The 55904-nt window shown below is 71.7% G+C and carries 53 protein-coding genes (1 of these 53 only partly in view); 25 read left to right on the top strand and 28 right to left on the bottom strand.

Annotated features, from left to right (window positions below):
* Nucleotides 1–2186 carry the 5' portion of an AAA family ATPase gene (locus tag QSK31_RS39455; RefSeq protein ID WP_285689859.1) on the bottom strand. 898 nt of this gene lie to the left of the window's left edge, so 2186 of the gene's 3084 nt are visible here — the first part of the coding sequence; its start codon is at nt 2184–2186; the stop codon falls past the left edge of the window.
* A gap of 110 nt (nt 2187–2296) precedes the next feature.
* Between QSK31_RS39455 and QSK31_RS39460 the strand changes: the two genes are divergently transcribed.
* The 10 genes from QSK31_RS39460 (at nt 2297) to QSK31_RS39505 (ending at nt 13655) form a co-directional block, all read left to right on the top strand.
* Entirely contained in the window at nt 2297–3283 is a 987-nt protein-coding gene (locus QSK31_RS39460; protein WP_285689860.1) for an ATP-binding cassette domain-containing protein, read from the top strand.
* Nucleotides 3280–4122: an ABC transporter permease gene (locus QSK31_RS39465; protein WP_285689862.1), complete on the top strand. Its 843-nt coding sequence runs from the start codon at nt 3280–3282 to the stop codon at nt 4120–4122. The genes QSK31_RS39460 and QSK31_RS39465 overlap by 4 nt, the downstream gene beginning before the upstream one ends.
* A gap of 97 nt (nt 4123–4219) precedes the next feature.
* Complete coding sequence (locus QSK31_RS39470) at nt 4220–5473, top strand: class I SAM-dependent methyltransferase (RefSeq protein WP_285689863.1); 1254 nt, start codon at nt 4220–4222, stop codon at nt 5471–5473.
* Nucleotides 5470–6942 carry an FAD-dependent monooxygenase gene (locus tag QSK31_RS39475; protein ID WP_285689864.1) on the top strand — a complete coding sequence of 491 codons (1473 nt, stop codon included), beginning with the start codon at nt 5470–5472 and terminating at the stop codon, nt 6940–6942. Before QSK31_RS39470 ends, QSK31_RS39475 begins: the two co-directional genes overlap by 4 nt.
* Entirely contained in the window at nt 6939–9344 is a 2406-nt protein-coding gene (locus QSK31_RS39480) for an NDP-hexose 2,3-dehydratase family protein (RefSeq protein WP_285689865.1), read from the top strand. The genes QSK31_RS39475 and QSK31_RS39480 overlap by 4 nt, the downstream gene beginning before the upstream one ends.
* Before the next feature lie 3 nt (nt 9345–9347).
* On the top strand, nt 9348–10457 hold the full coding sequence (locus QSK31_RS39485) for a DegT/DnrJ/EryC1/StrS family aminotransferase (RefSeq protein WP_285689866.1): 1110 nt from the start codon (nt 9348–9350) through the stop codon (nt 10455–10457).
* On the top strand, nt 10454–11032 hold the full coding sequence (locus QSK31_RS39490) for a dTDP-4-dehydrorhamnose 3,5-epimerase family protein (RefSeq protein ID WP_285689867.1): 579 nt from the start codon (nt 10454–10456) through the stop codon (nt 11030–11032). The genes QSK31_RS39485 and QSK31_RS39490 overlap by 4 nt, the downstream gene beginning before the upstream one ends.
* Nucleotides 11033–11043: 11 nt before the next feature.
* Entirely contained in the window at nt 11044–12282 is a 1239-nt protein-coding gene (locus QSK31_RS39495) for a nucleotide disphospho-sugar-binding domain-containing protein (protein ID WP_285689868.1), read from the top strand.
* Between the two features lie 8 nt (nt 12283–12290).
* A complete protein-coding gene (locus tag QSK31_RS39500) occupies nt 12291–12869 on the top strand; it encodes an NADPH-dependent FMN reductase (RefSeq protein WP_285689869.1) in 579 nt (192 codons plus the stop codon).
* Between the two features lie 66 nt (nt 12870–12935).
* Nucleotides 12936–13655 (top strand): class I SAM-dependent methyltransferase, encoded by a 720-nt coding sequence (locus QSK31_RS39505; RefSeq protein ID WP_285689870.1) that lies wholly within the window; start codon nt 12936–12938, stop codon nt 13653–13655.
* A gap of 54 nt (nt 13656–13709) precedes the next feature.
* Here the strand turns inward: QSK31_RS39505 and QSK31_RS39510 are convergent, their stop codons facing one another.
* Genes QSK31_RS39510 through rfbA form a run of 3 tightly spaced genes read right to left on the bottom strand, consistent with a single transcriptional unit; the run spans nt 13710 to nt 16443 of the window.
* A complete protein-coding gene (locus tag QSK31_RS39510) occupies nt 13710–14846 on the bottom strand; it encodes a glycosyltransferase (protein WP_285689871.1) in 1137 nt (378 codons plus the stop codon).
* Nucleotides 14843–15526, bottom strand: a complete 684-nt coding sequence (locus QSK31_RS39515) for an antibiotic biosynthesis monooxygenase family protein (RefSeq protein ID WP_285689873.1) — start codon at nt 15524–15526, stop codon at nt 14843–14845. The genes QSK31_RS39510 and QSK31_RS39515 overlap by 4 nt, the downstream gene beginning before the upstream one ends.
* 26 nt (nt 15527–15552) lie before the next feature.
* Nucleotides 15553–16443, bottom strand: a complete 891-nt coding sequence (gene rfbA / locus QSK31_RS39520; protein WP_285689874.1) for a glucose-1-phosphate thymidylyltransferase RfbA — start codon at nt 16441–16443, stop codon at nt 15553–15555.
* A 157-nt stretch (nt 16444–16600) separates the two neighbouring features.
* On the opposite strand from rfbA, the gene QSK31_RS39525 reads away from it, so the two are divergent.
* From QSK31_RS39525 to QSK31_RS39535, 3 genes are read left to right on the top strand one after another with little or no spacing between them, the layout of a single operon-like run.
* The gene (locus QSK31_RS39525; RefSeq protein ID WP_285689875.1) at nt 16601–17734 is read left to right on the top strand and encodes an acyl-CoA dehydrogenase family protein; all 1134 of its coding nucleotides are present in this window, start codon (nt 16601–16603) and stop codon (nt 17732–17734) included.
* The gene (rfbB, locus tag QSK31_RS39530) at nt 17731–18732 is read left to right on the top strand and encodes a dTDP-glucose 4,6-dehydratase (protein WP_285689876.1); all 1002 of its coding nucleotides are present in this window, start codon (nt 17731–17733) and stop codon (nt 18730–18732) included. The genes QSK31_RS39525 and rfbB overlap by 4 nt, the downstream gene beginning before the upstream one ends.
* Nucleotides 18729–19562: an aldo/keto reductase gene (locus QSK31_RS39535; protein ID WP_285689877.1), complete on the top strand. Its 834-nt coding sequence runs from the start codon at nt 18729–18731 to the stop codon at nt 19560–19562. Before rfbB ends, QSK31_RS39535 begins: the two co-directional genes overlap by 4 nt.
* On the opposite strand, the gene QSK31_RS39540 is transcribed toward QSK31_RS39535, so the two are convergent.
* From QSK31_RS39540 to QSK31_RS39605, 14 genes are all read right to left on the bottom strand, one after another.
* The gene (locus tag QSK31_RS39540; protein ID WP_285689878.1) at nt 19545–20252 is read right to left on the bottom strand and encodes a response regulator transcription factor; all 708 of its coding nucleotides are present in this window, start codon (nt 20250–20252) and stop codon (nt 19545–19547) included. The two genes, QSK31_RS39535 and QSK31_RS39540, sit on opposite strands and share 18 nt — an antisense overlap.
* Nucleotides 20253–20331: 79 nt before the next feature.
* Nucleotides 20332–21297: an RCC1 domain-containing protein gene (locus QSK31_RS39545; protein WP_285689879.1), complete on the bottom strand. Its 966-nt coding sequence runs from the start codon at nt 21295–21297 to the stop codon at nt 20332–20334.
* A gap of 24 nt (nt 21298–21321) precedes the next feature.
* On the bottom strand, nt 21322–22092 hold the full coding sequence (locus tag QSK31_RS39550; protein WP_285689880.1) for an SDR family oxidoreductase: 771 nt from the start codon (nt 22090–22092) through the stop codon (nt 21322–21324).
* Nucleotides 22085–23227 carry an FAD-dependent monooxygenase gene (locus QSK31_RS39555; protein WP_285689881.1) on the bottom strand — a complete coding sequence of 381 codons (1143 nt, stop codon included), beginning with the start codon at nt 23225–23227 and terminating at the stop codon, nt 22085–22087. Before QSK31_RS39555 ends, QSK31_RS39550 begins: the two co-directional genes overlap by 8 nt.
* The gene (locus QSK31_RS39560) at nt 23224–24177 is read right to left on the bottom strand and encodes an aromatase/cyclase (RefSeq protein WP_285689882.1); all 954 of its coding nucleotides are present in this window, start codon (nt 24175–24177) and stop codon (nt 23224–23226) included. The genes QSK31_RS39555 and QSK31_RS39560 overlap by 4 nt, the downstream gene beginning before the upstream one ends.
* A 9-nt stretch (nt 24178–24186) precedes the next feature.
* Complete coding sequence (fabG, locus tag QSK31_RS39565; protein WP_285689883.1) at nt 24187–24972, bottom strand: 3-oxoacyl-ACP reductase FabG; 786 nt, start codon at nt 24970–24972, stop codon at nt 24187–24189.
* A gap of 12 nt (nt 24973–24984) precedes the next feature.
* Nucleotides 24985–25248: an acyl carrier protein gene (locus QSK31_RS39570; RefSeq protein WP_285689884.1), complete on the bottom strand. Its 264-nt coding sequence runs from the start codon at nt 25246–25248 to the stop codon at nt 24985–24987.
* A gap of 40 nt (nt 25249–25288) precedes the next feature.
* A complete protein-coding gene (locus QSK31_RS39575) occupies nt 25289–26494 on the bottom strand; it encodes a ketosynthase chain-length factor (RefSeq protein WP_285689885.1) in 1206 nt (401 codons plus the stop codon).
* Nucleotides 26491–27747 carry a beta-ketoacyl-[acyl-carrier-protein] synthase family protein gene (locus tag QSK31_RS39580; RefSeq protein ID WP_285689886.1) on the bottom strand — a complete coding sequence of 419 codons (1257 nt, stop codon included), beginning with the start codon at nt 27745–27747 and terminating at the stop codon, nt 26491–26493. The genes QSK31_RS39575 and QSK31_RS39580 overlap by 4 nt, the downstream gene beginning before the upstream one ends.
* Nucleotides 27747–28079 (bottom strand): TcmI family type II polyketide cyclase, encoded by a 333-nt coding sequence (locus tag QSK31_RS39585; RefSeq protein WP_285689887.1) that lies wholly within the window; start codon nt 28077–28079, stop codon nt 27747–27749. Before QSK31_RS39585 ends, QSK31_RS39580 begins: the two co-directional genes overlap by 1 nt.
* Nucleotides 28064–29089, bottom strand: a complete 1026-nt coding sequence (locus QSK31_RS39590; RefSeq protein WP_285689889.1) for an acyltransferase domain-containing protein — start codon at nt 29087–29089, stop codon at nt 28064–28066. The genes QSK31_RS39585 and QSK31_RS39590 overlap by 16 nt, the downstream gene beginning before the upstream one ends.
* Nucleotides 29089–30138 carry a ketoacyl-ACP synthase III family protein gene (locus QSK31_RS39595; protein ID WP_285689892.1) on the bottom strand — a complete coding sequence of 350 codons (1050 nt, stop codon included), beginning with the start codon at nt 30136–30138 and terminating at the stop codon, nt 29089–29091. The genes QSK31_RS39590 and QSK31_RS39595 overlap by 1 nt, the downstream gene beginning before the upstream one ends.
* Entirely contained in the window at nt 30135–30329 is a 195-nt protein-coding gene (locus QSK31_RS39600) for a ferredoxin (protein WP_285689893.1), read from the bottom strand. Before QSK31_RS39600 ends, QSK31_RS39595 begins: the two co-directional genes overlap by 4 nt.
* Before the next feature lie 19 nt (nt 30330–30348).
* Nucleotides 30349–31530: a cytochrome P450 gene (locus QSK31_RS39605; protein ID WP_285689894.1), complete on the bottom strand. Its 1182-nt coding sequence runs from the start codon at nt 31528–31530 to the stop codon at nt 30349–30351.
* Nucleotides 31531–32214: 684 nt separating this feature from the next.
* Between QSK31_RS39605 and QSK31_RS39610 the strand changes: the two genes are divergently transcribed.
* Nucleotides 32215–32853, top strand: coding sequence for a hypothetical protein (locus QSK31_RS39610; RefSeq protein ID WP_285689895.1), 639 nt, complete (start codon nt 32215–32217; stop codon nt 32851–32853).
* Nucleotides 32854–33082: 229 nt separating this feature from the next.
* On the top strand, nt 33083–34237 hold the full coding sequence (gene metK, locus QSK31_RS39615; protein ID WP_502873080.1) for a methionine adenosyltransferase: 1155 nt from the start codon (nt 33083–33085) through the stop codon (nt 34235–34237).
* A 90-nt stretch (nt 34238–34327) separates the two neighbouring features.
* Here the strand turns inward: metK and QSK31_RS39620 are convergent, their stop codons facing one another.
* Nucleotides 34328–35062 carry a FadR/GntR family transcriptional regulator gene (locus QSK31_RS39620; RefSeq protein ID WP_285689897.1) on the bottom strand — a complete coding sequence of 245 codons (735 nt, stop codon included), beginning with the start codon at nt 35060–35062 and terminating at the stop codon, nt 34328–34330.
* Nucleotides 35063–35134: 72 nt separating this feature from the next.
* Here QSK31_RS39620 and QSK31_RS39625 point away from each other — a divergent pair, with 72 nt between their 5' ends.
* The 10 genes from QSK31_RS39625 (at nt 35135) to QSK31_RS39670 (ending at nt 46922) form a co-directional block, all read left to right on the top strand.
* Complete coding sequence (locus QSK31_RS39625) at nt 35135–35968, top strand: fumarylacetoacetate hydrolase family protein (RefSeq protein ID WP_285689898.1); 834 nt, start codon at nt 35135–35137, stop codon at nt 35966–35968.
* 2 nt (nt 35969–35970) lie between these two features.
* Complete coding sequence (locus QSK31_RS39630) at nt 35971–36732, top strand: SDR family NAD(P)-dependent oxidoreductase (RefSeq protein ID WP_285689899.1); 762 nt, start codon at nt 35971–35973, stop codon at nt 36730–36732.
* A 97-nt stretch (nt 36733–36829) separates the two neighbouring features.
* The gene (locus QSK31_RS39635; protein WP_285689900.1) at nt 36830–37780 is read left to right on the top strand and encodes an aldo/keto reductase; all 951 of its coding nucleotides are present in this window, start codon (nt 36830–36832) and stop codon (nt 37778–37780) included.
* Complete coding sequence (gene larA, locus QSK31_RS39640; RefSeq protein ID WP_285689901.1) at nt 37773–39032, top strand: nickel-dependent lactate racemase; 1260 nt, start codon at nt 37773–37775, stop codon at nt 39030–39032. Before QSK31_RS39635 ends, larA begins: the two co-directional genes overlap by 8 nt.
* A gap of 13 nt (nt 39033–39045) precedes the next feature.
* Nucleotides 39046–40026 (top strand): type 2 periplasmic-binding domain-containing protein, encoded by a 981-nt coding sequence (locus QSK31_RS39645; RefSeq protein ID WP_285689902.1) that lies wholly within the window; start codon nt 39046–39048, stop codon nt 40024–40026.
* 24 nt (nt 40027–40050) lie between these two features.
* The gene (locus QSK31_RS39650) at nt 40051–40923 is read left to right on the top strand and encodes a fumarylacetoacetate hydrolase family protein (protein ID WP_285689904.1); all 873 of its coding nucleotides are present in this window, start codon (nt 40051–40053) and stop codon (nt 40921–40923) included.
* Nucleotides 40920–42389 (top strand): aldehyde dehydrogenase (NADP(+)), encoded by a 1470-nt coding sequence (locus QSK31_RS39655; protein ID WP_285689905.1) that lies wholly within the window; start codon nt 40920–40922, stop codon nt 42387–42389. The genes QSK31_RS39650 and QSK31_RS39655 overlap by 4 nt, the downstream gene beginning before the upstream one ends.
* Nucleotides 42390–42503: 114 nt before the next feature.
* Nucleotides 42504–43487, top strand: a complete 984-nt coding sequence (locus tag QSK31_RS39660) for a hypothetical protein (RefSeq protein WP_285689906.1) — start codon at nt 42504–42506, stop codon at nt 43485–43487.
* On the top strand, nt 43441–46260 hold the full coding sequence (locus tag QSK31_RS39665) for a phage tail protein (RefSeq protein ID WP_285689907.1): 2820 nt from the start codon (nt 43441–43443) through the stop codon (nt 46258–46260). Before QSK31_RS39660 ends, QSK31_RS39665 begins: the two co-directional genes overlap by 47 nt.
* The gene (locus tag QSK31_RS39670) at nt 46257–46922 is read left to right on the top strand and encodes a hypothetical protein (RefSeq protein ID WP_285689908.1); all 666 of its coding nucleotides are present in this window, start codon (nt 46257–46259) and stop codon (nt 46920–46922) included. Before QSK31_RS39665 ends, QSK31_RS39670 begins: the two co-directional genes overlap by 4 nt.
* A gap of 82 nt (nt 46923–47004) precedes the next feature.
* Here the strand turns inward: QSK31_RS39670 and QSK31_RS39675 are convergent, their stop codons facing one another.
* The 9 genes from QSK31_RS39675 to QSK31_RS39715 all read right to left on the bottom strand — a co-directional run bounded on the left by QSK31_RS39675 (nt 47005) and on the right by QSK31_RS39715 (nt 55760).
* Entirely contained in the window at nt 47005–47763 is a 759-nt protein-coding gene (locus tag QSK31_RS39675) for a pseudouridine synthase (RefSeq protein ID WP_502873081.1), read from the bottom strand.
* Nucleotides 47732–48688: an SMC-Scp complex subunit ScpB gene (gene scpB, locus QSK31_RS39680; protein WP_502873083.1), complete on the bottom strand. Its 957-nt coding sequence runs from the start codon at nt 48686–48688 to the stop codon at nt 47732–47734. The genes QSK31_RS39675 and scpB overlap by 32 nt, the downstream gene beginning before the upstream one ends.
* Nucleotides 48689–48927: 239 nt before the next feature.
* Nucleotides 48928–50043 (bottom strand): segregation and condensation protein A, encoded by a 1116-nt coding sequence (locus QSK31_RS39685; protein ID WP_502873084.1) that lies wholly within the window; start codon nt 50041–50043, stop codon nt 48928–48930.
* A 30-nt stretch (nt 50044–50073) separates the two neighbouring features.
* Entirely contained in the window at nt 50074–50748 is a 675-nt protein-coding gene (locus QSK31_RS39690; RefSeq protein ID WP_285689911.1) for a hypothetical protein, read from the bottom strand.
* A 7-nt stretch (nt 50749–50755) separates the two neighbouring features.
* Nucleotides 50756–51685: a ParA family protein gene (locus QSK31_RS39695; protein WP_285689912.1), complete on the bottom strand. Its 930-nt coding sequence runs from the start codon at nt 51683–51685 to the stop codon at nt 50756–50758.
* A 106-nt stretch (nt 51686–51791) separates the two neighbouring features.
* On the bottom strand, nt 51792–52721 hold the full coding sequence (locus QSK31_RS39700) for a site-specific tyrosine recombinase XerD (protein WP_285689913.1): 930 nt from the start codon (nt 52719–52721) through the stop codon (nt 51792–51794).
* Nucleotides 52705–53820: an alanine dehydrogenase gene (gene ald / locus QSK31_RS39705; RefSeq protein ID WP_285689914.1), complete on the bottom strand. Its 1116-nt coding sequence runs from the start codon at nt 53818–53820 to the stop codon at nt 52705–52707. The genes QSK31_RS39700 and ald overlap by 17 nt, the downstream gene beginning before the upstream one ends.
* Nucleotides 53821–53958: 138 nt before the next feature.
* Entirely contained in the window at nt 53959–54780 is an 822-nt protein-coding gene (locus QSK31_RS39710) for an SAM-dependent methyltransferase (protein WP_502873082.1), read from the bottom strand.
* 83 nt (nt 54781–54863) lie between these two features.
* Nucleotides 54864–55760, bottom strand: coding sequence for a phosphotransferase (locus QSK31_RS39715; RefSeq protein ID WP_285689916.1), 897 nt, complete (start codon nt 55758–55760; stop codon nt 54864–54866).
* Nucleotides 55761–55904 lie beyond the last annotated feature (144 nt).

Below are 55904 nucleotides of genomic sequence, written 5' to 3' on the forward strand. Positions count from 1 at the left end.
CGGTCCTCGTGGTCGTCGCCGGCGGCGGCGAGCTGGGCTCGGAGGCGCAACCACATCGGCTCGTACCAGCGCGACGGGGGCGCCATCCGGCCGATGTGGTGCGCGGCCGCGGCGATCTCGCCCCGCTCGGCCGCCGAGACGGCGAGGAGCAGGTCGGGGTGCGGATGCGCGTGTCCCTCCGGGGAGCGCACCAGAGCGTCCGCGGCGTCGCAGTGGCCCTGTGCCAGCTCCAGCGTCCAGAGGTGCTGGAAGCGCAGCGCCGCCAGGTCGCCGTTGGGCTCGTCGAGGTCCTCCGCGAGCAGTGCCCGGGCCTCCGCGAACCGGCCGGTCAGGGTGGCCGTCGCGACCCTCATCCACAGGCCGATCGACGAGCCGCCGGGGTCGCCGGGCGACAGCGCCGCCGGGTCGCCCCGCTCCAGGGCGGCCATCGCGTACAGCATCGAGGCCAGCTCGACCACCGACTCGTCGCCGGTGCGCCGGCCGGCCGCGTTGAGTTCCGCGGCGACCGCCTGGCGTTCGGCGGCCGTGCCCAGCGTCCAGATCGCGTCGTGCCGGGCCATCAGCGCGTCGGCCAGTGCCGCGTCGTCCCCGGAGGCGCGGGCGAGGTCGACCGCGCGGGCGGTCAGTTCCCGCTCCCGCGCCTGCTCGGTCGTGGCCGTCGCGTCCGCGCCGAACAACGCGGCGTACGCCTCGTCCACCAGATCCGTGGTCAGCCGGACCACCTCGGTGGGGTGCTCGCCCCAGACCGCCCGGCGCACCCGCAGCGCCACGCGGGTGAGCAGCTCCGGGTCGCCGGCCGCCCGGGCGACGTCGGCGACCTCCTGGAAGATCAGCAGCGCCGCGGCCTCCTCCCCGACGTAGTGCCGGGTCGAGCCGAGGTCGAGGGCGATGGAGGTCCATTCGTGGCCGGCGTCCTGGGGCACGAGGCTCAGCGCGCGGGCGAGGTGGACGGTCGCCTCGGCCGGCGCCATCCGCCCCCAGGCGTCCTGCGCGGCCGCCCGCAGCAGGGCGACGGCCCGTTCCGGGGCGACCTCGGGCGTGCCCAGGAACGCGTGGTGCGCGACCTCGCCGGGTGCCGCCCGGGCCGCGCAGGCGGGCAGGGCCTGGAAGGCCGCGACGGCGGCCGCGTGCCACCGGCGGCGCTCCGCCGGCGGGAGGCCGGCGGCGAGCGTCTCGCGGACGAGGTCGTGCACGAAGGCCCACCCGCCGGGCTCGGACCGGCGCACCACCAGGCGGGCCGACACCGCCGCGGCGAGCAGGTCGCCGACCTCGGCGGCCGGCCGGCCGGTCATCGCGGCGAGCAGGTCGGCGTCGCCCTCCGGCCCCACCACGGCGGCGGCGGTCAGCAGCCTGGTCAGGGCCGGGTCGAGCAGCGCCAACCGGCGTTCCACGGCATCCCGGACGCCGGGCGCCACCGCGTCGGCGGAACCGGTGGTCTGCCACAGCCGGGCGGTCTGCTCGACGAAGAAGGGGTTGCCGCCGGTCCGCCGATGAACCGCGGCGGCCGTCTCCGCCGCCGGTTCGCGCCCGGCGGTGCGCGTCAGCAGCTGGCTCGTCTCGCCGGGCGTCAGTCCGGTGAGGGTGATCACGGCGGCCTTGGGCAGCAACGGCAGCAGGATCGGGCCGAGCGGGTGGCCGGCCGCCTCCACCTCCGCGTCGCGGTACGTGCCGATCACCAGCAGCTGCTCGAACCAGGCGTGCCGGGCGACGAACTCGAGCAGCCGCGCCGAGGCCGGGTCGGCCCACTGGAGGTCGTCCAGCACCACCACGAGCGGACGATGCCGCGCGGCCGTGACGAGCAGCGTGGTGACCGCGTCGTGCAGGCCGAACGTGTCGGCGCCGGCGTACCGGCGCTGGATGCCGCCGGCCTCGTCGAGCAGCGGCGCGAGCTCGTCACCGCAGGCGGCGCGGACCTCCGCCCAGGTCGGCGGGTCGAGCGCGCGGCGCAGACCGCGCAGCACCTGCACCCACGGCCAGTAGCTGGGCGCGCCCTCCCTGTCCCAGCACAGGCCGGTGGCCACGAGCGGACCGGGGCCGGCCGCCGCGACCGTCTCGGCCACCAGCGCCGACTTGCCGATGCCGGCCTCGCCGGTCACCAGGACCAGGCCGCCGTGGCTGGCGAGGGTGCGTGCGATCGCCGACTCGAGCAGCGCCGACGAGCGTTCCCGGCCGATGAGCGCGGACACCGATCTCCCCCCGGGTCGGACGGCGGTGCCATTCCCGCTGTGGCGCCGCCACGACCGGAATGGCGCCTCCGTGTCGAGGCAAGGCTACCGAACGTACAGGGAGGACCGCAGTGAGCGGGGACGCAGCACGATCACCGTCCGGCCGGGACGGACCGGCCATCGAGGCGAAGGGTCTCGTCAAGACGTTCGGCGAGACCCGCGCCCTGGACGGCCTGGACCTGACCGTCCCGGCGGGCGGGGTGTACGGCGTTCTCGGGCCGAACGGAGCCGGCAAGACCACCGCCCTGCGCATCCTCTCCACGCTCCTGCGACCGGACGGCGGGACGGCACGCGTGCTGGGCCACGACGTGCTCGCCGACGCGGACGGCGTGCGCCGCCGGATCAGCCTGACCGGCCAGTTCGCCTCGGTCGACGAGGAGCTGACCGGCCGGGAGAATCTGATCCTGCTGGGCCGGCTGCTCGGGTTCCGGCACGCCGACGCCGCCGCCCGGGCCCGCCGGCTGCTGACCGCCATCGACCTGGCCGACGCGGCCGACCGGCAGGCCAAGACCTACTCCGGTGGCATGCGGCGGCGGCTCGACATCGCGGCCGGCATCGTCGTCACGCCGGACCTGATGTTCCTGGACGAGCCGACCACCGGGCTCGACCCGCGCAGCCGCAACCAGGTGTGGACGATCGTGCGCGCGCTGGTCGCCCGCGGCACCACGGTGGTGCTGACCACGCAGTACCTCGACGAGGCGGATCAGCTGGCCGACCGGATCGCGGTGATCGACCACGGCCGGGTGATCGCCGAGGGCACCCCGGGTGAGCTCAAGGCCTCGGTCGGGTCCGGGATTCTCCGCGTACGCGTGCAGGACCCGGCCCAGCGCTTCGAGGCGGTGCGGGTGCTGACCCGGGCGCTCGACGCCGACGTGCAGGTCGAGTCGGATCCGTCCGCGCTGACCGTACGGGTGGACGACAGCGAGCGCAGCGTGCAGGCCCTCGCCGAGCTCAACCGCAGCGGGATCGCCACGGCGCAGTTCGCCCTGGGCCAGCCGACCCTCGACGAAGTCTTCCTGGCCCTGACCGGCCACAGTGTGAAGGAGGTGGCCGCGTGACGACCGATCTCGCCGCCGGTGAGGCGATCGACTTCGAGCTGCTGTCGGTGCTGGACGAGGGCACCCGGCCCCGGCCGGCGGGCCGGTTCTCCGCCTCGGTCAGCCACCTGTACCGGGCCGCGCTGCGGGTCAAGCACAGCCCCGCGCAGATCATCGACGTGACCCTCTTCCCGGCCATCATGCTGCTGATGTTCACGTTCCTCTTCGGCGGCGCGCTGGCCGAGGGCGGCACCGGGGAGTACCTGCAGTTCTTCCTGCCGGGCGTGCTCGTGACGACGGTCCTGATGATCACCATGTACGTCGGCATGGGCCTGAGCAGCGACGCGGAGAAGGGTGTCTTCGACCGCTTCCGGTCGCTGCCGCTGTGGCGCCCGGCGGCGATCGTCGGACCGCTGCTGGCCGACGCCGCCCGGTACACGGCCGCCTCGATCATGATGCTGTCGTTCGGGTTCGTGCTCGGTTACCGGCCCGGCCCGGGCGGCGCCGCGGGCATCGCGCTGGCGGTGCTGCTGCTGATCGTGTGCGCGTTCTGCATGTCCTGGCTGTGGACGCTGCTCGGCCTGGTGGCCCGCAGCGAGCGGACGGTGACCACGGCCAGCATGACCATCCTCATGCCACTGACCTTCACCAGCAACGTCTATGTGGATCCGTCGACGATGCCGGGCTGGCTCCAGGCGTTCGTCGGGGTGAACCCGATCAGTCATCTGGTGACGGCCGTGCGGGGCCTGATGGGCGGCACGGTGACCACCGGCCAGATCGGGCTGGTGCTCGCCGAGGCGGCCCTCGTGCTGGCGGTGTTCGGACCGCTCACGATGCGCGTCTACCGCCGCCGAAACTGATTGTCAGGCCTTTGTGAAGCTATCTTCCGGGATCGGTAAAGCAATTGATTCCGGTGTTAGTTTCCCGTCGCATAGATGGCGAAATTGGGGAGACAGAATGCTCGAGTACGCCTCCGTACAATCATGTCGCGCGTGTGGGAACAAAGAACTGCTGACCGTTCTGGATCTGGGCCACCAGGCGCTCACCGGTGTTTTTCCGCGCAGTCGCGACGAGGCCGATCTGGTGGCGCCGCTGGAACTGGTGAAATGCTCGCCGGCCGGGTGCGGGCTGGTCCAGCTGCGGCACGACGCCGACATGAAGCTGATGTACGGCGAGCGGTACGGCTACCGCTCGAGCATTCGCCCGTTCATGATCAATCACCTCGGCACCAAGGTCGCGGACGCCACCGCGCTGCGCCCGCTGGACCCGGGCGACCTGGTGCTCGACATCGGCAGCAACGACGCCACCCTGCTGCGCCACTACGCGGACCAGGACGTCCAGCTGGTCGGCTGCGACCCGTCCGCGGAGAAGTTCCGGGACCGCTACCCGGACCGCGCGGAGCTGATCGTCGACTTCTTCTCGGCCGAGGCGGTCCGCACCCGGGTCGGCGACCGCAAGGCGCGGATCATCACGTCGATCGCCTGCTTCTACGACCTTCCCGACCCGATCGCCTTCATGCGCGACATCCGGGAGGTCCTCGCCGACGACGGCATCTGGATGCTCGAGCACAGCTACCTGCCGTCCATGCTGGAGACCAACTGCTACGACAACATCTGCCACGAGCACCTGGAGTTCTACGCGCTCGCGCAGATCGAGTACATGGCCGAGCGCGCCGGCCTGCGGGTGCTGACCGCCAAGGTCACCGACGTGTACGGCGGCAGCCTCTGCACGGTCATGGTGAAGGACACCGACCCCCGTGAGGTGGACGCGACCGCCCTCGACCGGCTCCGCGGCCTGGAGACCGACGCCAAGCTCGACACGATGGTCCCGTTCGAGGCCTTCGCGGGGCGCATCGAACTGCACCGCCAGGAGCTGCGCGAGTTCCTGGACACCTCGCGGACGGCGGGCAAGCTGACCCTCGGGTACGGCGCCTCGACCAAGGGCAACGTCGTGCTGCAGTACTGCGGCATCTCCGAGGCGGACATCGGGTGCATCGGCGAGGTCAACGAGGAGAAGCACGGCTGCTTCACCCCGGGCACGAAGATCCCGATCGTCTCCGAGGAGGCGGCCAAGGCGCAGAAGCCCGACCAGCTCCTGGTCTTCCCGTGGATCTTCCGGGAGGGCTACCTGGAACGGGAACAGGACTTCCTGGCCGGTGGCGGCGAACTGATCTTCCCGCTCCCCCGCCTGGACCGGGTGGGCCGGCGATGAGCGTCCAGACACGGACCGACGTCATCATCGTCGGCGCCGGCCCGACCGGGCTGATGCTCGCCGGTGAGCTGCGCGCCGGCGGGGTGGACGTGCTGGTCGTCGAGCGTCTGGCCGAGCCGTCCGGGCAGTCCCGCGGTCTGGGTTTCACCGCGCGGGCGATGGAGGTCTTCGACCAGCGCGGGCTGCTGCCCCGCTTCGGCACGGTGGAGACCAGCCCGATGGGGCACTTCGGCGGGCTGCCGCTGAACTTCGGCGCGTTCCCGGGCGGCCACTTCGGCGCCCGGGGCATCCAGCAGTCCCAGGTGGAGCGGGTGCTCGGCGAGTGGGCCGGTGAGCTCGGCGCGACGGTGCTGCGCGGGCACGAGGTGGTCGCCCTGACCACCGGCGCGGGCGGCGGCGACGACCACGTCGAGGTCGTCGCCCAAGGTCCCGGCGGGCCGGTCGTGCTGCGCGCCGCATGGCTGGTCGGTTGCGACGGCGGGCAGAGCCCGGTGCGCCGGCTCGCCGGCTTCGCCTTCGAGGGGTCCGGGTCGACCCGGGAGATGTTCCTGGCCGACGTACGCGGATGCGAGCTGCCGCCCCGGTTCACCGGCATGCGGGTGCCCAACGGCATGGCCATGAACGCCCCGCTGGGCGGTGGCGTCGACCGCATCATCGCCTGCGAGCTGGGCGCGGCGCCGGCCGAGCGCACCGAGCCGGTGTCCTTCGCCGAGGTCGCCGGCGCCTGGCAGCGGCTCACCGGCGAGGACATCTCCGCGGGCGAGCCGGTCTGGGTCAGCGCGTTCGGCGACGCGGCCCGGCAGGCGACCGAGTACCGGCGCGGCCGAGTCCTGCTGGCCGGCGACGCCGCGCACATCCACCTGCCGGCCGGCGGCCAGGGGCTCAGCGTCGGCGTGCAGGACGCCGTCAACCTGGGCTGGAAGCTCGCCGCCACGGTCCGCGGCGACGCGCCCCAAGCTCTGCTCGACACCTACCACGAGGAGCGGCACCCGGTCGGCGCCCGGGTGCTGATGAACAGCTCGGCGCAGGGACTGCTGTACCTGGGCGGGCCGGAGGTGGAGCCGCTGCGCGGGGTGTTCGCCGAGCTGATGGCGTTCCCGGACGCCGCGGCGCACCTGGCCGGCATGGTGAGCGGCCTGGACATCCGGTACGACGTGGGCGACGGCGACCACCCGCTGCTCGGCCGCCGGATCCCGCCGGTGCCGCTGACCACCGCGTCGGGCGTGACGAGCACGGCCGAGCTGCTGCACGGCGGCCGGGCGGTGCTGCTCGACCTGACCGCCGACGGCGGGTACTCGGCCGACGCGGCCGCATGGCCGGGCCGGGTCGACGTGATCAGGGTGACCGCGCCCGCCGGCCTCGGCGGGGCCGACGCCCTGCTGGTACGCCCGGACGGCTACGTGGCCTGGGCCGCCCCGGGCGACGTCAAGCTGCCGGACGCGCTGACCCGCTGGTTCGGTTCCGCGTGACGACGACCCTTCTGGCCGGGTTCCACGACGCGCTCGTGGAGGCGCGGCGGACCATCTGGACGCGGGCCGAGCGGATCCCGCTCGGCCGGCTGTCCCAGTGGGACGCCGATCCCGGCTCGGGCGCGCTGCGGCACGTCAGCGGCCGGTTCTACTCGATCCAGGGCATCGACGTCACGATCGCCGCGGACGCCGGCACGCGCCGGTGGCAGCAGCCCATCATCGTGCAGCCGGAGATCGGCGTCCTGGGCATCCTGACCCGCCGGATCGGCGGCACGCCGCACTTCCTGATGCAGCTCAAGGCGGAACCGGGCAACATCAACGGGATCCAGGTGTCGCCGACCGTGCAGGCCACCCGGAGCAACTACACCCGGGTGCACGGCGGCGCCGAGGTGCCCTACCTGGAGTACTTCCGGGCACATCGGCGCCGGGTGATCGCCGACGTCCGCCAGTCGGAGCAGGGCAGCTGGTTCCTGCGCAAGCGGAACCGCAACATGATCGTCGAGGTCACCGAGGACGTTCCGGTGCGCCCGGGCTTCCACTGGCTGACGCTGCCGCAGCTGCACGCGCTGCTCCGGAGCGACGACCTGGTCAACATGGACGCCCGGACCGTGCTCTCCTGCCTGCCCCTGCTCGACTTCCTGCCACCGGCGCCACTCGGCCCGCGCGGCGAACCGGCCCGCTCGCTGCTGCGCTCGTGGAGCGGCGCCGGCGCCGGCCGGCGGGACACGACCGAGCTGCTGAGCTGGATCACCGAGGCGCGGACGTCGACCGACCTGCGGGTCGTCGACGCGCCGCTGAACCGCCTGCCGCACTGGCGGTACGGGCCGGACGCCATCTCGCACGAGCGGAACCGGTACTTCGACGTGATCGGCGTCCGGATCGAGGCGAACGGCCGCGAGGTCAGCCGCTGGGACCAGCCGATGGTGGCGGCGCGGGACGTCGGGCTGGCCGCGTTCCTGGTCAGCCGCTGCGACGGCGTGATGCAGGTGCTGACCGGCCTGCGGGTCGAGGCGGGCTTCGCGGACGTCGCCGAGCTCGCGCCGACCGTGCAGTGCACCCCGGAGCACTACCCGCCGGGCGATCCCGGCCGGCCGCCGTTCCTCGACACCGTTCTCGGCGCGGCGCCCGAGCGGCTGCTCTACGACGCCACCCTCTCCGAGGAGGGCGGGCGGTTCTACCGGACCCGCAACCGGTACGTGATCGTCGAGGTCGACCCGCTGGTCGATCACCCGGACTTCCGCTGGATGACCCTGCATCAGCTGACCGAGCTGGTACGGCACAGCAGCTACCTGAACGTCCAGGCACGCACTCTGCTCGCCGCGCTGGCCACCTTGGCGACGCACGAGCCGGACCCGGCGCCGCGGACCCGGCGCCGGAGCACGCCGCGCACCCCGACGATCGCGGTGCTCGGGGCGTCGGGCTATCTCGGCTCGGTGGTCTGCGGACTGCTGGCGCAGCGGTCCGTGCGGCTGCGCCCGGTGGCCCGCCGCGGGTACGAGATCCCGGCCGCCGCGGTCGCCACGGTCGAGCCCCTCGCCGCCGACCTCACCGGCCGGGACGCCGTGATCCGGGCGGTGTCCGACGCGGACGTGGTGCTCCACCTGGCCAAGCACAGCGGCGACTGGCGGCTGCCGGAGGAGGATCCCGCGGCCACCGAGCCGGTCAACGTCGGCATCATGCGTACCGTCCTCGAGGTGCTCTCCGGCCGTCCGGCCGACGGGCGGCCGCCGCCCCTGGTGGTCTTCGCCGGCGCCTGCACCCAGATCGGGCGCACCCCGGACCGCCCGATGGACGGCACCGAGCCGGATCACCCCGACACCGAGTACGACCGGCAGAACCTCGCCGCGGAGCGGTTGCTGATGGCCGCCACCCGGGCCGGCACGGTACGCGGCACGAGCCTGCGGCTGGCCACCGTGTTCGGGCAGAGCCGGCTGTCCGCGGCGCCGGACGCCGGGGTGGTCAGCACGATGATCCGCAAGGCGCTGGCCGGCGAGCCGCTGACCATGTGGCACGACGGCACCGTGGCGCGTGACATCACCTACGTCGAGGACGTCGCCCGTGCCTTCCTCGCGGCGATCGACCGGCCGGACCGTCTCGTCGGACGGCACTGGCTGGTCGGCACCGGCGGTCACGAGCGGCTCGGCGACGTGTTCGCCACGGTGGCCGCCGCGGTGGCCGCCGCCACCGGACGACCGGGTGTCCCGGTGGTCACCGTGTCCCCGCCGGGCGGCGCGGTCCTGACCGACTTCCTGAACGTGTTCGTCGATCCCGAGCCGTTCCGCTCGGCCGCCGGCTGGCAGGCCCGGACGTCCCTGCGCGACGGGATCGACCGCACCGTCGGCCTGCTGCTCCGGCGTACGCCCGCACCGGCCGGCGTCGTGACCCCTGTGCGAAAGGACTGACTGATGGTGACCCGAGTGTGGGACTACCTGGCCGAGTACGACGACGAGCGCGCCGACATCCTGGACGCGGTCGAGACCGTCTTCTCCTCCGGAACCCTGGTGATGGGCCCGAGCGTGGGGGCCTTCGAGAACGAGTTCGCCGCCTGGCACGGCGCCGGTCACTGCGTGGGCGTCGACAACGGCACCAACGCGCTGAAGCTGGGCCTCCAGGCGCTCGGTGTGCGCCCGGGCGACGAGGTCATCACGGTGTCGAACACGGCGGCGCCGACCGTGGTGGCGATCGACGCGGTCGGCGCGACGCCGGTCTTCGTGGACGTCGGCGAGGACGACTTCCTGATGAACACCGCGCAGATCGAGGCGGCGATCACCGAGCGCACCCGATGCCTGCTGCCGGTGCACCTCTATGGACAGTGCGTGGACATCGACGCGGTCACCGCCCTGGCCCGCAAGCACGATCTGGTGGTCCTGGAGGACTGCGCGCAGGCCCACGGCGCGCGTCGCGGCGGGAAGCCGGCCGGCACGTTCGGCGACGCCGCGGCGTTCTCGTTCTACCCCACCAAGGTGCTGGGCGCGTACGGCGACGGCGGCGCCACCCTGACGAACAGCGCGGACGTCGACCGCCGGCTGCGGCGGTTGCGCTACTACGGCATGGAGGAGCGCTACTACGTCGTCGAGACGCCCGGCCACAACAGCCGCCTGGACGAGGTGCAGGCCGAGATCCTGCGGCGCAAGCTGGGCCGGCTGGACGCGTACATGGCGGGCCGCCGCGCCGTGGCGGAGCGGTACCGCACCGGGCTGGCCGGCACCGATCTGGTGCTGCCGCGGGTGAACGAGGGCAACGAGCACGTCTACTACGTGTACGTCGTCCGGCATCCGCGCCGCGACGAGATCGTGGAACGGCTGAAGAGCTACGACATCCACCTCAACATCAGCTACCCGTGGCCGGTGCACACGATGACCGGCTTCAAGTACCTCGGCTGGACCCCCGGGTCGCTGCCGGTCACCGAACGGCTGGCCGGCGAGATCTTCTCGCTGCCGATGTACCCGGCGCTGGCCGAGGATCTCCAGGACAAGGTCATCTCGGCGCTGCGCGACGTGCTGGAGACGCTGTGAGCGAGGCACGCAAGCTCGCCGTGCAGGGCGCGCTGGAGTTCACCCCGGACACCTACGCCGACGACCGGGGCCTGGTCGCGAATCCGTTCGAGGCGGCTGCCTTCGAGGAGGCGCACGGCCGGCCGCTGTTCCCGGTCGCCCAGACCATCCACAGCCGGTCTCGGCGGGGCGTGGTCCGCGGCATGCACTACACGGTCACGCCGCCGGGCATGGCCAAGTACGCGTACTGCGCCCACGGCGCCGCGCTCTACCTGGTCGCCGACATCCGGGTCGGCTCGCCCACCTTCGGCGACGTCGACGCCGTACGCATGGATCAGGAGTCCTTCCGCTCGATCTACCTGCCGGTCGGTGTCAGCAACGGCTTCGTCGCGCTAACCGACGACACCGTCATCGCGTACCTCATCTCCAAGCCCTATGTGGCCGCCGACGAGCGAGCCGTCTCCGTGCTCGACCCGGCTCTGGGCCTGCCGATCCCCGGCGACCTCGACCTGATCCTCGCCGACCGCGACCGCACCGCGATCACCCTCGCGGAGGCGAAGGAGCGCGGCGAGCTACCCGACTACGAGAAGTGCTGAAAGGGGCGCACATGCGCTTTCTGTTCACCACGCTGCCGGGCACCTCACATGCCCTGCCGTGGATATCCCTGGCCCAGGCCGCCCAGGCGGCCGGGCACGACGTGCTCGCCGCGGTCAGCGGACCGGCCCTGGAGACCGCCGCGGACGCGGGTCTGCTGGCGGTCGCGACCGACGACGGCGCGGCCCGTGCCAGCTACCACCGGCTGGCCGACATGCTCGCCGAGGGCGGCTCGGGCATGGAGATCGGCGGCGACCGGATGGCCCGCTTCGTCAGCTCGGTCTTCGCCGACACCAGCGCGGCCATGATGGACGGCCTGCTGGCGGCGGCGACGGCGTGGCGGCCGGACCTGATCGTCTACACCCCGCCGCTGGTGGCCGGGCTGGTCACGGCCCGTCTGCTCGGCGTGCCCGCGGTCATGCACGGCCTGGGTACGCCGCTCCCGACGCCGCCGCCTGCCCTGGCCGCGTTCGCCGCGGAGGCGGAACGGCGCGGCGTCCCGGATCTCACCGGGCAGCGACCGGACGTGGAGATCGACGTCAGCCCGCCGTCGCTCGACGCCTTCGCGCCGCCCCGGCCGCCCGGCAGCCGTGGTTTGGTGCTGCCGATGCGCTTCACCGCGTACACCGGCGGCAGCCACCTGCCGGACTGGTTGCTGCGCCGCTCCGACCGGCCACGCGTGGTGGTCACGCTGGGCTCGTTCACCCAGTGGTTCCGCGACGGCGGCCTGATGCGCGAGGTCGTCCTGGGCACCCGGGATCTCGGCGTGGACCTGGTCGTCGCCACCGCCGGCGCGGACCTGCCGGCCCTGCCCGATCCGCTGCCGGAGCACGTGACCCTGGTCGACTGGGTGCCGATGCGCGCCCTGCTGGCGGTCAGCGACGCGATCGTGCACCACGGCGGGCTCGGCACGGTGTACGCGGCCTTCGCGGCGGGCGTACCCCAGCTTGTCCTGCCCGCGGCCGCCGGACCCGCCCTCGCCAACTCCCGGACCGTCGCCGCCCGCGGCGCCGGCGCGGTGCTCGACATGGACGGCGCGGTGGCCACCGCCCTCAAGCCCGCCGTCGAGGACGTCCTGGTCAACCCCGCCTACCGGGAGGCCGCTCAGGAGGTCGCCGCGGAGATGGCGGCGATGCCCTCCCCCGCGGACGTGGCCGGCCGGCTGGCCGAGTTCACCTCCGCCCACCGGCGCTACCAGCGCCCACTGCCCCGGGAACGTGCCGTACGTGACCGGTCCGACGAAAGGAAATGAGGAACCCCGTGAGCCAGTCGCCACTCAACCTCGCCGTCATCATCGGCAGCATCCGGCAGGGCCGCTCCGGCCACCTGGTGGCCTCCTGGGTCAGCGAGGAGGCCACCAAGCACGACCAGTTCAACGTCGACGTCATCGACCTGGCGGAGAACCCGCCGCCGCTGGCCCTGACCAACGAGCCGCCGGCCGAGCTGGCCGAGACCACCCGCAAGCTGGACGCGGCGGACGCCTTCGTCGTGGTGACCCCGGAGTACAACCACAGCTACCCGCCGGGCATCAAGGCGCTGATCGACTGGCACTACACCGAGTGGCGGGCCAAGCCGGTCGGTTTCGTCTCGTACGGCGGCGCCGCCTGCGGGCTGCGCGCGGTCGAGGCGCTGCGGCTGGTCTTCGCCGAGATGCACGCGGTGACGATCCGGGACTGCGTGAGCTTCGGGATGTACTCGGGCGGGCTCGGTGAGGACGGCCGCCCGACCGATGAGGAGGGCTCGAACACCGCCGCCAAGGCGATGCTCGACCAGCTCGCCTGGTGGGCGTCGGCGCTGAAGACCGCGCGTACCGAGTCGCCGTACCAGGTCGCTTTCTGATCGATCGCGGCACCGCGGGACGCCGGCGCGTCCCGCGGTGCCGCGTGTCCCCCTCGAGGAGGGAACATGTTGTACGGAGCGGATACCGCGAGCGTCTACCACGACTTCTACCGGGAGCGGAAGGGCAAGGACTACGCCGCCGAGGCCGCGCACCTGGCCGCTCTGGTCCGCGAGCGCAAGGCCGGGGCGTCGTCGCTGCTCGACGTCGCCTGCGGCAGCGGGTCGCACCTGGAGCACTTCGTCCACGAGTTCGACCACGTCGAGGGGCTGGAGCTGTCCGCGGACATGATCGCGGTGGCCGGGCCGTTGCTGCCGGGCGTCGCGCTGCATCAGGGCGACATGCGCGACTTCTCGCTCGGCCGCCGCTTCGACGCGCTCACCTGCATGTACAGCTCCATCGGGTACATGGCGGACGAGGACGCGCTGCGCCGCACGATCGCGCGTTTCACGGAGCATCTGGAGCCGGGCGGCGTGCTGCTCGTGGAGCCGTGGTGGACGCCGGACGAGTTCCTCGACCGGCACGTGGCCGGCGACGTGCTGACCGTCGGTGAGCGGACGATCGCCCGGGTGTCGCACACGGTCCGGCACGGCGACAAGACCCGGATGGAGGTGCACTGGACGGTGGCCGACGCGGTGGACGGGCCACGGCACGTGGCCGAGTCGCACCAGATGAGCCTGTTCACCTCGGCGCAGTACGAGGGCGCCTTCGAAGCCGCGGGGTGCACGGTCGAGCGGCTGCGCCCGAGCTGGTCCGGGCCCGGCCTGCTGGTCGGCGTCCGGGCATGACCAGATGCGGGCGCCGTCCCTCCCCCGAGGACGGCGCCCGCATCTCTCCCGGCCTCAGCGGGCCAGCGCCTCGATCCGCGGCAGGTGGTCGGCGGGGCCGGGCAGGGCGGCGATCTCCCCGGCCAGGGCCGTCGCCCGGGTGCCGAACGAGGGGTCGCCGAGCAACTGGTGGACGGCCTTGGCGACCCGCTCGGTGGCGTGCTCCTCGGCGCCGGTGAGCACCACCGCCGAGCCGTGGTCGGCCAGCCGCTGCCACAGCGCCCGGTACAGCGGCCACTCCGAGAGCACCAGTTGCGGCGTGCCGGCGGCCATCGCGTTCATCGAGGTCGACCCGCCGCCGTGGTGCACGATCAGATCGCAGTGCGGCACCAGCACCTCCAGCGGCAGCCAGCCCACCCGCAGGTGCGGAAGCGCCTCGCGGACGGCGGGGGCGACGTCCTCGGGCGCCGCCACGACGATCTCCGCGTCCAGGTCGCCCAGGTCGCGGGCGAGTCCGATGAGGAACTCCTGGCTCTCGCTCGCGGCCACCCGGGTGCCGGCGGTCACGCAGATCCGGCGCCGGTCGCCGGGCGCCAGCATCCACGGCTCGACGGCGCGGGCGAGGTTGGTCCCGATCCAGCGGGTGTGCACCGTGCCCGGGGCGAAGGCCGGCGGGCCGACGCTGGGCGGGGTCACGTCCAGGATCAGGTCCGGGTCCGGCAGCGCGGCGCGGCCGAGCCCGGTGAGCTCGGGGGCGAGCACCTCGTCGGCGTACCGGTTGGACTCCGGGATCTCCAGCGCGTCCCAGGTGTGCCGGACGTACGGGACGTCCAGGTACGCGGCGAGCAGGGCGGCGGCGTACGACTGGCTGCCACCGACGATCACGTCCGGCCGCCAGTGCGCCGCGAGTTCCCGCAGCCGGTCGATGCTCGCGGCGGCGAGCCGGGCCATCCACGAGCCGTGGAACCGGACCCCGTCCTCGACGCTCTCCGGCATCGCCACCGGGCTGCCGTCGCGTTCCAGCGACAGCAGGCTCTCCAGGCTGCGATCGGTCATCGTGACGAACGGGATCGCCATCTGCTCGGCGATCCGGCCGGTCTCCGCGGTGGTCGCCAGGATCACCTCGTGCCCGGCGTTGCGCAGGGCGGTGGCCAGGGGTGGCGCCCAGAACATGGTGGCCGGGCTGGGACCGGCGATGAACAGCACCTTCACGAGGCGGCCGTCCGGGAGTGCACCACCGAGTAGGTGTGCGACTCGTGCGAGTTGATCAGCATCTGGCCGTCCGCCCGGCGTTCCCGGGTGTCGGCCGGGCGCTCGCTCTCCGGCAGCAGGTGGAAGGCGTCGTAGTCGTCCTTGGAGGCCCACTGGGCGTACATCGCGACATGGGTGCCGTCGATGCCGCGCAGCACGCTGTGCGTGCGGAAGCCGGGCACCGTCTTGAGCCACTCGTCGGGCTGGGCCAGGTTCTCGATCAGCGCGGCCTGGTTCTCCGGGTCGGCGGCGAACAGCGCCAGCACCGTGAAGTCCTGGTTCGCCGGATCGATCTCGACCACCCCGCCGAGATCCGGGTGGGTCTGTGTGAAGACCACCTCCGCCTTGATCGTCCGGAACGAGGTGACCAGCTGGTAGAACGCCGGCATCGTCTCGGCCCGCATCTTCTCCCGCCGGTACCGGGCCTCGATCGCGTCCCTCGACCGCATCTGGATCACGTTGGCGGTGCCCGGCACGTCCTGGCCGGAGTGCAGCGACGAGGACACCCACCCGGGGAACGCGGCGGCGCTGTCGATGACGTCCCGCATCTCCGCCACGAGGCGCTCGTGGTTGTACGGGGTATCGGTACCGAACCAGTTCAGGATGGTGAGACGGCCGTCTCCCACGGACAGGTTGGCCATGACTTCCTCTCTGCGACGGTGTGCGTTCAGGTGCCGGCGAAGACGCGGGGCGCGGAGGCCGCGACGCCCATCACGTACTGGCCGTAGTCGGACTTGGCGATCTGTTCCCCGAGCAGGTAGCAGGCCGCGGCGTCGATGTAGCCCATGTTCATCGCGACCTCCTCGATGCAGGCGACCCGGATCCCCTGGCGCTGCTCCATGAGCTGCATGTAGTGGCCGGCGTCGGTGAGCGAGTCGTGCGTGCCGGTGTCCAGCCAGGTGAAGCCGCGGCCCAGGTCCACCTGGACGGCGGCGCGGCGCTCGACGTAGATCCGGTTGACGTCGGTGATCTCCAGCTCGCCGCGGGCCGACGGCCGGATCGTCCGGGCGATCTCGACGACCTCGTTGTCGTAGAGGTAGAGCCCGGTCACCGCCAGGTTGGACCGGGGCTTCTCCGGCTTCTCCTCGAGCGAGAGGATGCGGCCCTGCTCGTCGACCTCGGCGACGCCGTACCGCTCGGGGTCGGGCACCCGGTAGCCGAACAGCACGCAGCCGTCGATGCCGGCGACGTGCCCCTGCAGCACCTCGCCGAAGCCGGGGCCGTGGAAGATGTTGTCGCCCAGGATCAGCGCGACGTCGTCCGACCCGATGTGGTCGGCGCCGATGAGCAGCGCCTCGGCGATGCCCGCCGGCTCCTTCTGAGGCGCGTACGACAGGGTGATCCCGAGCTGCCGCCCGTCGCCGAGCAGGCTGCTGAAGGCGCCGAGGTCACGCGGGTCGGAGATGATCAGGATGTCCCGGATCCCGGCCAGCATCAGCACCGAGAGCGGGTAGTAGACCATCGGCTTGTCGTGCACCGGCAACAGTTGCTTCGAGACGCTCACGGTGAGCGGGTGCAGCCGGGTGCCCCGGCCACCGGCGAGGATGATGCCCTTCATGCCTGGCCTTCCGTCGTCAATGGTGAGACAGAAATGCGCGTCCCGGCATCGAGCATGGCAGCCGGAAATGCACGCAGGGTCAGGCCAATGACAATTGTTCGTCAGGGTTCCCTGAAGTACGTCGCGCCGCCCGGCCCTTTTCCGGCAAGCTGGCGAAATGATTGTCGACGACGAATTGACCTCCCGTGCGGCCGCGGCGGCGATTGCCGCGGAAGAGCGCCGCACATTGGACTCCGCGGTCGTCGCAGACCTGCGCCGCGCCGGTTTCGCACGCCATTTCGCGCCGGCCTCCCTGGGCGGTGACGAGGGTTCGTTCGCGGAGCTCGTCCGGGGCGTGGCGACGCTCGGCGCCGCCTGCCCCGCCACCGCCTGGTGCGCCTCGCTGACCGCCCACCTCGGCCGGATGGTGGCGTTCCTGCCGCCCGGAGGTCAGCGCGAGATCTGGGCCGGCGGTGACGATCCGTTGCTGGTCGGCTCGCTCGCCTCGTTCGGCGCCGCGGTGCCGGTGGACGGCGGGTGGACGGTCTCCGGCCGGTGGCCGTACATCAGCGGCATCGACCACGCCGGCTGGGCGCTGCTCTGCGCCACGCTGCCGGACGACGAACCGGCCCGGGTCTTCGCGCTGCCGGTCGCCTCCCTGACGGCCGACCTGGGCTGGGACATCATCGGGATGCGCGCGACCGGCAGCCACAACGTGACGGTCACCGACGTGTTCGTGCCGGAGGCGCGCACGTTCGCCCGGGACGACCTGCTGGCCGGGCGGCCGGCGTCGTCGGTCGCGGACTGCCACCGGACCCCGCTCGAGGCCGCGAACCTGCTGTCCTTCGCGGCGCCGCTGCTGGGCGCGGCCGAGGGCGCGCTGGGCCTCTGGACGGCGTACGCCACGGCGAAGGCCGCGGCCTGGAACCCGACCGTGCCGAGCGCGTCCACCATGGCCATCACGCTGGCCCGCACCTCCGGCGAGATCGACGCCGCCCGGCTGCTCCTGGAGCGGGCCGCGGACGTCTGCGACCGGGGCGCCGCGGTCACCCCCGACGACGTGGCCCGGAACACCCGGGACATCTCCCTCGCGGCGGAGATCCTCACCGCGGCGGTGAACCGGCTGGCCGCGGCGGCCGGCACCTCCGGTCTCAGCCAGGGCCAGCCGATGCAGCGGTTCTGGCGGGACGCCAACACGATCGCCTCGCACATCGCGCTGCGGTTCGAGATGGCGGCGCTGGGCTACGCCGAGGGCCGGCTGTGGGAGCCGGGCAAGGCGCCGGGCAGCATGCTCGTCGGCGCGGACTGGTGACCGGCGCCGGCCGGCCGCGGCGGGTCCTGGTCACCGGTGGCGCGGGCTTCATCGGATCGCACTACGTGCGGTCGATGGTGGACGGCGCCTACCCGGGCTGGGCGGACGCCGAGGTCACCGTCCTGGACAAACTCACGTACGCCGGGAACCTGGCCAACCTGGAACCGGCCGCCGGCCGGCACCGGTTCGTCCGGGGTGACATCTGCGACGCCGGGCTGCTCGCCGGCCTGGTCCCCGGGCACGACGTGGTGGTCAACTTCGCCGCCGAGTCGCATGTGGACCGGTCGATCGCCGGCGCGGCGGAGTTCGTGCGCACCAACACGCTGGGCGTCCAGACGCTCATGCAGGCCTGCCTGGACGCGGGCGTCGAGCGGGTGGTCCAGGTCTCCACCGACGAGGTGTACGGCAGCATCGACGAGGGTTCCTGGGACGAGTCCGCCCCGCTGGCGCCGCGCTCGCCGTACTCGGCCAGCAAGGCGGGCGGCGACCTGATCGCCGGCGCGTACGCGCACACCCACGGCCTGCCGGTGTCGATCACCCGCTGCGGCAACAACTACGGCCCGTACCAGTTCCCGGAGAAGCTCGTCCCGCTCTTCGTCACGAACCTGCTGGACGGGCGGGACGTGCCGCTCTACGGCGACGGCGCGAACGTGCGCGACTGGATCCACGTGGACGACCACTGCCGGGGCATCCAGGTGGTCGTCGAGCGGGGTGAGCCGGCGCAGGTCTATCACATCGCCGGCACCGCGGAACTGTCCAACAACGACCTGACCGCGCGCCTGCTGGCGGCGGTGGGCGCCGGTCCGGACCGGATCCGGCGGGTGGCGGACCGGCCGGGGCACGACCGCCGCTACTCGCTGTCCGACCGGCGGCTGCGCGGGCTCGGCCATGCTCCGCGGGTGCCGTTCGACGAGGGACTGGCCGCGACCGTACGCTGGTACGCCGACCACCGTGACTGGTGGAAACCGTTGCGGCAGAGGGAGCACACCAGCAGATGACGACGAGCACCTTCCGGATCGGCGGCGTACGCGAGGTCGGCCGGCTCGGGTTCGGCGCCATGCACCTGACCACGGCGCCCGGCCCCGCCCGGGACCGCTCGATCGCGGTGGCGCGGCGGGCCGTCGAGCTCGGCGTCACGCTGATCGACACCGCGCATCTCTACGGGTGGGGCGCCAACGAGGACCTGCTCGCCGAGGCTCTCCACCCGTACCCGGCGGAGGTGCTGATCGCGACGAAGGTGGGCGTGGCCCCACCGGACGGCGTCCGTGAGACGCGCTACTGCGGCTCGGCCGAGTTCCTGCGCTCGCAGGTGGACGAGGGTCTCCGCCGGCTCAAGGTGGACCGGCTGGAGCTGTTGCAGTTGCACCGGATCGACCCCGGGGTGCCGATCGCCGACCAGGTCGGCACGCTGCGCGAACTGCAGGAGGAGGGCAAGATCGGCCATCTCGGCCTGTCCGAGGTGACCGTGGAGGAGCTCGCCGAGGCCCGCCGGCACGCCACGATCGCGACCGTCCAGAACCGTTACAGCATCGTCGACCGTGAGCACGAGGCGGTGCTGGACGCGTGCGCCGAGGCCGGCATCGGCTTCCTGCCGTGGCGCCCGGTGCTGCCCGGGGCGTCCGCGGGCGGCGAGATCGCGGCGGTGGCGGCCGAGGTGGGTGCGACGGCGGCTCAGGTGTCGCTGGCCTGGCTGCTCACCCGGGCGCCGGTGGTGTTGCCGATCCCGGGCACCGGCTCGCTCGATCACCTGGCGGAGAACGTCGCCGCCGCCGAGGTGCGGCTCAGTGCGGAACAGCTCGCGCGGCTCGGGTCAGCCGGCCTTTCCTGAGGCGTCCAGGAGGGTGAGGCGGCGAGCGCCCGCTCCGGCCGTGCCCAGCCGGAAGCCCACCCCGCGGACGGTGACGATCCAGTCGCCCGAGCCGAGCTTGCGGCGCAGCATGCTCACGTGGGTGTCGATGGTGCGGCTGGCGTTCCAGTCGTCGTTCCACACCTCGGACATGATCCGTTCCCGGGACAGCACCTGGTCCGGGGCGGAGGCGAGCAGGTGCAGCAGGCTGAACTCCTTGCGGGTGACGTGCACGCGGCGCGCGCCGACGTACACCTCGTGCCCGACCGGGTCGATCCGCAGAGCACCGTGGACGAGCTGCCGCGGGTGGCCGGGCTCCGGCCGGCCCACCCGGCGCATGACCGCCTCGATCCGGGCCAGCAACTCCTGGGTTCCGTACGGCTTGACCAGGTAGTCGTCGGAACCGGCCTGCAGCCCGAGCACCTTGTCCACCTCGTCGGCGCGGTTCGAGGTGATGATCACTGCGGCGTCCCGGCCGGTGCGGATCTCCCGGCAGATCTTGACGCCGTCGACGTCCGGCAGGTCCAGCTCCAGCAGCACCAGCTCCGCCCAGGTGAAATGCGGCCGGGCCTGGGCGCCGCTGTCGGCGATCCGCACCTGGTGGCCGTGGCGTTCCAGCGTTCGGCCGAGCTCCTCGGCGCCGATGTCGGGTTCCACGATCAACGTTCGCACGATGTCATCCTTCGGGCAGGGCCGCCTCCCGGCGCGAGGGCGCCGGGAGGCGGTGGACTGATGGTCGGGCGTCGCGGTTTCAGCAGGCTTTCAGCGCGTACGCGGTGAACCCGCCGGCGGCGATCGCGGTGACTCCGCTGCCGAGGTTCGCCGGGATGTTCGAGACCTGCCCGAACTCGTCGAAGCCCCAGGCGTACACCTTGCCGTTCTTGAGGGCGTAGCCGTTGTCGTAGCCGGCCGCGATCGCGGTCACGCCGCCCTGCCGCAGGGTCGCCGGCAGGGTCGAGACCTGGCCGTACTGGTCGTCGCCCCAGGCGTGCAGTTTGCCCCGCCTGATCGCGTAGCCGGTGCCGTAGCCGGCGGCGATCGTGCTGACGCCGCTGCTCAGCTCCGCCCGCGGGAGGGTGGACACCTGGCCGTACTCGTCGTTGCCCCAGGCGTACACCTTGCCGTTCTTGAGCGCGTAACCGGTCTTGGTGCCGGCCGCGATCGCGGTGACCCCGCCCTCGCGCAGCGTCCGCGGGACGCCGGACACCTGACCGAACTCGTCGTCGCCCCAGGCGTACAGCTTGCCCGCCTTGAGCGCGTACCCGGTGCCGTAGCCGCCGGCGACCGCGCTCACCCCGCCCTCGCGCAGCGTGGCCGGCAGGGACGAGACCTCGCCGGACTCGTCGTAGCCCCAGGCGTAGAGCTTGCCGCCCTTGATCGCGTAGCCGGTGGCGCCGCCACCGGTGACCGCGCTGACCCCGCCCTCGCGCAGGGCCGGCGGAACGGTCGTGACCTGGCCGTAGTCGTCGTTGCCCCAGACGTATACCCGGCCGTGCTTGATCGCGTAGCCGTTGTGGTAGCTGCCGGCCGACAGGGCGGTGACGCCGCTGCCCAGCTCGGGCGGGATGGCCGAGGCCTCGCCGTACTCGTCGAGACCCCAGGCCTGGACGGCGCCGCCGCGCCCGCCGGCCGCCGCCGCCGGGGTGGCGACGGCGGAAACGCCGAGCGACAGCAGGGCGACGAGGCCGGTCGTCAGCCACTTCCGATGGTGTGTCACTTCTTCTCCTTCGATCGCGATGACTCAGATGCCGGCGCCGAGCAGGGTGCCGCCGGTGGCGTCGATCCACGCGCCGGTGATCCAGCGGCCGTCGGTGGCGGCGAGGAACGCGACGATGTCGGCGATGTCGTCCGGTTCGCCGATCCGGTCGAACGCCGACAGCCCGCCGAGCATCCGCCGCAGCTCCGGCGCCTGCAGGAACGGATCGCCGTTGTCCACCACGCCCGGCGCCACCGTGTTCACGGTGATGCCGCGCGGGCCGAGATGGCGGGCCAGGTGCAGCGTGATCATCTCCAGCGCGGCCTTGGCCATCGCGTGGGCGATCTCCTGCGGGTTGGCGAACCTGGTCAGCCCGGTCGAGATGTTGATGATGCGGCCGCCGCGGGCGAGCATCGGCAGCGCGTGCTGCACGATGAAGAACGGCGCCTTCGCGTTGATCGCCATCACCCGGTCGAACTCGGCCGGGGTGACCATCTCCGGCGGCATGGTGGCCAGCACGCCGGCGTTGTTGACGAGGATGTCCAGTTCGGACCGGTCGCCGTGCTGCTCGAGACCGGCGTGCAGCGCGCTGACGAGCGTCGCCGCGTCGTCCGGCACGCCGAGCTGCGCGACCACCGGAAAGGCGCGTCCGCCGGCCTTGCGGATCGACGCGACCGTCTCGTCGAGCCCGGTGGTGTCGGTGCCGGAGTGCACGGCCACCAGCGCGCCGTCGGCGGCCAGCCGGTGCGCGATGGATCGGCCGATGCCCCGGCTGGATCCGGTGACGACGGCCGTCCGGCCGGTCAGATCACCCATGGCGTTTCCTCTCCGAGGTGTCGAGGCCGCTGATCATCGCGGCCAGGTGCCGGCGGACCGGCTCGAACGCGATGAGCTCGGCGAGCACCGTCCGGGCCGGGTCGACGGCCGGGGGTCCGAGCAGCAGTTCGGCCTGTGCCCGGATGTTGGCCAGCACCCGGCGCCCGACCGGCCGCCGTTCGGACTCGTACGTGTCCAGCAGCCCGTCCGGCGCCTCGCCGCGCACCTCGGCGGCGAGCTTCCACCCGAGGTTCGCCGCGTCCTGCAGACCCAGGTTGAGGGCCTGGCCGCCGACCGGCATCTGGGCGTGGGCGGCGTCCCCGGCCAGCAGCACCCGGCGGTCGCGATACCGGTTCGCCTGTCTGCTGGTGTTGTCGAAGGCGTTGACCCAGAGCGGCGTGCCGGCCGTGATGTCCTCCCCGGTGACGTCGGCCCACAGCTCGGCGACCTCGGCGAACTCCGGCGGCCCGGCGCGCCGGCCGGGCTTCGCGCCGAACCGGTGCACCATCACGCGCGTCACCCCGCCGGGCCGGCGTGCGGCGACCGCGAGCCCGGCGGGGAATCGCTCGAACCGCCGGTTCGGGATGTCGATGCCGGCCACGTCGGCGCGCAGCATCTCCTTGTCCGCCGCGTACCCGTCGAAGCCGAGACCCGCCGCGGCCCGGACCGTGCTCCCCTCGCCGTCACAACCGACCACATAGGACGCCTGAAGCCGCTCGGGACCGCTCAGCTCCACCTCGACGTGGTCGTCGTGCTGCGTCAGGCCGGTGAGTTCGCGACCGCGCCTGATCTCGGCGCCGAGCCCGGTCGCCCAGGCCGCGAGGACCCGCTCGATGTCGATCTGGGAGACCTTCCAGATTCCCGCGTACGGGCTGGGCAGCCCGCCGAGGTCGAGGCGGATCCCGCCGAAGTGCCCCGCCGTCTCCCGCGGCGGCGGGGCCAGTGCCTCGAGCAGCCCGAGCCGATCGAAGATCTCCATGGTGCGGGCGTGCACGGTCGACGCCCGTGACTCGGTGGCCGGCCTCGCCAGCCGCTCCACCACGATCACGTCGGCCCCGCCGCGCCGCAGCTCACCGGCGAGCAGCAACCCGACGGGGCCGGCGCCGGCCACGATCACCTGGGTGTCCACGGTCACGTGGCACGGCGTTCGGCGTACTCCTTGGCGTGTCCCAGGGTGGCCCGGCTGTTCGCGCCGAGCACTCCCCGGGCGAAGTCCTTGGCCTCGGCGAGGGTGGTCCCGGCGCCCGGGATGCCGGCGATCCTGTCCGGGTTGATCAGCACGGTGTGCTGCGAGGTGGCCCGGACGCCGTCGCCGACCGGCTCGACGGTCCAGTGACCGGTGTGCAGCGACAGCAGCGGCGGCAGCGTGACCTGCTTGTAGTAGATCCGCCCCGGCGGCAGGCAGACCCGGAACGACTTGGTGGTGTGCGTGCTGCCGTCCTTGGCCCGGGTGTCCATCTCCAGCACCTGCAGGCCGCCGTCGTCCTCCTCGCAGGTCACCGACGCGACGTGCGGCAGCCGCTCCTGCCAGCGCCCGGCCTGCCGCAGGAAGTCGTAGACGTCGGCCACCGACCCGTCGATGTGCACGCTGTCCTCGAACGACAGCAGACGATCACCGGCCACGGCCAGCTCGACGGCGTCCTTCATGGCGGCCAGCTCGGTGCGGCTGTTGCGGTCCACCGCCTGGTCGATCCACGCCAGCTCGGCCGGGTCGTCGCCGACGGCCCGGTAGTCGTGCAGGAGCCGGACGCGGGACCACCCGACGCCGGCCGGTTCGATGATCCAGGCGCCGCCCATCGCGGCCACCGGCGCGCTGGAGACCTCCTGGCGGAAGTCGATGCGCCCGGCCGCCTGGTCCAGTTCGCGCCGTGAGGTCCAGCTCTTCGCCTGCCCGTTGGCGGTGGCCCAGATCCGGATCCGCTCCCGGCCCCCGTCGCCGCCGAGGTGCTCGACGTGGATGGTGGGCGGGAAGATCTGCGGCCAGTTCCGTACCTCGGCGATGAGCCGGTAGACATCGCCGGCCGTCGCCTGAACGGTGATCTCGTGCTCGACGGATCGGGTCTGATCCTGGGTCTGCTGTGCCACTGCTGTCCCCTAGAAGTTGCCGAGGCCGCCGCAGACGTTGATCGCCTGGGCGGTGATGGACGCGGCGACGTCGGAGGCCAGGTAGCCGACGAGGCCGGCCACCTCCTCCGGCGTCGAGTACCGGCCGAGCGGGATCTTGGCCTGGAAGCGCTCGAGGATGGCCTGCTCGCTGGTGTCGTAGAACTGGGCGTAGCGGGCGCGGATCCCCTGGGCCATCGGGGTCTCGACGTAGCCCGGGCAGACCGCGTTCACCGTGATGCCGGTCGGCGCGAGCTCGTTGCCGAGGGCCTTGGTGAACCCGACGACGCCGTGCTTGGACGCCGAGTACGGCGCGCCGAGCACGACGCCCTGCTTGCCGGCGGTCGAGGCGACGTTGATGATCCGCCCGCGGGTCCGCTCCCGCATTCCTCCGGTGGTCAGCACCTCCCGGGTCATCCGGAACACGCTGGTCAGGTTGGTGTTGATGACGTCGGACCAGAGCTCGTCCGAGATGTCCGCGGTCACCCCGCCCCCGCTGCGGCCGGCGTTGTTCACCAGGACGTCGACCGGGCCGTACGTGTCGGCGGCGGCCCGGACGAAGTCCCGGATCTGCTCGCCCTCGGTGATGTCGCAGGCCAGCCCGTCGGCCTCGATACCCTCCTCGCGCAGTTCCCCGACGGTCCGGGTCACGCCGTCCGGCTTGCGCGCGCACAGGAAGACCCGGTGGCCGGTCGCGCCCAGGGTGCGGGCCACGGCCAGCCCGATCCCGCTGGTCGCGCCGGTCACCAGCGCGACGCGTCTCTCCTCGGTGGACATCGTTTCTCCTCCTCAGGCGTGCGCGGCGAGGCGCTCGTTGACGGCCTCGATCAGGGCTTCGGGGGTACGCGCGGCGAGGAAGGCGTCGTCGTCCAGCTCGACGCCGTACTCCCGCTGGATCCGGCTGCTCGTCTCCAGCAGCGCGAGCGAGTCGTAGCCGAGCTGGTCGAACGGGGTGTCGTTGATGTCGCCGCTGAGGTCGATCCCCTCGTCGGCGCCGGCGGCGTCGAGCAGGATGCGCTTGAGGTCCTCGACGGTCACACGGGTGTCAGCCACGGTGATTTCCTTCCGATCTTTCGGAGTTGAGGTTCGTTGGTCAGGCGGCGCGGACCACGACGGCGGAGTTGAAGCCGCCGTGCCCGCGGGCGACGACGAGTGCGGTGCGGACCGGCGCCCGGCGCGGCTCACCCACCACCAGGTCCAGGCCGTACGCCGGGTCCGGGGTCACGTTGGTGGTCGGCGGGATCACCGCGTCGCGGATCGACAGCAGCGCCGCCGCGACGTCGAGCGCCCCGGTGCCCGAGCCGAGCCGGCCGGTCATGGTCTTCGGGGCGGTCACCGGCACCCCGCCGGGCCCGAAGACGTCGCGCAGGGCGGACGCCTCGACCGCGTCCAGGTCGGCGACCGCGGCGGCGTCGGCGAACACCACGTCCACCTCGGCCGGTGCGACGCCGGCGTCGGTCAGGGCGGATTCGACGGCCCGGCGCAGCGCGGGCGGCCGGCCGCCGCCCGGACGCGGATCGAACGAGGTGCCGTACCCGGCGAACTCGCCGTGGATCCGGGCGCCTCGCTCCCGCGCGGCCCGCTCCTCCTCGAGGACCAGGATCGCGCCGCCCTCGCCGGGCACGTGACCGCCGGCGGACGCGTCGAACGGCCGGTAGGCGCGGACCGGGTCGGTGCTGGTGCTGATCCGGCCGCCGGCCAGGTGCGCGACCCAGCCCCACGAGCAGAGCGAGGAGTCGACCGCGCCGGAGAGCATCAGCGGGGTGCCCCGCCGCACCTGGCGCCGGGCCTGTGCCAGGGCGTCGAGGCCACCGGCGTGGTCGCTGACCACCACGCCGCTGGGCCCGCAGAGGTTGTGCCGGATCGAGAGCTGCCCGCTGTTCACCGCGTAGAACCAGGCGAACGACTGGTACGCGCTGACGTACTGGCCGCCCTTGCTCCACATGTTGCGCAGCTCGCGTTCGCCGAACTCGTAGCCGCCCGCCGAGCTCGCGGTCACCACGCCCTTGTCGAAGTCCGAGTGGTCGTCCGGCTTGACGCCCGCGTCGGCGAAGGCCCAGTCGCTGAGCACCAGGTTGAGCCGGGTCACGTGGTCGGTCTGGGTGAGCATCCGGCCCGGCAGGTGCTGCCCGGGCTCGAAGCCCTTGATCTCGCCGGCCAGCCGGGCCGGATAGGAGTCCGGCACGAACCGGGTGATCCGGCCGAGCCCGGTGCGCCCGGCCAGCGTCGCGGTCCAGAAGTCCTCGGTGCCCAGCCCGTTGGGCGCGGCCACCGCCATGCCGGTCACGACCGTGCTCATGGCAACCTCCGCAGGATCATCGCGCTCTGGAAACCACCGAAGCCGCTGCCGACGGTCAGCACCGCGTCGGTGGGCCATTCCCGCGCGGTCACCGGCACGTAGTCCAGGTCGCACTCGGGATCGGCGGTGTGCAGGTTCGCGGTCGGCGGCACGACGTTGTGCTGGATCGCCAGCGCGCACGCCGCGATCTCGATCGACCCGATCGCGCCCAGGGAGTGCCCGACCATCGACTTGATCGAGCTGACCGGCGTGCGGTAGGCGTGGTCGCCGAGCGCCCGTTTGAACGCCGCGGTCTCGTGCCGGTCGTTCTGCTTGGTTCCGGACCCGTGCGCGTTGATGTAGTCGATCTCGTCGGCGTTCATCCCGGCCTCGTCCAGCGCCACCCGGATCGCCTCGGCCATCTCCCGGCCGTCCGGGCGCAGACCGGTCATGTGGTAAGCGTTCGACCGGCCGGCGTACCCGGCGATCTCGGCGTAGATGTGCGCCCCGCGCCGGCGCGCGCTCTCCAGTTCCTCCAGCACCAGCATCGCGGCGCCCTCGGCGAGCACGAAGCCGTTGCGGGTGGCGTCGAACGGGCGGGAGGCGTGGGCGGCGTCGTCGTTGCGCGGTGAGGTCGCCTTGATCGCGTCGAAGCAGGCGACGGTGATCGGCGAGATCGGCGCGTCGGTGGCGCCGGCCAGCATGATGTCGGCGGAGCCCTCCCGGATCAGCTCGGTCGCGTAGCCGACCGAGTCGAGCCCGGACGTGCACCCCGCCGACACCACGGTCGCCGGGCCCTCGGCGCCGACCCGCCAGGCGACCTCGGCCGCGAAGGAGCTGGGTACGAAGTGGTCGTAGAGGTGCGGCACGGTGTAGCCGTGGTCGACGAGTTCGAGGCGGCCGCCGTCGCTGACCACCCGGTACTCCTCCTCGAGGCTCATCGTGGCGCCCACCGCGCTGCCGACGGCCACCCCGATCCGGCCGGGGTCGGCCTCGCTGAACCCGAGGTCGCTGTCGGCGACCGCCTCGGCGGTGGCGGCCACCGCGAGCTGCGCGGCCCGGTCCATCCGCCGGACCTCCTGCGGGCTGAGGCCCTGGGCCACCGGGTCGAAGTCGATCTCCGCCGCGATCCGGGACCGGAACGGGCCCGGGTCGAAGAAGGTGAGCGGCCCGGTCGCGGTGCGTCCCTCGCTGAGCAGGCTCCAGAAGTTCTTGGTCCCGACGCCGCCGGGCGCGAGCACGCCCATCCCGGTGATGACCACGCGGCGCCGCATCAGGAGTCGCCCCCGGACCAGTGGTAGAACCGCTGCGCCATGGCGTCGGCCGGGGACCGCCAGGTCTGCGGGTCGTAGGGGTCGATGTACGGGCGCAGGTCCGCGCTGATGCCCTGGAACAGCGGGTGCTGCCGGGCCTCACCGATCGCGTGGTGGCCGTCCTCGCCCTCGAAGTCCTGAAGGTGGAAGTAGAGGCCCTGGTACGCGAAGAGCTCCCGCCGCCGGGTACCCATCAGATGCGGCATCTCGGTCCGGTCGAACTCGCCGAACAGCTTCGCCACGTCGGCGGCGGACTCCGGACGCATCCGGGCCACGATCAGCGTGCTGTGCATGTCTCCCCATCTCCGCCGGGTTCCGATCCCGGCTCGTCGCTGAGCTGCGTGAGCCGCTGCCGGCCGGCTTCCCACACCGGCCACTGGTCCGTTCCGGCGGGCGGCAGCAGGGTGACCACCTCGCCGCGGCGCGCGATGACCGAGGGGTGGCGCCGGGCGGCCGTCGACAGGCCGTTGCCGGGCCCGGCCTCGGCGAAGACCCAGTCGCCGTCCGCGGCGAACCCCTGCAGGGCCGGCCAGAACAGCACCGGCTCGCACATCAGATGCGCCCAGAACGCCGGGTCCACGGCCTCGTGCGGCTCGACCATCCGGCCGGTGCGGGCCGACCTGACCGGGATCCGGGGCGGGTGCAGGGCCTCGCCGGAGATCACCTTCTCGAAGGCGCGCGCCGCGTCGGCCAGCACCGGCGAGTGGAACGGCTGCCGGGAACGCACCCGCCGGGCGATCACCCCGGCGTCCCGGATCGCCGTCTCGGCGAGCGTGAGCTCCGGCTCCGGTCCCGCCAGGATGGTCTGCGCGGGCGCGTTGACCGCCCCGACGACCAGCCCGGCGGCCGCCCAGTCCGGGTGGACCAGCGCCGCCGCCCGGTCCGGCGTGGCGGCCACCGCGAGCATCCCGCCGGGCGGCGCCCCGGCCAGGACCCGCGACCGGCCGCGCAGGATGCGAGCGGCGGCGGGCAGGTCGAAGACACCGGCCAGGGCGGCCGCGGCGAGTTCGCCGACGCTGTGCCCGAGCAGCGCCGACGGCCGTACGCCCCGGGATTCGAGCACCCGGCCCAGGCCGTACCCCACGATGAAGAGCAGGGGTTGTGCCCACCTGCCGTCGTCGACCGGTTCCTCCGGGTCGGCGCCGAGCCAGCTCCGCCGCAGGCCGGCGCCGTCCGCGCCCATGGCGTCGAAGAACTCGTCGCACACCCGCGCGAAGACCGGCTCGCGCCGGTGGACCGGCACTGCCATGCCGGCGTACTGCGAGCCCTGGCCGGGCAGGAGCAGAACGATCTGCTTGGTCATCACATCTCCCCTTGCGGCTCGCCCGCCCAGGACGGCGTCCGCGTGATCTCGACGACGGCGCAGGACCAGCTGAATCCGGCGCCGACCCCGGCGAGCAGGCAGCGGTCGCCCGGCCGGGCGGCGCCGGTGCGCACCAGGTGGTCGAGGCCGGCGAACTGGTCGCCCGCGCCGAGGTGCCCGACGGTCCGGCTCCACGGCCAGGTGGTCCGCTCCGGATCGATGGCGAACGGGGCGAAGTAGGTGGCCCTCAGCCGCCTCCGGCCCAGGTGCGGCAGCACGAACCAGTCGATGTCGGCGAGTTCCAGGCCGGCCTCCGCCAGCGCCCGTTTGAGGGCTTCGCGCTGGCCCGACGCGATGTGCGAGAGGGCGTACGACTTGCCGGCCTCGTCGAGGAACTCGTCCTTGCTCGCCTCCAGGTCGACCCGCCCCCGATGGCTGAACGGCACCGTGCCGAACGGCGCCTTGCCCCGGTGCATGCCCTCCAGCTCCGGCCGGGAGACCGTGACCAGGCTGCGCAGCAGGGCGAAGCCGTCCCGGCGGGCCAGCACCAGCGCGGCGCCGCCGTCGGCGTAGACGGTTCCCGGATCGCTGCGCCACCGGTCGAATCCCGGTGCGGCGAAGCGGTCCCCGGCGGTCAGCATCGCCGCCCCGCGCGCCGGATCGGCCCGCAGGTAGGCGACGGCCAGTTCGAGCGCCGCCATGCCGCCGTTGGACACCTGGCCGATGTCGATCGCGGGACAGTGGTTGCCGAGCGCGGCCCGCTGCACGTACGACGCGGGCGCCCACATCTCCTGGCCCTGGTAGTAGATGGACGCGTGCAGGACCAGGTCGATCTCGGCCGGGGCGAGGCCGGAGCGGGCGAGCGCGGTCCGGGCGGCCCCGGCGGCGAGCTCCGGCCCGGACTCCCCGGCCGAGACGGTGACCGACACGGCGCCGGCGGCATCGGCCAGCGACCGCGGGCATTGACCGGCGGCGGCCGCCTCCTCGACGGTCATCGCGGGCGGCAGCCGGGTCGCCGTGGCGGCCACGTACATGTCCGCCGCGCTCATCGGGGCAACGTCTCGCGCAGCGCGCCGACCGGGCAGACCCGGACCGCGTCGACGGCCTCTCTCTCCTGGTCCGGCGGCACCGGCCCGGTGAACCGCACGACCAGTTCGCCGGCGTCGTCCAGGGTGAACAGTTCGGGCGCGGCCTCCTCGCAGAATCCGTACCCCTCGCACCGCTTCCGGTCGACGGTCACGTCCACGGTCGTCCTTTCCTCAGGCCGCGTGCAGGGTCGCCGGCAGCGCCGCGATCGCCCGGATCGTGTTGTGCACCCGGTATTCCGGCTCGCCGACCTCGATGGTCCGGACCTTCTTGGCCAGGGCGGTCAGCAGCGCGTGCCCCTCGAGCCGGGCCAGGCCCTGCCCGACGCAGCCGTGGATCCCGTGCCCGAAGCCGACGTGCGCGTTGACGTCGGGCCGGGTGATGTCGAAGTCGTCGGGGTCGGTCCAGTACCGCTCGTCGCGGTTGGCCGAGGCGTACATCATCAGAGCCCTGGAGCCGGCCGGGAGCACGGTCCCGCTCAGCTCCCGGTCCCGGGTCAGGACCCGGGCGAGCGACCGGATCGGCGACTCGTACCGGATGACCTCGTTGAGCGCGGCCGGGATCAGCGAGTGGTCCGCCCGGACCGCCCGCCACTGATCGGGGTGCCGGCCCAGCAGCAGCATCGCGCTGGACAGCGCGGACACCGTGGTGTCCAGCGACGGCACCAGGTAGTCGCCGATCAGGGCCGGCAGCAGTTGCTTGCTGACCGTGCCCTGCTGTGCGGCTTCGACCAGGTCGGCGCCCCAGCTCCCCGGGCGCAGCCGGCCGGGCTGCGCGATCTCGGCCATGAACGCCCACATGTCGGCCAGCACCGGGATGTCCGCGCGGGCCCGCTCGTTCATCGGGCCCAGCGCGTTGAACCCGGCGGACGCCCAGGCCAGGAAGTTCTCCCGGCCGTCGGTCGGCCAGCCGAGCAGGTCGGGCACCACCGACAGGGGGAAGAGCTGGGCGAAGTCGACGACCACGTCGATGGTGCCGCGCTCCAGCAGGCGGTCGATGAGGTCGTCGGCGAGCCGCTGGAAGTCCTCCTTGTGCGCCCGCAGCGCCCGCGGCGTGAGCGGCTGGGCCATCACCCCCCGCACATGGTCGTGGTACGGCGGATCACTGACCACCGCACTGCCCTTCATCTTCTGGTTGAGCTGCTCGTTGAGGGCCACGCCGGCGCCGGATGCGAAGGCGTCGTGGTCGTGCAGCGCGTCGTAGACGTCTCGGTACCGGGTGACCACGAACGCCTGGTACTGCTCCAGCCAGACGGCCGGCCCCAGGTCCCGGAGCTTGCGATAGGTCTCGTACGGGGCCAGCACGACATCCTCGGCCCAGAGGTCGATGTCGGAGGTCGTAACGGTGTCGGTCACGGCGGTCGCCCTTCTTGGTGGACAGCACGAAGTGCCGGCCACCCAGGGGGTGACCGGCACTTGGTATGCCGCTGAAGCGATTGATGGGCAGGTGGGATATGGACACACGTCTGCCGGTGCATCGCAGCGTGACACAGCGCGAACAGGCTGTCAAAGACGACCGGTGGCGCTCTCCGCGCCCGGCCTGACCGGCGCGGACGGAGATCATCGGATGTCCCGGCGGGCAGGGCGGCGCGCGAATCACCTGATCAGGAAGGTTCTCACGTTCCGGATCGCGCAAACGGGGTATCGCCCACGTTTTGCTATTTACCGCGCCGAATAAAGGAAAATTTGACGTAGAGATTCTCAGTCTCCTCTCAGGTTAATGCGAAAGATCTTGTGCTTAAGGGCACGGAAAGCGGTTGTGAACTATGTCATATTGCAGCCTCGCGGCGGCCGTCCCAACACTGTCAGCGAGCCGATTCACCAGGGTACGAACGGCGTGACAATGCGTGCTACGGTTGATCTGGATCTATCTCTTAACGCACACGAAACAATTAATTCGACTTGCCAGATCCGTCTGTCACAGATATAGCAACGGGGGCTATCTCAATGATGGAATCAGGATGCGTCGCACCACGCCCGCTTCCGGGCACGCCATGCGGCCGCCGCACCGACACCAACCTTCGCGTCTGCACCGCCTGCGTGCATCGCATCCGGGGCCTGCTCGCCGAGCTGCCTCATGTCTACCGCTCCTGCGAGGCCGCCCTGGCCCGCCGGCCACAGCCGTTGACCAGCGAACGGGTCAGCGGGAGCCGCGCGCCGAGCCTGCCGATCAACGAGCACGCGATGGCCGCGCGAACCGAACTGCTCGAGGTCGTGGCGGCCTGGTCGGCGCTGGTGGCCGACGAGTTCCGCCAGCCCCGGCCACGGTCGCGCACGATCGAGGAGCTGTCGCTGTTCCTCACCCGGCGGCTGCCACTGCTGCTCGCGCATCCGGCGGCCGACGACTTCACGTCCGAGCTCTACACCGTGGCCCGGAACGCACGGCGGGTCGCGCACGGCGACACCGGCCGGCACCGCACCGTCGGCCGGTGCACCCACGCCGGGTGCGAGAGCGAGGTCACCGTACGGATGAGCGTCGGTGACCCGGCCCCGCAACACGTGCGGTGCGAGGCCGGGCACACCTGGCCGCCGCAGCAGTGGCTGCATCTGGTCTCCCAGCTCCGGGCCACCCAGCTCCGGGCCACCCAGCTCCGGGCCACCCAGCTCCGGGCCACCCAGCTGCGGGCCTCGAACGCCGCCCGGCACGGCTCGGGACGGAACCAGGCGCGGAGTGGTTGATGCCCGGCCGGAGGACACCATGTCGCCCGGTACCGACCGAACTCGCGGCGCTCGCCGCCGGCGTCGCCCCCTCCACCATTCGCAAGTGGGTGTCGCGCGGCAAGATAACGCGTTACGGAACGACGAGCCGGGCAATCTTCGATCTTTGTGAGTTATTGCGGATCGCGGCGGAAAGAGACGGTTTTCCGACCGCCGACGTCTGCCCGGATTGCGCGACCACTCCCTCCGAATGAAAGGCACTGCTGTGCGACGTCTGTTCACCTCCGAGTCGGTTACCGAAGGCCACCCGGACAAGATCGCCGACCAGATCAGCGACGGCATTCTCGATGCGCTGCTGGCGCAGGACCCGCGCTCGCGGGTGGCCGTGGAAACGTTGATCACCACCGGCCAGGTACACGTCGCCGGTGAGGTGACCACCGAGGCTTACGCGGACATTCCCAGCATCGTCCGCGAGACGATCCTGTCGATCGGTTACGACTCCTCGAAGAAGGGGTTCGACGGCGCGTCGTGCGGGGTGAGCGTGTCGATCGGCGCGCAGTCGCCGGACATCGCGCTCGGCGTGGACACCGGCGGCGCCGGCGATCAGGGCATGATGTTCGGCTTCGCCTGCTCGGAGACCCCCGAGCTGATGCCGCTGCCGATCGCGCTCGCGCACCGCCTCGCCCGGCGGCTGTCCGCGGCCCGCAAGGACGGCACGATTCCGTACCTGCGGCCGGACGGCAAGACCCAGGTCACCATCGAGTACGACGGGCTCCGTCCGGTCCGCCTCGACACGGTCGTCGTCTCGTCGCAGCACGCCGCGGACATCTCGCTGGAGTCGCTGCTCACCCCCGACGTCCGCGAGCACGTGATCGCCCCCGAGCTGGAGGGTCTCGGCCTCGACACCGAGGGCTACCGGCTCCTGGTCAACCCCACCGGTCGTTTCGAGATCGGTGGCCCGATGGGTGACGCCGGCCTGACCGGTCGCAAGATCATTGTTGACACGTACGGCGGGTACGCCCGCCACGGTGGTGGCGCGTTCTCGGGCAAGGACCCGTCCAAGGTGGACCGCTCCGCCGCGTACGCGATGCGGTGGGTGGCCAAGAACGTGGTGGCGGCCGGTCTCGCCGAGCGCTGCGAGACGCAGGTGGCGTACGCGATCGGCAAGGCCCACCCGGTCTCGCTGTTCGTGGAGACCTTCGGTACGGAGAACGTGCCGGTGGAGCGGATCGAGAAGGCCATCAACGAGGTGTTCGATCTTCGTCCGGCCGCGATCATCCGTGATCTGGACCTGATGCGCCCGATCTACCAGCAGACCGCCGCGTACGGTCACTTCGGCCGGGAGCTGCCGGAGCTGCTGTGGGAAAACACGGACCGCGCCCAGGACCTGAAGAACGCCGCCTGACCGCCGCCGCGCGGCGGTTCGCCGACCAGTTCATCGCCGGCAAGCTGCACGCCGTCTCACTCGCCTTCCTGGCCGAGGAGATCGCCGGCCTCACCGCTGCGCGGGACGGCGGCGTGCCCACGACCCGGTGATGTGCTCGTACATCAGGCGACCGGCCGTGGCGCCGTCGCCGGCCGCCAGCGCCTCCGCCACGGACCGGTGTTCGTCCAGCGTGAGGGCCATGTGCGCGGCTGTCGTCGTGCCCTGGTATCGGCCGGTCGTCCGGGCCTTGTCGTGAATGCTCGTGACGATCGCCCGCCCCAGCCGGTTGCCGGAGGCCGTCATCACGATGTCGTGGAAGGCGGTGTCCTCCACCAGGAACGCGGCCGGGTCGCCGGTCAGGCTCTCCATCGCGGCGAGCGCGGCGCCGATCTCGGCCAGCTGCGCCTCGGTGCGCCGGCCGGCCGCCGCCACCGCCATGTCCCGTTCCAGCGAGGCCCGCACCGCGACCAGTTCGTCCAGCACGCCCTGGGTCTCGTCGTTGCGGACCAGGGCGGAGAGCACCACGTCGTCGATCAGGTCCCAGTCGGCGGCCGGGCGGACCACCGTGCCGAAGCCGCGCCGGATGTCGACCAGCCCCTTGTCCTGCAGCAGCTGGGCGGACTCGCGGACGACCGTGCGGGAGACGCCGAAGTGGTCACCGATCTCGGCCTCGGTGGGCAGCGTCGCTCCGGGCCGCAGCCGGCCACTGACGATGTCGTCCGCCAGAGCCTCGACGACGGCCGGGCCGAGCCGGTCACCACGGCTCCGCGGGGCCACCGCCGACAGGTTGATCGGTGCGCTCATCAGGCTCCTTCCCCAGACATCATATGTATGATGTCATCCCTGTAGCGTAACCAGCCGGAAACAGGGGCCCACATGCATCTCGCGCACGCCCGCATCGATGGTCACACCGTCCCCGTCGTCCGTTTCGACCAGGTCTGGCATGACCTCCGGCCGCTGGCGGCAGCGATCACCCCGACGGTGCTGAGCCCGTACTTCCTGGGCGGCATCCGCGGCGCCGGGCTGCCGCCGATCGACGAGCCGTCCGTCTTCGGCCCGCCGCTCACCGGCATCGGCAAGATCGTCTGCATCGGGCTGAACTACGCCGACCACGCCGCCGAGACCGGCGCCACCCCGCCGCCCGAGCCGATCGTCTTCATGAAGGCGCCGGACACCGTGGTCGGCCCCGCCGACGACGTGCTCATCCCGCGCCGCTCGGCGAAGACCGACTACGAGGTCGAGCTCGCCGTCGTCATCGGCACGAAAGCCCGCTACCTGGCCTCGCCCGAGGACGCGGACGCGCACATCGCCGGTTACGCGGTCAGCAACGACGTCAGCGAGCGCGAGTTCCAGATCGAGCGCGGCGGGCAGTGGGACAAGGGCAAGAACTGCGAGACGTTCAACCCGTTCGGGCCGTGGATCGCCACGTCCGACGAGATCGCCGACCCGCAGCGGCTGGGCGCGAGGCTCTGGGTCAACGGCGAGATCCGCCAGGACGGCACGACCCAGAACATGATCTTCGGCGTACGCCATCTCGTGCACTATCTGAGCCAGTTCATGACCCTCTACCCGGGCGACGTGATCAACACCGGCACGCCGGCCGGGGTGGCGATGGGCCGCGAGGGCCAGCCCTACCTGCGCGACGGCGACGTCGTCGAGCTGGAGATCGACGGCCTCGGCCGCCAGCGGCAGACATTCAGGGACGCGTGACCATGGCCGAGCTGAACGGTCTGCGGGCACTGGTGACCGGCGGCGCCTCGGGCATCGGCCTGGCGATCGCCACCGCGTTCGCCGCGGAGGGCGCCCGCGTCGTCGTGCTCGACCGGTCCGAGGACCGGCCCTCGTCGCTGCCGGAGGCGATCGGCTTCGTCTCGGCCGATGTCACCGACGATGCCGGCGTACGCGCTGCCGTCAGCGCCGCGGCCGGCGAGCTCGGCGGGCTGGACATCCTGGTCAACAACGCGGGCATCGGGGCGCAGGGCAGCGTCGAGTCGGCCACCGACGACGAGTGGCGCAGCGTGCTGGACGTCAACGTGGTCGGCACCGCACGCGTGTCCCGGGCCGCCTGGCCGCACCTGCGCGAGTCGTCACACGCCGCCATCGTGAACACGTCGTCGATCGCGTCCACCGCCGGTCTCCCCCAGCGGGCGATCTACTCGGCCAGCAAGGGCGCGGTGTCGGCCCTGACCCGGGCGATGGCCGCCGACGGGATGCCCGACGGCATCCGGGTGAACGCCGTCAACCCCGGCACCGCGGACACGCCGTGGGTGGGCCGGCTGCTCGACTCGGCCGACGACCCGGCCGCCGAACGCGCGGCGCTCGAGGCCCGCCAGCCGCACGGCCGCCTGGTCGCGGCCGACGAGGTGGCACACGCCGCGGTCTACCTGGCGTCGCCCCGGGCCGGCTCGACCACGGGCACGGAGATCGCGGTCGACGGCGGCATGGCCGGCCTGCGCCTCCGCCCCCGGTCCTGACCGCGCTTCCTATGTGTAAGCAGAGCAAAGTGCGGCTGTGTAAGCAGAGCAAAGTGCGGCGCTTCCTATAGGTAAGCAGAGCAAAGGAGCGATCCCGATGAAGTCCCGGACCATCAGAGGCATCTCCGTCTCGGAGCTCGGCTTCGGCGGCGCGTCGGTCGGCAACCTGCATCGCGAGACCGGCGACCAGGTGGCGCACGACGCGGTCGACGCGGCCTGGGACGGCGGCGTGCGGTACTTCGACACCGCGCCGCACTACGGGCTCGGGCTGTCCGAGCGGCGGCTGGGCGAGGCGCTCGCCAAACGGCCGCGAGACGAGTACGCGGTGTCCACCAAGGTCGGCCGGCTGCTGGTGCCGAACCCCCACGCGGGCGGCGGCACCGATCTGGGCACGGGCGGCTTCGAGGTCCCGGACGACGTGGTGCGGCAGTGGGACTTCAGCCGCGACGGCGTCCGCCGCAGCCTGGACGACAGCCTGGCCCGGCTGGGCCTGGACCGGATCGACATCCTCTTCGTGCACGACCCGGACGACTTCGTCGACCAGGTGATCGCCGAGGCCATCCCGGCGCTGGTCGAGCTGCGCGAGCAGGGCGTGATCGGGGCGATCGGCGCCGGCATGAACCAGTGGGAGGCGCCGCTGCGGATGGTCCGCGAGACGGACATCGACGTGATCATGCTGGCCGGCCGCTGGACGCTGCTGGACCGGTCGGGCGCGCCCTTGCTCGAAGCGGCCGCGGAGAGGAACGTGTCCATCGTGGATGCGGCGCCGTTCAACTCGGGTCTGCTCGCCAAGGACCGGCCGCCGCAGGGCGCCCTGTTCAACTACGCGCCGGCGCCGCCCGAGCTGATGGCCCGGGCCGACGAGCTGGCCGACCTCTGCGAGAGCGACGGCGTGACGCTGCCGGCCGCCGCGCTGCAGTTCCCGTTGCGCAGCCCGCAGGTCAAGGCGGTGGTGTGCGGCATGCGCACGGCGGAACAGGTGAGATCCACGCTGGCGCGGCTGGCGGCGCCGATCGGCGACCAGACCTGGGCGGCCCTCGATGGGTGAGATCAGGCTCGCGTACGGAAGAACCGGTCTGACCGTCGACCTGCCCACCGAGCGCACCACCGTGATCAGCCCGGCCGACCACCCGGCCGCCGCCGACCCGATGGCCGTGCTGGCCGGCGCGCTGCGCAAGCCGGTGGCCGGTCCCCCGCTGCGCGAACGTATAAGACCGGGCCAGTCGGTGGCGGTGTCGATGTGCGACCTGACCCGCCCGCAGCCCCGGCGCGAGATGGTGACCGCGCTGCTGGACGAGCTGGCCGGGATCGTCGACCGGGACGCGGTCACCCTGCTGGTGGCGACCGGCACGCATCGCGGCAACACCGAGCCGGAGCTGCGCGAGATGCTCGGCGACCTGGCCGGCACGATGCGCGTGATCAACCACGACGCCCGCGACCCGTCCCAGACCCGATGGGTCGGCGAGTTCGGCGCCGGTGTCCCGGTCCGGCTCAACAAACACTGGCTGGACGCCGACGTCAAGATCACCACCGGGTTCGTGGAGCCGCACTTCTTCGCCGGCTTCAGCGGCGGCCCCAAGCTGGTGGCGCCCGGGCTGGCCGCCCTGGAGACCGTGCTCACCCTGCATGACGCGCGGCGGATCGGCGACGCCAAGGCGATCTGGGGCGTGTGCGAGGGCAACCCCGTTCACGACGACGTACGCGCGATTGCGGCGGGCACCGGCGTCGACTACGCGTTCGACGTGGTGCTCAACAGCGAGCAGCGCATCGTGGCCGCGTACGGCGGCGACATCGGGCCGATGCACGAGGCCGTGCGGGAGCGGGTGCGGGAGATCTCGATGCGCCCGGTCGACGGCCTGTTCGACGTGGTGGTGACCACGAACTCCGGCTTCCCGCTGGACCAGAACCTCTACCAGGCGGTGAAGGGCATGTCCGCGGCGATGACCGTGGTGAGGCCCGGCGGCCTGATCATCTGCGCCGCGGCGTGCCAGGACGGCTTCCCGGACCACGGCTCGTTCCGTGCGGTCCTGGCCTCCGCGCCGACCCCGCAGGCCCTGCTCGCCGACATCTCGGCCCGCGAGCGGACGGTTCCCGACCAGTGGCAGGTGCAGATCCTGGCGCGGATCCTCTGCCACGCCCGCGTCGGCGTGCACACGGACGGCCTCACCGACGCGGACCTGCGCACCGCGCATCTCTACGCCGTACCGGACATCGCCTCCGCCGTGGCCGCCGAGGGCCCGGACGCCCGCATCTGTGTGCTGCCGGAAGGACCGCAGACGATCCCCTACATCCGTTGCTAGGAGACTGGTCCAGGTGAGCGACGATCTGCGGGGGATCACCTGGGACCACCCACGGGGGTACGCGCCGCTGCGTGCCTTCGGTGGCGGGGTCTCCTGGGACGTGCGGCCGGTGGAGGACTTCGAGGCCCGGCCGCTGCGTGAGCTCGCGGCAGGCTACGACCTGATGGTGATCGACCACCCCGGGCTGGGCGCGGCGATCGCGGACGGCGCGCTGCTGGCGCTGAACGAGCTGTTCGCGCCCTCCGAGCTGGCCCGGTGGCGGACCGCGACGGTGGGGCGGACCTGGGAGAGCTACACGATGGGCGGCCGGCAGTGGGCGCTGCCGATCGACGCGTCCACCCAGGTGTCCGTCTACCGGCCGGACCGGGTGGACCGGGTGCCGGAACGCTGGGCGGACGTGGCGGGCGCGGTGCGGACGGTGCCGAGCGCGCTCTGCCTGGGCGGGCCGCACGCGATGCTCATGTGGCTGTCGATGCGGCGTGACGCCGACGCGTTGCGGCTGCTCCGCGACCTGTGGCCGCACGTCGACCGGGCGGTGTCGCTGGGCGGCCCGATCGCGATCCACGACGCGCTGGACGCCGGGGCGATCGCCTACTGCCCGCTCGCCTACCAGTACGTCGGCTACTCCCACCTGGCCTGGGCCAACGCCCCCGACGTGCGCGGTGTGCTCGGCGGCGGCGGCCTGGCCGTCTCGGCGGCGACCCGGAACTCCGACGCCTTACGCACCTGGGTCCGTGCTTTTCTCGCTCCGGATGTGCAGACCGGGCTCGTGCCCGAGAATGGCGGGCAACCGGCCGTCGCCGCGTACTGGAAAGGAAGGTCCACCACCCGCTCCCTGCGGGAGGCGCTGATCCGGCCGCGGGGCCGGGGCTGGATCGCGGTCCAGCAGCAGGGGTCGGAGATCGTTCGCGAGGCGGTCATCGCCGGCCTGGACGCGGAGAAGGCGGCCGCCGAGCTTGCCCGTCTGCTGACGGAGACCCATGATCGACTTTGACCCGTTCGCCACTCTCACCAGGAGATGACATTGCTGGTCGTCAGGTACCAGGTCCGCGGTCAGACCTTCGTCGGGGTACGCACCGACGACGGCGCCATCCATCGCTCGGACGCCACGTCCCTGGCCTCCCTTCTCGCCGGCGACTTCCGGTCGTCCGTCGAGCAGGCCGCCGGCGGTCCCGTGGAGACCGGCGAGGTGCGCCTGCTCCCGCCGGTGGACGGTCGCACCGAGGTCTGGGCGGCCGGCGTCACCTACGAGCGCTCCAGCGAGGCGCGGCAGGAGGAGAGCGAGGTCGCCGACGTGTACGCCCGGGTCTACGGCGCCGACCGGCCCGAGCTGTTCTTCAAGAGCGTGGCCTGGCGGGTGGCCGGCGACGGCGACCCGATCGGCATCCGCACCGACTCGGCGGTCGACGTGCCCGAGCCCGAACTGGCCGTGGTGGTGGCCGCGGACGGCACGATCGTCGGCTACACGGTGTGCGACGACGTGTCCTCCCGGTCGATCGAGGGCGAGAACCCGCTCTACCTCCCGCAGGCCAAGGTCTACGCGGGTGCGTGCGCGCTCGGTCCGGGCATCCGCCCGGCGTGGGAGGTCTCCGACGCGTACGACCTGAGTATCGCGGCCGTCGTCACCCGCGGCGGCGAGGCGGTCTGGTCGGCGGAGGCGTCCACGAAGATGCTGCACCGGCGCCTCGACGACCTGGTCGAATACCTGTTCCGTCAGTACGACCTGCCGGAGGGCGCGATCCTCAGCACCGGCACCGGGATCGTCCCGGAGCTCGACTTCACGTTGACCGCCGGCGACACGGTGGCGATCACCGTGGGTGAGGTCGGCACCCTCACCAACCCGGTCGTGGACGCGTCGTCGTTGATCCCTACCTCCGGAGGTCCGCAGTGAGCATCCAGGGCATCGATCCGCGCACCGGCTCCCCCGTCGGCGCCCCCGTGCCGGTCACTCCCCCCGAGCCCCTGCTGGCCGCCGCCGCCGGCGCCTTCGGCGTCTTCAAGGCCACCACTCCCGGGGTACGCGCCGAGCTGCTGACCCTCCTCGCGGATCGGCTGGACGCGGCCGCCTCGTCGCTGGTGCCGTTGGCGGTGGCCGAGTCCGGGCTGCCCGAGGCCCGGCTGACCGGCGAGCTGGCCCGCACCAGCGCCCAGTTGCGCCTGTTCGCCTCGGTGGTGACCGAGGGCGCCTACCTGGAGGCGATCCTCGAGGACGCCGACCCGTCCGCCACACCGCCGCGCCCGGTGCTGGCCCGCTGGCTGGAGCCGGTCGGCCCGGTCCTGGTGTACGCGGCCAGCAACTTCCCGTTCGCGTTCAGCGTGCTCGGCGGCGACACCGCGTCGGCCCTGGCGACAGGCGCTCCGGTGCTGGTCAAGGCGCACGGCTCGCATCCGGGCCTGTCCGCCGCGGTGGCCGCGCTGGCGTCGGCGGCGGTGGCCGACGCCGGGCTGCCCGCCGGGGTGTTCGGCATCGTCTTCGGCGACGACGAGGGCGTGACCGCGCTGAAGGACCCCCGGGTCAAGGCGGCCGGCTTCACCGGGTCCACGACGGGCGGCCGGTTCCTCTTCGACGTGGCTTCGTCACGTTCCGACCCGATCCCGTTCTTCGGCGAGCTGGGCAGCATCAATCCCGCCGTGGTGACGCCCGCCGCGGTGGCCGCCCGCCCGGACGAGATCGTGTCCGGCTTCGTCGGCTCCTTCACGCTGGGCGCCGGCCAGTTCTGCACCAAGCCCGGCCTGCTCTTCCTGCCCGCCGGGCACGGGCTCTCCTTCGGACCGGCGGTGGCCGCCGTGGCCCCGGCGCCGATGCTGAACGCCCGCATCGCCGACCAGCTGGCCTCCGGCCTCACCGACCTGTCGTCCCACCCCGGCGTCGCGGAGGTGGCCTCCGGCCCGGACGCTCCCGCCGAGGGTTCCTGGGCGTCCCCCCGGCTCTTCATCACGTCCACCGACGCCTTCGACCCCTCGCTGACCGAGGAGCACTTCGGCCCCGCCGCGCTCATCGTCGAGTACCAGGACGAGAACGACCTGTTCGCCGCCCTGTCCACGATCGAGGGTTCCCTGACCGCGACGGTGCACGGCGAACCCGGCGACCCGTTCCCGGTGGCACGCCTGCTGTCGGTCCTGTCCGACCGGGCCGGCCGTGTCGTCTGGAACGGCTGGCCCACCGGCGTGGCCGTCTCCTGGGCGATGAGCCACGGCGGCCCGTGGCCGTCCACCACGAACTCGGCGCACACGTCGGTCGGCGCGACCGCGATCCGCCGCTGGCTGCGCCCGGTGACCTTCCAGTCGATGCCCGACGACCTGCTCCCGCCCGCGTTGCAGGCCGCCAACCCGTGGAAGATCCCCCGCCGCGAGTGATTGCCCCTTCGCGCAAGATCTGCTGCCCCCGCTCGGACCCGCTCGTCAATGTCCCGTCGGCGATGTGTCGACGAGGATCGGCCTGCTGTGTTCGTCCGAGCTACGGGGGTGCGGATGAAAGCAACAACCGAGGACCACGACCCGGAACGCCGTTCGTCGCCCGCACCACACCGCACCGACGAACAGGCAACCGACTCACCGGGCGAGGCCCGCCGCGCACCGGCCGCGCGGCCCTTCAGCGTGGGCACGGCCCAGCGCCTCCAGTCCGCCGCAGGCAACCGAGCCCTCTCCGGCATGATCGCCCAGCGCCGCGCACCCGCAACAGCCGCCGGCCCGGCCACCGCTCCCCCAACGCCCGCCGGCCCGGCCACCGACACGGCGACGGCAGCCCCCGCCGGCGAGCAGTCCGCCGATCTCGTTCACGGGACGGACACGGCGAGAACGAACGTTCTTTCCTCCACTGGGGACGCCGCGCCGGCGACGCCGGTCCAGCGCTTCTCGCGCCCTCCCGCGGCCTCGACGCCCAAGTTCAACACCCTCAAGTCCGACGTAGCCGGTAAGCAGAAGACTCTCGCCGCGCATCCCCCACCCGCGTCGAAGGCCAACGCCGCCCAAGCCGCCGCGAAACCACCCGCCGATGACAAGCAGGCGCAGGGTAAGGCGGCGAACGCGGAGAAGATGAACGCCGCCCAACCAGGCGCGTTCGACAAGGCCGCGTTCATCGCCGCGGTCAACAAAGCCATCGCCGACCAGGCACCCAAGAACCTCGACGAGGCCGACAACTTCGGCGACTCCGGCAAAGCCGACGCCGTCAAAGGCCAGGTCCAGGGCAAGGTCGGCCAAGGCAAAGAACAATCCGCCAAACAGATCGAGACCACCACCAAAGCCGCCCCCGACACCGCCGCCGCCAAAGAAAAACCGGTCACCCCCCCTCACCCAGGAACCCGCACCCGGCAACCCCGGCACCCCCAACCCCGCCAACGCGATACCCGACAAGGCCCCCGCGGCCGCGACGGATTTCTCGGCCGGCCCGGCGCAGGTCGACCAGCAGATGACCGACGCCCAAGTCACCGAGGAACAGCTGGCCAAGTCGAATGAGCCGGAGTTCACCGGCGCCCTGAAAGAGAAGAAGGCCGGCGAGGAACACGCCGCGACCGCACCCGGCGAGGTCCGCACGGCTGAGGCGCAAACCTTGGCCGGGGCGAAAGCGGACGCGTCAGCAACCGGGACACAGGCCGTGGCGGGGATGCGCGGCGACAAACTCGCCGCCACCACCGCGGTCGGTAAAGGCCAGCAAGGCGCCCAGGGCAAGGACGAATCGAAACGCGCCCAGGTCACCGCGAAGCTGCAGACCGTCTTCGACGCCACCCAGAAAGACGTCGAAGCCATCCTCACCGGCCTCGACACCAAAGTCGACGACTCCTTCACCACGGGGGAGAAGACGGCGCGGGATGCGTTCACCGCCGAGCACAAACGGCGGATGGACGAGTACAAAGACAAACGGTACTCAGGGCTGATCGGTAAAGGCCGGTGGATCAAAGACAAGTTCGCCGGCCTGCCCGAGGAAGCCAACCAGATTTTTGTGACCGCCCGGCAGGGCTACGTCACGACAATGCAGTCCGTCATCTCCACCGTCGCCGACGTCATCGGCGGGGAACTCAACCGGGCCAAACAGCGCATCGCCACCGGCCGTCAGCAGCTCCAAGCCGAAGTGCAGAAGCTGCCCGCCGACCTGCAAGCCGTCGGCAAAGAAGCCGCCGGGGAGTTCGCGGGCAAGTTCGACGAGCTCACCGAGAACGTCGACGCCAAGGGCAAAGAACTCGTCAACACCCTCGCGTCGAAATACAACGAAGCCCTCAAGTCGGTGGACGCGGAGATCGATGCGGAGAAGGAGAAGAACAAAGGCCTGATCGCCAAGGCCGTCGACGCCGTCAAGGGCGTCATCGACACCATCCTCAAACTCAAAGACCTCCTCCTCGGCGTCCTCGCCAAAGCCGCCGCCGCCGTCATGGCCATCCTCAAAGACCCGATCGGCTTCCTCGGCAACCTCGTCTCCGCCGTCGGCGCCGGCCTGAAAGCGTTCATGTCCAACATCGGCGCCCACCTGAAGAAGGGCCTGATCGGGTGGCTGCTCGGCACCATGTCCGGCGCGGGTATCCAGCTACCAGACAAGTTCGACCTCCGCGGCATCCTCTCCATGATCGCCTCGATGCTCGGGCTCACCTGGGCCGCCATCCGCGGCCGGATCATCGCCAAGGGTGTCCCCGAACAAGCCATGGGCGCAGTCGAAGCCGGCGTCCCCGTCGTCGCGAAACTGCAGTCCCAAGGCGTGGCCGGGGCGTATGAGGAGATCAAAGACCAGGTCGGCGACCTGAAAGAAAACCTGCTCGGCAAAATCAGCGAATACCTCGTCCCGACCGTCCTGATCGCCGGCATCACCTGGATCATCAGCCTGCTCAACCCCGCCTCGGCGTTCATCAAAGCCTGCAAGATGATCATCGACATCGTCACGTTCATCATCGAACGCGGCGCCCAGATCATCGAATTCGTCAACGCCGTCCTCGACGCCGTCATCGCCATCGCCGGCGGCGGCGCCGGCGGCGTACCCGGACTCATCGAAGCCGCCCTCGCCAAATCCATCCCCGTCCTGATCGGCGCCCTCGCCGCCATCCTCGGCATCGGCGGCATCGCCACCAAAGTCAAATCCTTCTTCCAAGCTTTGTCCAAACCCGTCATGAAAGCCGTCGACTGGGTCGTCGGAAAGATCGTCGGACTCGGCAAGAAAATCTGGGCCAAGCTGAAAGGCGCGACCAGGGAGAAAGACAAGAGCAAGGATTCCAAGCCCGGCACCACCGGCAAGGACGGAACCGCCGGCAAGGAAGGCACTGGCGGCAAGGACGGCACGGCGATCAAGGAGGCCGAGGCCGTGCTGGCCACCCGGCCGAAATCCGACGTCGCGGACGCCAGGATCAGCGCGCTCGCCAAGAGGCACAGCGTCCCGCTCCGGGTCGTCGTCGAGTCGCAGACGCCGACGAGCGAGCGGGTGCACGTCCAGACCATGGCCACCGGCTCGCACGACCTGCCCAAGGACGAGGGCGCGGAGACCGAGGAGGTCAAGCTCCTCGACAACGGTCAGGCCACGGCCGAGGAGCGGCAGAAGGTCCTCGACGGCGTCCGCGCGGTCGTCCAGAACGAGAAGATCATCGGCACGATCCTGCAGATGATGCGTGACAAGCAGATCAAACCCGCGAACCGCATCGGCATCCTGCAGAAGCTGACCAAGTTCGGGCAGAAGGGCGGCTTCCGGCTCATCTCCAAGGAGAAGAAGGATATCCGCGGCCCGATGCAGCTCAACATCGACTATGAGGGCGTCTTCCGCGACAACCAGTCGATCAGGATCGGCCTTTGCAAGCCCGGTGGTTCCCGTCCGGTCGGTCTCGCCTGGGTGGAGCCGAAGTCGATCGACCCCGGGGACACGCCGGCCGCCGCGCTCACCCTGGACTTCCTGGTCGATCCGAGGATCGAACACGCCGGTGTCCTGGGCGTGGGCTCCGAGATGTTCAAGATCGCGTCGGACCATTACAAGACCCAGTACGAGGCGGTGTCCGGTGACTGGTACACCTTCGACTTCTACAAGTCGAAGGCGACCAACCGGCCCGCGATGTCGACGAACCTGGTCAGATACCTCGCCGCCCGGAAGGCCGGCATGTCACCGGAACTCGCGGTGACCAGGACCTGGACGTACGGCCGGGTCAAGGAGATGTACGGCAACGTCCCCATCGAGGTGAAGGTGCACGAGATCGACAACCTGGACTTCGACAACCCGCCGAAGGATGAAAAGATCGTCTCGTGCCTGATGAGGCCCGCGTGAGCCGGGTGCAGCTGCTGGTCATGGACGACGCCGGCGAGTTCCGGCACGGCCTCGGCCTGGGTGAGACGGTCTTCGACGAGGCGATGCGGCTCGCCGGTCATCCGCTGGCGGCGGGCGCCGTCGACGATGCGGCCGGCCTTGATCTGACCGTCCCGGCGGGGTCGGTTCCGGAGATCGCCGGGACGGTGCGCGAGGCGGTGCGGGCGGCCCGGGCGACGATCTCGACGGCCGAGGCCGAAGGCGCTTACGACCGCGCCGAGATCGAGGTGCTGGGCGAGATCGTCCCGATCCGCGTACGCAACGATCAGCACCTCGGTTTGAAGCATCTGAACCAGCTCTATGAGGTGCTCCGGGACACCGCCGCCGCGGGGCGCGGGCTGACCGTCTACTCCGTACCCCGGCTCGATGAACTTGATCGGGCGATCCTGACCGAGACCAGCACCGAGGCGATCACCCGGTCCGCGCTGCCCGCCGCGCTGGCGGCGCGCCGGGAACATCTGCTGTCGCTCGGTGCCCCCGCGGAGATGCTCACCGATCTGGACGACCCGGCGCCGTCGACGATCGACGCGCACCTCGACCGCCTGGAACGGTGGAACCTGGTCGGCCGCACCCCCGCTGGGAACATCGGCCCGACCAGGAAACGCTCGTTCGTCCGATTCTGAGGCGCGACCGACACGGCTCTCGCGGAGGCGAAGAAGGTGCGCGGCGTCCCGCACCCGACCGGGGTCCTCGCAGCGCTCGAGGCTAGTCGCCGACGCTCTTGAAGAGGGCGGCGACCTCGCCCGCGTTGAGGTGGCGGAAGCCGCCGGGGCGCATGTCGCCGAGCCGGATCGGACCGACCGCGGTACGGATCAGGCGCAGCACCGGGTGACCGACCTCGTCCATCATCCGGCGGACGATGTGTTTGCGGCCCTCGTGCAGGACGACCTCGATCTGGGCGACCTTGCCGAGCGTGTCGACCAGCTTGAACGAGTCGACCTTGGCCGGGCCGTCGTCCAGCATGACCCCGGTCTGCAGCGCCCGGCCGACCGAGCGGGGCAGCGGGCCCTGCACCTCGGCCAGGTAGGTCTTGGCCACCTCGAACGACGGGTGCATCAGCTTGTGCGCCAGCGTGCCGTCGTTGGTGAGCAGCAGCAGGCCCTCGCTGTCCGCGTCGAGCCGGCCCACGTGGTAGATGCGCTGCTCGAACGTGTCGAGGAAGTCGGCCAGTTCGTTGCGGCCCTTCTCGTCGTCCATGGAGGCGACCACGCCGCGGGGCTTGTTCATCGCGATGTAGACCAGCTTGGTGTTGGTGACCACCCGCTGGCCGTCGACGTGGATCTCGGCGGTGGCCGGGTCGACCTTGTCGCCGAGCTTGGCCACCCGGCCGTTGACCGTGACGCGGCGCCGGAAGATCAGGTCTTCGCAAGCGCGGCGGGATCCGACGCCGGCTAGGGCGAGCACCTTTTGCAGGCGCTCAGCAGTGGCCGGTTCAGCCTGAGGCATCGAGCACTTCTTCCACATCGTCGGGCAGGAACGGCGCCAGCGGGGGCAGCTGGTCGACCGAGTTGAGGCCCAGCTTCTCGAGGAAGAGCGTCGTCGTCCGGTACAGGTGAGCCCCCGTTTCGGGCTCGGTGCCGCATTCCTCGATCAGGCCGCGCGTAGCAAGGGTACGCATCACCCCGTCACAGTTCACACCCCGGATGGCTGAGATGCGCGACCTGGTCACCGGCTGTCGGTAGGCGACCACGGCCAGCGTCTCGAGCGCGGCCTGGGTGAGCCGGACGGACTGCCCGTCGAGAACAAACCTTTCCACGTACGCGGCGTACTCCGGCCGCGTGTACAGCCGCCACCCACCGGCGGCCCGCCGCAGGTCGAAGCCCTGCCCGGCGGCGGTGTACCGCGCGGAGATGTCTTCCAGCATGGCGCCGACCCGCTCCACCGGCTGCTCGACGATCTGCGCGAGCTGCAACTCGGCCGCCGGCTCGTCGACGACCAGCAGGATCGCTTCGAGCGCCGCCCGCAGCTCCGGGTCCTCCATCGGCACGACTTCCGCCGCGGGCTCTTCGTCCTCCGGAGGCGCGACTTCAGCCGGGGTTTCCCGCTTACGCCTTTTCCTGGGTACGGCCTGAGCCGGAATCGCCGCGGCCACCACCGGCACATCAACAACCGGCGCTTCACCGGCGGCCACCTCGTCGACAGACGCATCTTCGACAGGCGCATCGTCCAGCGGCGGCTCCTCGCTGAACGGGATGTCGACCTCGGCGTCGTCGCTCACGTCGTCGTCGGCCGCCTGATCGAAGACGTCCCCGGCGTCGTCCCCGTCGGGCGGCAGCGGTGCATCGACCGGCGCACCCTCGGCGTCGTCGTCCGCGGCCTCGTTGGCCTCGGCGATCGCGACCGGCTCCGCGAGGTCCGGCCCGGTGATCACCTCGGGCTCGTCCTCCACCTCGACCAGACCGGTGACCCCGGCCGGATCGTCGACGGTCCCCGCCTCGTCGGTCTCCGCCTCCAGCCGAGCCACCCCACCGACTTCCGCTTCTTCCTCTTCGGACAAATCCGAAATATCGGAAGCGTCGGCAGCCTCGGCCTCGGCCTGGTAGTCGCGGTCGGGCTCGCGCGGCGACCGCTCCCACGGCGGCACCCAGGACGCCGCCTGCGCGGCCAGGGAGTCGGGGCGCTCGTCGGTCACGGTGTCTCCTCGTCGGGGTCGTCCTCGTCCTCATCGCCGGCCCGCACAGCCAGGGCCGCGACGTCCTCCTCGCCGGCCCGCCGCACATCCGGGGCTGCGATGTCCTCGTCGTCGGCCAGCGGCATGCCCAGGGCCGCGATGTCCTCGTCGGTCACGCTCTCGGCCTCCGGCGGCTGCTCCGGCTCGGGCGGCTGCGGCGTGCCCTCGTAGTCGTCGATGTCAAGCTCGACCTCGGCGTCGCCACCGACCCAGCGGACCGTGAGCTCGTCCAGCGAGACCGGCTGCTCGAACTCGATCAGGCCCTCGCGGTACAGCTCCAGCAACGCCAGGAAGCGGGCCACCACCTCCAGGGTGTTCTCGCAGTCGGCGACCAGCAGGGTGAACGTGGCGGTGCCGGCCCGGCGCAACCGGTCGCGCAGCAGCGTGGCGTGTTCCCGGACGCTGACCCGCACCTGGTGGATGTGCGCGATGGACACCTCGGGCGGCCCGGGTTTCGGCAGGAACTGCTTGAGCGCGAGCTTGAACAGCCGGTCCGCCCCGATGCCCAGGACCAGTTCGGGCAGCGCCTCGGCGTACCGGAGCTCCATCGCCACCGCGCGCGGCCACCGCCTCGCGCCCATCGTCTCCAGCTCGGACAGGTGGGACGCGGCCTCCTTGAACGCCTTGTACTGCAGCAACCGGGCGAACAGCAGGTCCCGCGCCTCCAGCAGCGCCAGGTCCTCCTCGTCCTCCACCTCGGCCGCGGGCAGCAGGCGGGCCGCCTTCAGGTCCAGCAGGGTGGCCGCGACCAGCAGGAACTCGCTCGCCTCGTCCAGGTCCCAGTCGTCGCCCATGGCCCGGATGTAGGCGATGAAGTCGTCCGTGACCTGGTGCAACGCCACCTCGGTGACGTCCAGCTTGTGTTTGCCGATGAGCTGCAGCAGAAGGTCGAACGGCCCGGTGAAGTTGTCCAGCCGCACGGTGAACTTGCCGGAATCGACCTCGGGTGCGGCATCCGGCGCACCGGCGTCAACGGAGACGGCGGCGTCGGCGTCCGGGGTGACGGCGTCGGCGCCGTCTGTGGTGACGGCGTCGGCGACGGGATCAGAGGGCACGTGCTGACCGTAGACCACGGGTCCGACGACCTGATCGAGGCTCAAGCCCTACCCCCACAACGCGAGAAACACCATCCCGAGGAGATCAACTGGTAACAGCAGCAACGGGTTATCCAGCGGGAAGAAACAACAGACGATCAGAACCACCACGCCGATGTTCTTCTCCTGGAACCAGAGCCGGTAGCCCTGCATGCCGACGCCGGGGCGGCGCTGCGCGAACCAGAGCAGGCCGAAGCCGTCCAGCGGCGGCATGGGCAGCAGCGCGAGCAGCCCGAAGGCGAGCAGGCCGCAGGCGATGCCGAGGACGACCTGGACCCCCCAGTCGCTCTCGAACTGGCCGCGTAGAACTCCTGACAGGCGCAGGCCACTCAGGCCGAAGGACTGGGGGAAGAGCAGCGCGTACGCGAGGAAGAAGATCTGTGAGGCGACCACGGTGACGATCGGGCCGGCCGCGAAGACCAGCGCCGCACGCCCCCGGCCCCCGGTGCGCGGAACCTCGTCCACGTCGATGACCTTGCCCCAGCCGACACCGCCGACCGCCGCGGCGACGGCGCCGAACGGGTCGATGTCCTCCCGCGGGCGGAACCCGATCGGCTCGTGCCGCGGCACCAGGCCCAGCGAGCGCGCGGTGAGCCGGATGGCGACGGCACGCAGGAACAACGCGAGCAGGTAGCCGATGAGCAGGCCGACGAAAGCGGCCGGCTGGCCGAGCGCGAAGAGCAACCGGGCCTCAGCGGTCGGCGTTGGCGGCGATGAGCTCGCGGGCGAGCTGGCGGTAGTTGCGCGCGCCGGAGGACGCCGGGTCGAGCGAGGTGATCGGCGAACCGGCGACGGTGCTCTCGGGGAACTTGACCGTCTTGGTGATCACGGTCTGGTACACCTTGTCGCCGAACGCCTCCACGACGCGCTGCAGCACCTGGCGGCAGTGGGTGGTGCGGCTGTCGTACATGGTCGCCAGGATGCCCTCGAGCTCGAGGTCGAAGTTGAGCCGCTCGCGGACCTTGTCGATGGTGTCCAGCAGCAGCGCCACACCGCGAAGTGAGAAGAATTCACATTCCAGCGGGATGAGCACGCCGTGCGCGACGGTCAGCGCGTTGATCGCCAGCAGGCCCAGCGAGGGCTGGCAGTCGATCAGGATGAAGTCGTACTCCTTGCGGACCGTCTTCAGCACCCGGGCCAGCGCCATCTCGCGCGCGACCTCGTTGACCAGCTGGATCTCGGCCGCGGAGAGGTCGATGTTGGCGGGCAGCAGGTGCAGGCCGGCCACATCGGTCTTGATGATGACGTCCTCGGCGGTGACGTCGTCCTGCATCAGCAGGTTGTAGATGCTGAGGTCGAGATTGTGCGGGTTCACCCCGAGGCCGACCGAGCAGGCACCCTGCGGGTCGAAGTCCACCAGGAGGACCTTGCGGCCGTACTCGGCGAGCGCGGCGCCCAGGTTGATGGTGGTCGTCGTCTTACCGACGCCACCTTTCTGGTTGGCCAGCGCGATGATCCGGGCCGGTCCGTGCCGGTCGGTCGGCATCGGCTCGGGGATCGGCCGGCGCATGGTGTAGGCCGTGGGGTCGGCCGGACCCAGGTCGGCGCCGAGATTGATCGAGCTCTGCTGCTCACGGAGCGCCGACGTCCACGCCTCCGCCTGATCGTTGCCGCCTGACATGTCGCCCCCTCCCGGCCCATTGCCCACGCCGATGCCCGACTGTACGCCACACGCCCCGCGCTCCCAGGGTCAGTCGTCGGCGTGTCGCGCCTATGTCTACGCAACCTCAACGAGCGCGCGGATGAGAGGTGGCGTACACCTCCCGCAGACGGTCGACGGTGACCAGCGTGTAGACCTGCGTCGTGGTGACCGAGGCGTGCCCCAGCAACTCCTGCACGACCCGGACGTCGGCGCCGCCGTCGAGCAGATGGGTGGCGTACGAGTGACGCAGGGTGTGCGGGGAAACGGCCAGCGGACCCTCGATGGGCAGCCCGGCGGTGGCCGCGGCCCGGTGCAGGATGGCCCAGGCGCTCTGCCGGGACAGCGGGCCGCCACGGGCGTTGAGGAAGACCTTCGGCGTCCCCTTCCCACCGGTGATCAGGAGCGGGCGGGCGCGTACCAGATAGGCGTCGAGCGCGGCCCGCGCGTAGCTGCCCAGCGGGACGAACCGGGTCTTTCCCCCCTTGCCGTGCAGGGTGACCGTGTCCTCGTCCAGGTCGTCGACGTCCAGCCCGACCGCCTCGGAGATCCGCGCGCCCGTCCCGTAGAGGAACTCCAGCAGCGCCCGGTCGCGCAGCACCAGCCCGCCGTCGCCCGCCGGCGCCGCGAGCAGACGTTCCACCTGGTCCAGGGAGAGCGCCTTGGGCAGGCGTTTCGGCGGCGCGGGCGGGCGCACCTCGCGGCTCACGTCGACCGCGACCAGCCCCTCGCGGGCGGCGAACCGATGCAGCCCGCGTACGGCCGACATGGCCCGCGCCGCCGAACTAGCCGAGAGCGGCGGATGATCGTCGTCGCCGGCGCGCAGCGCGGCCAGGTGCGCGGTCAGATCCCTCGGGGTGACCGCCGCGAGATCGTCCTTCCCCAGGCCGTCCTTCCTCAAGAAGGCGACATACCGATCAAGATCCCTCTGGTACGACGTGAGCGTGTTCCGGGACAGCCCGCGCTCGACGCTCAGGTGATCGAGGTAGGTCCTGACGGTCCTAGTTAAGGGCGTCATTCAGGCTCAGCGTGGCCATGCCGTGCGCGTCGGCGACCGGTCCGTACGTGACGTGGCCGTCGTGCGTGTTCAGGCCGAGGGCCAGCGCCGGGTCACGCCGGATCGCGTCGCGCCAGCCCCGGTTGGCCAGCTCCAGCGCGTACGGCAGGGTGACGTTGGTCAGCGCGTAGGTGCTGGTGTGCGGCACCGCGCCGGGCATGTTGGCCACGCAGTAGAACATCGAGTTGTGCACCTGGTAGACCGGGTCGGCGTGGGTGGTCGGCCGCGAGTCCTCGAAGCAGCCGCCCTGGTCGATCGAGATGTCGACCAGCACGCTGCCCGGTTTCATGCGCGAGACGAGCTCGTTGGGCACCAGGTTCGGCGCCTTGGCGCCCGGCACCAGCACGGCGCCGATGACCAGGTCGGCGTCGAGCACCGCCTTCTCGATCTCGTACGCGTTCGACGCGATCGTCTGCAGGTGCCCGCGGTAGTCGGCGTCGGCGGCCCGCAGCCGGGCGATGTTCTTGTCCAGGACCAGCACCTCGGCCTGCATGCCGAGCGCGATCGCGGCGGCGTTCATGCCGGAGACGCCGGCGCCGATGACCACGGTCTTGGCCGCGTAGACGCCCGGCACACCGCCCATCAGCACGCCGCGCCCGCCGCCCGAACGCATCAGGTGGTAGGCGCCCACCTGCGGCGCGAGCCGGCCGGCGACCTCGGACATCGGCGCGAGCAACGGCAGCGACCGGTCCGGCAGCTCGACCGTCTCGTACGCGATGCCGGTCACCCGGCGGTCGATCAGCGCGTCGGTGCACTCCTTGGAGGCGGCCAGGTGCAGGTAGGTGAAGAGGACCTGACCCGGGCGCATGCGCGGGTACTCCTCCGCGATCGGCTCCTTGACCTTGAGGATCAGGTCGGCCGTGCCCCACACGTCGTCGGCCGTGGCCAGGATGGTGGCGCCCGCCGCCACGTAGTCCGCGTCGGAGATCGAGGATCCGCCACCGGCGCCCGCCTGCACGAAGACCTCGTGCCCCGCTCGGGCGAACTCGAACACACCGGCCGGGGTGATGGCCACCCGGAACTCGTTGTTCTTGACCTCGCTGGGAATGCCGACCTTCACGGCCTTACCGTCCTCTCCGCCACGCCGGGCGCCGTTGCCCGCCGACGCCCCGAGAGTAGCTTCCCAGCACCGGTCCGAGGTTTCGGCCGAACGGCGCGAAGATCACTTTCTCGCGACCACTCCCCGCCCGGCTCCCGATCATTTCCGGGCGACCGCTCCCCAGACGGCGACGTCCCGGCGCGGCGGGATCTCCGCGCCCTCGTCCGGCCGCCACTCGCTGACCGGCACGATGCCCGGTTCCTCCAGGGTCAGCCCGTCGAAGAGCTCCGCGAACTCGTCCCGCCCCCGCGGCCACACGTCGGAGCGTCCCGCGGCCCGCATCTGCGCGTGCGCCTCCCGCTTCTCCGGTGGAGCGAAGTCGGTCGTCGCGTGCGTGACCGTCAGATAACTGCCAGGCGGAAGAGCATCGACCAGCTCGCGTACGAGCGGCAGCGCGGCACCGTCCCCCGGGATGAAGTGCAGCACCGCGACCAGCATCACGGCCACCGGCTGGGTGAAGTCGAGCGTCGCCCTCGCCTCGCGGAGGATCGCGGCCGGCTCCCGCAGGTCGGCCTCGAGATAGGCCGTGGCGCCACCCTTGGCACTGGTCAGCAGCGCCCGCGCGTGGGTCATGACCAGCGGATCGTTGTCGACGTAGACGACCCGCGCCTCCGGGTCGATCCGCTGGGCGACCTCGTGGGTGTTGTCCGCGGTGGGCAGCCCCGTCCCGATGTCGAGGAACTGCCGCAGGCCACGCTCAGCGGCCAGGAAGCGAACGGCCCGCTGAAGCATGGCGCGGTTGGCCCGGGCGCCTGTCCTTATCGACGGGAACTGCCGGACGAACTCGTCCCCCGACTCCCGGTCGGCGGCGAAGTTGTCCTTGCCGCCCAGCCAGTAGTTGTAACGCCGGGCAGGATGTGCCACCGAAGTGTCGATCCCGAGCTGTGAGCCCTCAGTGCCGTCCGTCACAGCGTCCACCATAGTCAGGAAGATCGATTGCCAATCTCCGCGTCAATCGAATGTCGGCAATCTCACGCAACCCCGATGCAACGTCGATTTCCGCACTATGGATGTCCATCGAGGAACATGCGCAACCGGGTCACCGTGGACGCGTCGTCGCCCGGCACCCGCCCGTTGATCGCCCGGCACACCCAGCCCAGGCGCATCGCGAGCTCGGCGGCCGGCAGCAGGTCCGCGGGCGGGCCGAACGGCTCCAGGTAGGCGTCCAGGAAGGGCGCGGTGTCGACCGAGTCCTCCACATCGTCCAGGCCCCACGCCAGGCCGCCCTGGACGGTCACCGCCAACGAGAAGAACGGGTGCGAGACGCACGCGTCGCCCCAGTCGAGCACCAGGTGGCGGCCGTCCTTCACGAACACCTGACCGTCGTGCAGATCGTCGTGCTGCAGCAGCTCCGGGATCCCGTACGCGGAAAGCCTGTCGCACAAGGCCTCCACCACCGGAACCGCGTCGCGGAACCGCTGCTCCGCACCCACCTCGTCGAGGAGCTCGAGGTAGGCGGCGGGAAGCGTCCCGAGCCGCATGTCCGGCACCCCCGCGGCCAGCAGGTCGTCCACGTCACCGGCCAGATCGAGCTGCACCGAGGCGTAGCGCGGCAGCACGTCCAGCCACCGGTCGAGGCTGCGCTCCCGCGCGCTGACGCTCCGCAGCGTCTCCCCCGCGTCCGCCATGAGCATCCACCCGAGCGCCGCGTCCGCCCCGATCAGCGGCGGCACCACATCGGGCCGGCGCACACCGATCCGCTCGGCAACCGCCACCTCATGCCGCAGCGACGCGTCATTGGCCTTGAACCACACGTCCCCGCCGCTCGTGGGCACCCGCATGACGGTCGCCCAGGCCCGCACGTGCGGCTGCTCGATCTCCCCGGTCCGTTCCACCCGGGCGTCGATCCACGCGTACGCCCGCCGAAGCCACTCCGGATCCCGCCAACGCCCCTCGTCCACGGCAGCACTCTAAGAGGGCATCTGATCCGTGAGTGCCGGATATCGTCTGCGATGTACCTGTTTAGTCGCGCCAGGTTTGGGTGGATTCTCCGGCCAGTCTGCGGGACATTGTGTTAGCCATGGCCCACAAGACCATGGCACGTG

The sequence above is a fragment of the Actinoplanes sp. NBRC 103695 genome, assembly GCF_030269485.1.
GTDB lineage: Bacteria > Actinomycetota > Actinomycetes > Mycobacteriales > Micromonosporaceae > Actinoplanes.

Bases quoted from the DNA above. Each gene is read 5' to 3' on its own strand.
- QSK31_RS39660 (WP_285689906.1), top strand. From the start codon at position 42,504: ATGAAAGCAACAACCGAGGACCACGACCCGGAACGCCGTTCGTCGCCC.
- QSK31_RS39485 (WP_285689866.1), top strand. From the start codon at position 9,348: ATGGTGACCCGAGTGTGGGACTACCTGGCCGAGTACGACGACGAGCGC.
- QSK31_RS39650 (WP_285689904.1), top strand. From the start codon at position 40,051: ATGACATTGCTGGTCGTCAGGTACCAGGTCCGCGGTCAGACCTTCGTC.
- QSK31_RS39495 (WP_285689868.1), top strand. From the start codon at position 11,044: ATGCGCTTTCTGTTCACCACGCTGCCGGGCACCTCACATGCCCTGCCG.
- metK (WP_502873080.1), top strand. From the start codon at position 33,083: ATGAAAGGCACTGCTGTGCGACGTCTGTTCACCTCCGAGTCGGTTACC.
- QSK31_RS39580 (WP_285689886.1), bottom strand. From the start codon at position 27,747: ATGCGGCGCCGCGTGGTCATCACCGGGATGGGCGTGCTCGCGCCCGGC.
- QSK31_RS39515 (WP_285689873.1), bottom strand. From the start codon at position 15,526: ATGGCCAACCTGTCCGTGGGAGACGGCCGTCTCACCATCCTGAACTGG.
- QSK31_RS39585 (WP_285689887.1), bottom strand. From the start codon at position 28,079: ATGCACAGCACGCTGATCGTGGCCCGGATGCGTCCGGAGTCCGCCGCC.
- fabG (WP_285689883.1), bottom strand. From the start codon at position 24,972: ATGTCCACCGAGGAGAGACGCGTCGCGCTGGTGACCGGCGCGACCAGC.
- QSK31_RS39695 (WP_285689912.1), bottom strand. From the start codon at position 51,685: ATGTCAGGCGGCAACGATCAGGCGGAGGCGTGGACGTCGGCGCTCCGT.
- QSK31_RS39675 (WP_502873081.1), bottom strand. From the start codon at position 47,763: ATGTGGAAGAAGTGCTCGATGCCTCAGGCTGAACCGGCCACTGCTGAG.
- QSK31_RS39535 (WP_285689877.1), top strand. From the start codon at position 18,729: ATGACGACGAGCACCTTCCGGATCGGCGGCGTACGCGAGGTCGGCCGG.
- rfbA (WP_285689874.1), bottom strand. From the start codon at position 16,443: ATGAAGGGCATCATCCTCGCCGGTGGCCGGGGCACCCGGCTGCACCCG.
- QSK31_RS39630 (WP_285689899.1), top strand. From the start codon at position 35,971: ATGGCCGAGCTGAACGGTCTGCGGGCACTGGTGACCGGCGGCGCCTCG.
- QSK31_RS39475 (WP_285689864.1), top strand. From the start codon at position 5,470: ATGAGCGTCCAGACACGGACCGACGTCATCATCGTCGGCGCCGGCCCG.
- QSK31_RS39505 (WP_285689870.1), top strand. From the start codon at position 12,936: ATGTTGTACGGAGCGGATACCGCGAGCGTCTACCACGACTTCTACCGG.
- larA (WP_285689901.1), top strand. From the start codon at position 37,773: ATGGGTGAGATCAGGCTCGCGTACGGAAGAACCGGTCTGACCGTCGAC.
- QSK31_RS39710 (WP_502873082.1), bottom strand. From the start codon at position 54,780: ATGGTGGACGCTGTGACGGACGGCACTGAGGGCTCACAGCTCGGGATC.
- QSK31_RS39625 (WP_285689898.1), top strand. From the start codon at position 35,135: ATGCATCTCGCGCACGCCCGCATCGATGGTCACACCGTCCCCGTCGTC.
- QSK31_RS39550 (WP_285689880.1), bottom strand. From the start codon at position 22,092: ATGGGTGATCTGACCGGCCGGACGGCCGTCGTCACCGGATCCAGCCGG.
- QSK31_RS39575 (WP_285689885.1), bottom strand. From the start codon at position 26,494: ATGAGCACGGTCGTGACCGGCATGGCGGTGGCCGCGCCCAACGGGCTG.
- QSK31_RS39665 (WP_285689907.1), top strand. From the start codon at position 43,441: ATGACCGACGCCCAAGTCACCGAGGAACAGCTGGCCAAGTCGAATGAG.
- QSK31_RS39595 (WP_285689892.1), bottom strand. From the start codon at position 30,138: ATGAGCGCGGCGGACATGTACGTGGCCGCCACGGCGACCCGGCTGCCG.
- QSK31_RS39590 (WP_285689889.1), bottom strand. From the start codon at position 29,089: ATGACCAAGCAGATCGTTCTGCTCCTGCCCGGCCAGGGCTCGCAGTAC.
- QSK31_RS39635 (WP_285689900.1), top strand. From the start codon at position 36,830: ATGAAGTCCCGGACCATCAGAGGCATCTCCGTCTCGGAGCTCGGCTTC.
- QSK31_RS39700 (WP_285689913.1), bottom strand. From the start codon at position 52,721: ATGACGCCCTTAACTAGGACCGTCAGGACCTACCTCGATCACCTGAGC.
- QSK31_RS39620 (WP_285689897.1), bottom strand. From the start codon at position 35,062: ATGAGCGCACCGATCAACCTGTCGGCGGTGGCCCCGCGGAGCCGTGGT.
- QSK31_RS39470 (WP_285689863.1), top strand. From the start codon at position 4,220: ATGCTCGAGTACGCCTCCGTACAATCATGTCGCGCGTGTGGGAACAAA.
- QSK31_RS39525 (WP_285689875.1), top strand. From the start codon at position 16,601: ATGATTGTCGACGACGAATTGACCTCCCGTGCGGCCGCGGCGGCGATT.